Below are 57,671 nucleotides of genomic sequence, written 5' to 3'. Positions count from 1 at the left end.
GGGCACCAGCGGCGTGATGTCCTCCAGCGCGGTGAAGAAGGTCGCCTCCACGTCCTGCACGAACTCGGACACCCCGACAGCTTTGATCATGGTGCCGTCGGCGGTGCCGGTCTTCACGCTACGGATCAGCCACTCCTCGTCCCGCACGACAATGCGGGAACCCGGGGCGAAGGTCGCATCCTGGGAGGTGCTCATCGGTGGGCCTTCCTACAAGGTGGCGCGGCGGGCGTACTGACGGCGCAGCTTGTCGACCAACCACCGCACGTCGGCCCCCCTGGCGGCGGGTGCCTCGGGGTCGACGTCCGTGGTGGCCGGTCCGGCGTCCAGGGCCGTCGGCTCGGCTGCCGCCACCTGCTCCGGGTCCTGCCGGGGGTCGTCCAGATCCGGAGGCACCAGCAGCTCGGTGTCGCCCACGTAGGTGAGGGCGGCGACCTGTCGGCGCAGCTCCACCACGCCCGCGCCACCCGCCGCGGTGGCCACGGTCAGCAGCCGTCGACGCACCGTGTCGAGGCTGGGCCGGGCCGTCGGGTCGTGGGCGAGCATCGCGCCCAGCAGCGGCGACAACTCCCCCGGCACGCCACTGAGGTCAGGCAGGTCGTCCGGCTCGGTGATACGCAGCAACAGATTCCAGGAGTTGCTCTGCGGGTAGAGGCCATGCCCGGTGAGCGCGAGGACCAACGTCGCGGCGAGACCGTAGACGTCCACGGCGACAGTGAGATCCCGCTCGCCGCGTACCTGCTCCGGCGACATGTAGGCCGGCGTGCCCACCAACGCGCCCGGCTCGGTGAGATAGTCGTGGCGGTCGACGAGAACGGCGAGACCGAAGTCGATGAGTTTGGGACCGTCCGGGCCCAAAATGATGTTCTGCGGCTTCAGGTCGCGGTGCAGCAGACCCACCTGGTGCACGTTGGTCAGGCCCTCGGCCAGCATCGCGCCGACCATCGCGGCGTGTGGCGTCGACAGCGGCCCCCGGGCATCGAGATGCTGACGGAGGGTGGCGCCGGGCACATACTCGACCGCCAGCCAGGCCGGATCGCCGAAGGGGTCGGCGTTCTCCAGCCGCGCCACCCGGGAACCGTAGACGAGCTTGAGGCTCTCCACCTCAGCGGCGAACCGCTCCTGCATGGTCGGCGCCGCCAGCAGATGCTTTCTGATCACCTTGACGGCGACCCGCTCCGCCGTCGGCGACACCGCGAACCACACGTCACCCATGCCGCCCGCGCCGAGCGGCTTGACCATGCGGTAACCGCCAACACTGCCCAGCGTCACCCATCCTCCTCACGATGCCCCACGACCCACCGCCGCCCACCGGCACCGGTCACCCACCGCACGGGACGCATGACCGTACAACGAACAGCTCGCGGCCAGCCTGCCCCCGCACCTGCCGCAGTCGGATATCCGACCTCAGTTCCTGACCCGAGGATCAACGCGCTCCAGGCGAGGGCCTCGACCCGAACACCTCCCCATGCTGCGCCGCATCCCCTCTGTTCGCGTCATGGTGCCGGCCGCACACGTCGACCAGGCCGACAAGGTGGGCGTCTGCCGGGCAGGACATCAGTCGGTTGTCGGACGCAGTGAGCCACGGGCCAACCCGTCGGCGGTGAGCTGGGCCAACTCGGCACCGAGCGAGGCGGCCCGACCCAGCGCCGACTCGAAGGCCGCCAGTCGCCGGAACGCCTCGCCGTACGCCCGCTGCTCCACCAGCGGCAGCCGGCGCACCAGAGCCCGCCGCACGTCGAAGCGCAGCGTGCCGGAGAGGCTGGAGGTCTGCCGCTCGTTGGCCGACGTGCGTAGCTGCCCAGCCAGGAACCACGGATCCAGGGCCGCCGGATTGGGACGCAGCAGGTAGAGGTTGCGCCCGAGCCGGGCCCCGGCGGCGGTGACCACCCGGGCGGTGAGGGCGCGGGCGACCATCGGCACCACCACGTCCCCGGCGGCCAGCACGACTCGCTGGCCGAGCCGGTCGTCGGCGGCCCCGGAGGCGTCACCTCCGGCGAGCACGTCGGAGACGGTCAGCACGGGGGCGCCGGGATCGTCGTCGCCGGCCGGGTCGGTGGCCGCGCGGACCGGACCGAGCAGGTGCAGCGCGCCGCTGCGGGCCAGCTCGGCGACCGTCACCAGCGGTGGGTTCGCCCCGTCGGGCGTGGGCTCGGCGTGCGGGATCAGCGCCGGCAGGGCGGCCACGACGGCGGCGAGGCGGTCGCGGGTGTGCAGCAGTCGCTCGCCGGTACGCCCGTCGGCGGTGGTCGGCTGACGGCGCGCGGGAGTCAGGTCAACCTCCTCGTCGAGCAGCTCGATCACGGGTACGGCGCGGGCGAAGCCCACCTCCTCGATCTCCTCCCCGGCGGTGAACTCCTGCCAGACGCTGAGAATCCGGTCGGGCAGGTCGTCTTCGGTGGCGTCGACGAGCAACGCCCGCGCCGGTGCCGGCGCGTCGGGCGCGGGCCGCCGCAACACCCACAGATGCAGTGGTACGCCGTGCGGGGCGGCCACCCCGCTGGGCAACGCGATGACGGCGCGCAGCGCACCCCGGCGCAGCAGTTCGGCGCGGAATCGGCGGCCGGCTCGGCGGCCCGCCACGGTGGGCGGCATCAGCAGCACGGCGTACCCGCCGGGGCGCAGGTGGGCCAGGCAGTGCTGCACCCAGGCCAGTTCCGGTTCGGTACGGGGCGGGACGCCGCCGTACTCCCACCGGGGGTCGTAGCTCAGTTCCTCGCTGCCCCAGTTGGTGAGACCGAAGGGCGGGTGGCAGACGACGGCGTCGACGGTCTGTCCGGGGTGGGCGTCGGCGCGCAGCGAGTCGCCGGGTCGCACGTCTGCGGGCACGTCGCGCAGGGCGAGCCAGAGGTTGGCCAGTCGCGCGAGATCAGGATCGATCTCCTGCCCGTACGCCGTGGTGCAGCCGGCACGGACGGCGGCGCGCAGGGCGGCGCCGGTGCCTGCCGCGGGGTCGAAGACGGTGCCGTCGCCGGCCGCCGCGAGCGCGGCCATCAGGTCGGCCAGCTGGTCGGGGGTGGACGCCGGGCGGCCGGCACCGGAGGTGGAGAAGCGTTGCCACAGCTCGTCGAAGGCAACCGGCGGGCCGAGGGCCTCGGCGAGGGCGTCGACCTCCGGCAGCAGCGCCTTGAGGGTCGGCTCGGCCAGCTGCCGTGGCACCCGGCCACCGCGCTGGCGGGCGAGGAGCCGTGCCCCTATGTCGGCGATGGCGGCGGCGGGGTTCTCGGTGACGGCGGCGACGCGCCGCCAGAGCCGGTCGGCCTGGGACACCTCGGGCAGCTTGCCCTGCGCGCGTAGCCACTGTTCGACGGCGATGAGGTCGAACTCGGGGCTGGCCGCCGTGCCGCCGACCGGCGTCGGGAAGGCGGGGTGGCGCTTACGCCAGTTGCTGACGGCGGCGCGGCCGACTCCGGCGAGCCGGGCGATCTCCGCCGCCGTGATGGTCGGGTTCACCTGCACCCCAAAAGTGTGTCACACCTGTCAACCGTTGTATTCGTTGACATCGTTCACAGGCAGTGCTTCCATAGACGTCACGCCGCGAAACCCTGCCGGGCCGGCAGCCCGCCGCGCAGCCCACGCGCCTGGAGACGACGACCATGCCGATTCCCCGCCAGCCCGTACCCGCGCCGCCACCCCCTCGCGAGCGGCACACCGAACCGCTCATTGACCTGATCTTCGATCGGCTCGCCGCCGACCACGTACCCGACGACAGCGCCGAGTTGGTCCTCGCCGCGCTGGGCGGGGAGAACGACCTGGCCACGGCGCTCGACGGTGGCCGCCCCGGCCTCGCACTGGACAGGTCCACCGAGGGCGGGCCGTCGGCGCGGGTCTGGCTCGACTCGGTGACCGTCGCCGGATTCCGGGGCGTCGGCCCGGAACGCACGTTGCGGATCAGCCCCGACCCGGGCCTCACGCTGGTCGTCGGGCGCAACGGCTCAGGCAAGTCGAGTTTCGCCGAGGCCGTCGAGTTGGCGTTGACCGGCGACAGCGCCCGGTGGGCGGACCGCGACAGCGTCTGGCGTACCGGATGGCGCAACCTGCACCACCCCGACCCGTGCTGGATCGAGGTGCGGCTACGCGTCGACGGCGTGGCCAAGCCGGTGACCGTGACCAGGTCGTGGCCGGACGACGCGGGCCTGGCCGACGCGGAGGTGACCGTCACCAGCGGCCAGGGCCGGCACGCCGACCTCGCCGGCCTGGGGCTGGCCCGTCCGCTGGAGCTGTACCGGCCGTTCCTCACCGCCGCCGAACTGGGGCGACTCAGCGCCGGCACCCAGAGCCAGCTCTTCGACGCCATCGCCGCGATCCTCGGCCTGGAGGCGGTCACCGAGGCCGACCGGCGGCTGATGGCCGCCACCAGTCCCGTCGAAGCCGCCATCAAGGAGGTACGCGCGCAGCGCGCCGCCCTCGCCGCCGACCTGTCGGACATCTCCGACGACCGGGCGCGGCGGGCCGCCGGGCTGCTCGGCGGCCGTGGCGCGGTGAATCTCACCGCGCTGGCCGCGATCCTCGACGAGCCGGACGAGAAGACCGCCGACGCTCCGCTGCTGCTCTGCCGGGCACTGGTCGAGCTGACCCTGCCACCGCGAGACGAGGTGACGCGGCTGGTCACCCAGCTGCCCGACGCGGCGGAGCAGGTGCGGCTGAACGACGGTGCCCGGACCCGGGCCGCGCTGCGTGGCGCGGAGCTGCTCCGGCTCGCCCTCGAACAACACGAGGAGCTGGGCGACCGCCCCTGCCCGGTCTGCGCGGCCAGCACCCTCGACGGAGGCTGGCGTACCAGCGCGGCAGCCTCGCTGGGCCAGTTGCGGGACCACAGTCTCGCCGCCCGGAGTGCGTCCACCCGACTGAGCACCCTGCTGCGGCAGGTCCACCACCTGCTCGACGGTCTGGTCGTCCCCGAGGGGGACGCACCCGACGTACCGCTCGACGCACTGCGCTCAGCGGTGGCCGCCCTGCGGGCCTTTCCGGCCGACCCGGACCAGCTCGCCAAGCACCTGGACCGGCGGTACCCGGCCGTGGTGACGGCGGCCCTGAAGGCCCGCGGACACGCCGAGGGCTTTCTGCGACAGCGCGACAGCGGCTGGCGTCGCGCGGCGGCCGGACTGCGGGGTTGGATCGACGAGGCGGCCCGCCTGCCGCAGCGGGAGGCGACGCTGGCCCGGCTGAAGGCCGCCCGGGGCTGGCTGAAGACCACCGCCGCCGACCTGCGCAACGAACGGATCGCGCCGTTCGCGGCCCACTCACAACGGATCTGGGCGCACCTGCGGCAGGAGAGCAATGTCGAGCTGGGCGGGATGAGCCTGGACGGCACGAACACCAGGCGGCGGGTGGTCTTCCCGGTGAGCGTGGACGGCGCCGACAACGGCACCGCGCTCGGGGTGATGAGCCAGGGCGAGATGCACGCCCTGGGACTGGCGACGTTCCTGCCGCGCGGCTGCGCGCCGGAGAGTCCGTTCCGGTTCGTCGTCGTCGACGACCCGGTGCAGAGCATGGACCCCGCCAGGGTCGACGGGTTGGCCCGGGTTCTCGCCGAGCTGGCCGAACGGCGACAGGTGGTGGTCTTCACCCACGACACCCGGCTGCCCGACGCGGTTACCCGGCTCGGGATCGGCCAGGCACGGATCATCGAGGTGCATCGCGCGGAACGGTCGGTGGTGACCCTGCGGCCAGCTCCGACCCGGTGAGTCGCCACCTCGACGACGCGGACACGGCGGCGACGGGTCACCCCTACGACCGCGCCCGGCACGACCGGCCCCCACCGGAGCCGGACTTCCAGAAGGTCACCCTCAACGATCGCCCGGGCGAGCCGATGGATCTCGCCGTACTGCCCGACAGACGGGTGCTGCACGTGACCCGCGCCGGCCAGGTGCGGCTGCACAACCCCTCGACCGGCCGCTACACGATCGCCGCCACCCTCGACGTGTACCAACACGACGAGGAGGGCCTGCGCTCACGCCGCCGACGGCGACATGGCGGACCTCGGCACCGGGATGATCGACTTCGCGAGAATCTTCCGGAAGCACTCCGTGCTGGAGTACATCCCGCCGCCGTCACGTGGTACAAGCAGTGGATCGGGCGCAACCCCGACGTCGAGCCCACGGAGGGCGTCGCGGAGTGGCAGCTCACCGACAACGCTTGGATCCAGGTCTCCCTCAACCCCGAGGCCGCAGGTAGGACCAGCGTCGTTGTCGGCGTCGAGGACATGGACTCTCACATCGCCAGCCTCGCGAGCGCCGGCGTGACCTTCGGCGAGGTTCAGGACTTCGACTTCATCAAGATGTCGGAGCTCGTGGATCCGGCAGGCAACAGAATCAACTTCGTGTGGGAGAACCCGAGGTACGAGCCCCCCGCAGAGTAGACTGGGTGGTCGCGGCCCACCCGACACCGCGACCCCCGGGCCGGTCACCGCCTCGGCGCCTTGACCTTCTTCTTGTTGTGGTTGTTGCCCCTGCCGTCGGGCTTGTAGTTCTTCTCAACGTTGCCCACCGCGTCCACCGAGAACCAGTGGACGGTCGTGCCGACGGGGACGGTAAGCGTCTCCCCGCCCTCGCGGATGCCCGCCGACCCGTAGAGCGTCGACTCGTAGGTGGGCCGGGAACGGTCGAGGGTGTAGAACACCGCCGCCGGTTCGCTGGTGGAGAACGTGACGTCCACCATGCCGGGTGTGCCGCTCGCGGTCACCGACAGCGAGCTGGACGGCTTCTTCCTGTCGGTGTCGAAGTCCCGGGCCACCCGCAGCATCTCGACCAGGCCGTTGGAGAACTCCATCGTCTCGGCGTGCGCCTCGTCCCAGGCCGGCTGGAACGATGTGCCGACCTCGAAGTTCCAGGCGTAGATGCCGTACTTGTACCAGAGCATGTCACCGGAGTTGCCGGCCGCCGAGTACAGCACGTCGGCGATCGGGCCGGTCCGGGCAGGGGTGACCGCCAGGTTGCGGTGCCGCTTGATGGCGGTCAGGATCCGCGACGAGGCACCCCAGAACAGCGACTCCTCGGCCAACGTCGGCCGCGGTGCCGACACCCGGCCGGGTGTCGCGTACGAGCCGGGCGACCACATGAAGTAGTTGCCCGACGAGTGCAGGTTCATCGAGAACTTGACGTTCGGTCGGGCGGCCAGCCAGTCGACGTTGCGGTTCTCCGGCTCCGACAGCTCGCTCGGTCCGGCGTAGGTGCCGCTGGTGCAGCTGGTGGAGGCACCCGAGTAGCCGTCGAAGAGGCTGTACTCGGTGTAGTTGCGGTTGTTGTCCACGCCCCACGAGTTGCGGCCCAGGAAGTCTCCCGACGACTGCGTCGTGCAGTGGTTGGTCATGTTCTTGCGCTGCGAGTTGAAGTCGTAGAACGAGTAGTGCCCGCCGTCCGGATTGATCGACGGGGCGATCCAGATGTCCAGGTTGTCGACCAGCTGGCGGGTCTTCCGGTCGTGCGCGTAGTTACGCAGCAGCCGCTCGGCGGTCTCGACGGTGACCAGCGGAGGCACCCATTCACGCGCGTGTTCCTGCGCGTAGGCGAGCACGCCGAGCTTGGAACCGTCGCGGTGCTTGCCGATCCGGATGGCGTACACCGGATGCGGGTCACGGGAGACCGACGGCGGCGCCGACAGGCCGTCCGACAGCGCGGCCGGCGCGGCCGGCGCGACCACGCCGGCGCCGGGGCTACCCCTATAGGTGTACGCCCGCAGCAGCGTCCCCGCCTGCGCGTTGAGCGCGGCGACAACCTGCCCGGCGGTGCTGGTGACGGTGCCGCTGCCATCGGTGGCGAGATCGACGCGGACCTGGCTGCCGGTGACGGTCACCGCCAGTGGCGCGTCGACGACACCGGGATCGGCCAGCTCTACCGCGATGTCGTTGCCGCCCTGGTGGCCCCAGGCCACCGAGTCCACCGCGACCCGGCTGGCGTTGACGGTGCCAAGCACGGCCTGCGCCTGCCGCCGGTAGCCGTTGGTCTGGTACGGCAGCTCGACGATCTCCGAGATCTTCGGGTACTGCGCGGCCAGGGCCTTGATCCGGTCGTACAGCTCGGTGGGTGTGAGGTAACTGGCCACGAAGTCCTTCATGTAGCCCGGCCCCTCGGGGTCCTTGTCGGGGATGGGCAGCCACTGGTTCACCTTGGCCACCGCCGTGCCACCGGTCGGGCTGGTGATCCGCACGTACGCCGGACGGCTGGTCACCTGCTCCGCGCCCCGGTGGTAGAGGTAGGCGCCGGCGTCGACGAAGCGGGAGATGTTCTGCGTACCGCCGGAGCCGATCTCGGTGCCCGGCCCACTGTCCCGCTCGACGGTCAACGGGGTGCTGTCCGTCTGTCCCTGCGCCCACTTGGCCTCGACCGAGAGCACCTGCGTCTCGCCGGAGGTGTAGTAGTCCGCACGAATGATCTTGACGTCGGAGACGGTGCTCCGCGCCGAGACCGTCGCCGCGGCGGCGAACTCCTGGTTGGCGGCGAGGTGGGCGGCGATGGTCGCCTCCCGCTCGGCCACCCGGTCGGCCGCGTCGGCCGCGGTGTGCAGGACGTTACCGAAGGTGAAGCCGGCCCGGGTCAGGGTGGCGACCTCGTTGCCGGTCACCACCGCGTGCACGACGATGCCGTCCTCGGTGTGGCTGACGTGGTGATCGAGGTCGACGCCGGTGGCCACCAGGGCGTCCAGCTCGGCGCTGCCGGCCAGCACCACCTCGACCACGCTGGCCTTCTCCTCCGCTAGTCGACCGAGGTCGGCCGGTGCGGCGCTGGGCGCGGCAGCCCGCGGCGCGATGGCCGTCGCCGGACTGACCAGCAACAACACGGCCGTCGCGACGGCCAGGGCGGTGGATGCGGGTATCCGGTGTCGCCACCGGGAACCCGTAGAGAGTTCGGACATGAGGCGGTGGCCCCTTCCCGGGCATGCGCGCGGACGACGCGGGTCACGCAGCGTCGCGCAGCTGGACGATGAGAGTGATCAGGTTGGGCACAACCCTGGCCCGCAGATACCAATCTGTCAATGTCCGGTGGCCCCGACCCCGGTGACCGCGGCCACCCCGCACGACCGCCCCTGATCTGGTGTTTGACCTGCGTGCAGACTGGAGATCAAGAGCGTGAGGCTCGATTACGAGGGGATCACGCGTGTCCGAGAACGCCATCGACCGGCACAACCACACCGCAGACCGGCCAGCCGAAGTAACCGACCCTCTACTGTGGCGGCTCGCGCTGGACGTCGCCGACGCCCACGCGCCGGACGGGGAGGGCGGCTGCGACCACCTGCTCTGCGCCGGCCAGGACTGGCCCTGCGGACCGTGGCAACAGGCCCAACGGGCGCTGAGCCTCGCGCAGGGTCGCTCTTCGATCAAGGCGTCGGCACCCGGGTCGCCACCGGAGGCCGACTGGGCGTCCTCGGCCCCGCTGCCGAGCTGGGCGGCGGAGCAGTCACGCCGCAGGTCGGCCGCCGCCTGAGTCGACCACCGAGCCGGCCGGATTCGGCCGATCGCACCGTGATCCGTCCACACCCGTCAATGTACCGTTCACCGGTGCACGACCTACTCAAATTGCTCGCCGGCGTACCGATCGCCCGAGATCAGCTCGACGACACCGAACTGGATCTCATCGACCGGGCGCGGCAGGCCGGTGCCACCTGGGCCCAGGTGGCCGACGCGCTCGGAGTGGTAGCCGACAGGCCGCCGAGCAGCACAGCCAGCGGCTGGTTGCCGCGCGGCGCAGCCGACGCGCGGCGGCCGCCCGGCGCTGGCTGGCCGAGATCGCCGCCCTGCGCAAGATCCTCGGTGAACTGCGCGCTGGATCGACGCCGACCGACGCTGGGAGGGACGTTTCCCTCGCGCCACGCTGGCCGACCGCACCACGACTCTCGCCCTCTACGCCGGTGGTCAGCCCCCTCCTGACCGAAGTTTCCGCGGCCAAGGTCGGTGGAGGTGGAATCAAAAGGCAAGGCGACGCCACGTCGGGAAGCCGGGGCGAGGAGATCGAGACGGCTGAACGGGAGGCGGCCAAGCGGCGGTGGCGGCGTGGTCGAGGGTGAGTTGCCGATCGGACGGCGGGTGGCGCAGTGGCGGGCCCGGCGGTGGATGACCCAGCAGGCGCTCACGGACCGGTTGGGCAAGTCGAAAAGTTGGATGGACAAGATCGAGCGGGCTGCCCGGCGGTTGAACCGCTACCCGACGATCCAGCAGATCGCCGAGGTGCTGCGGGTCGAGCCAGCGGTGCTGCTCGGCGAGCGGCCGCCGACGCGGGCCGGGGCTGTCCCGGTTGACGGTCTTGATGGGGTGCGGGCGGCACTGACCCGCTACGGGGTGTTCAGTTGGCGAAGTGTCCGGTGTCGACGGTCGATCTTCGCCGGCAGGTCGGGCACGCCTGGCTGACCTACCAGCACGCACGGTATCCGCAGCTGGTCCAGGTACTGCCGGGGCTCCTGGAGGGAGCGTCGGCGGTGGGTGGGACGCTGCTGCTCCAGGCCGCGTTCGCCGCCGCCACCTGCGGCGAGGTTCGCCAGGCGGGGCGGTTGCTCGACCGGGCCGCCGAACTCGCGGACGGAATTCATGAACGCGCTGGTGGCGACCAGGTCGGTGAGCGAACGGTCGGCGAGGACGCGCAACGCACGTGGTTCGGGCCGGTCGCCGTGGAGCTGGCGCGGGTAGTGGTGACGGCCGAGCGGGGCGACGCGGCCGAGGCGGTGTGCCGGCACGAGGCCGTGATCCGACAAGAGGGGTGGCGGCGGCTTCCGGCCGAGTACCGGGGTGCCTACCTGGTAGACGCCGCGCGGGCGTACCTGCTCGCCGGTGACCTGCCCGGTGCCGGCCGCACGCTGGTCGTCGCCGACACCGTGGCGCCGGCCGAGGTCCGGTCGCGGTCGTCGGCGCGTACCCTCCTGGCCGAGATTGGCCGGGGCAGACCCGCACCGGCCGGTGTGGCGCGCCTGACCACCCTCGCCGGCCTCACCCGCTGACCCATAGCCGACGCCGACCTCGCAAGATCGTGCCCGATCCGGGATTCGGTGGCCTCAGGATCGCGACGAGACCACTCGATCCCGGATCGGGCGTGACCATGGGATCGACTACAGGGTGCGGGCGAGGCGGTCGGCGAGGATCCGGGCGAACCGGGACGGGTCGGCCAGATCACCACCCTCGGCGAGCAGCGCGGTGCCGTACAGCAGCTCGGCGGTCTCCGCCAGGGACGTGTCGGCGGCACCCTGCTCGTGTGCCTTACGCAGACCGGTGACGAGCGGGTGGGTCGGGTTGAGCTCCAGGATCCGCTTCACCTTCGGCACCTCCTGCCCCATCGCCCGGTACATCTTCTCCAGCGTCGGAGTGAGGTCGTGCGCGTCGCCCACCACGCAGGCCGGCGAGGTGGTCAACCGCGACGACAGGCGCACCTCCTTGACCGAGTCGGCCAGCACCCCGCCCAGCCAGCCGAGCAGGTCGGCGTACTCGGTGCGCCGCTGTTCCCGCTCGGCCTCGGCCTCGGTGCGCTCCTGCTCGGTGTCCAGGTCGACCTGCCCCTTGGCCACCGACCGCAGCGTCCGACCGTCGTAGCTGCCGACCCGTTCCACCCACACCTCGTCCACCGGATCGGTGAGCAGCAGCACCTCGTAGCCCTTGGCCCGGAACGCCTCCATGTGCGGCGAGTTCTCGATCGTGGCGCGGTTCTCGCCGGTGGCGTAGTAGATGTCACTCTGGCCCTCGCGCATCCGGCCGACGTAACCGGCCAGGTCGGTCAGTTCGGCCGGGTCTTGGGTGGAGGCCACGGACAGGATCTCCAGCAGGACGTCCTGGTTGTCGGTGTCCTCGATCAGCCCCTCCTTGACCGCGGCGCCGAACTCGCTCCAGAAAGTGCGGTACCGCTCCGGGTGGTCGGTCTTGAGGTCCTTCACCGTGGCAAGGACCTTCTTGACCAGGCGGCGGCGTACGGCCCGGATCTGCCGGTCCTGTTGCAGGATCTCCCGGGAGATGTTCAGCGACAGGTCGTGGGCGTCCACCACGCCCTTGACGAAGCGCAGGTAGTTGGGCATCAGGGCGTCGCAGTCGTCCATGATGAAGACCCGCTTGACGTAGAGCTGCACCCCCCGACGCCCCTGGTGGGAGAAGAGATCCAGCGGCGCGTGCGTGGGTATGAACAACAGCGCCTCGTACTCGAAGGTCCCCTCGCCCCGCATGTGGATCGTTTCGAGGGGGTCCGCCCAGTCGTGGCTGACATGCTTGTAGAACTCGTGGTACTCGGCCGGCTCGACCTCACCGCGCGGGCGTGCCCACAGCGCCTTCATCGAGTTGAGCGTCACCGTCTCGGTGGTGGCGGGGGCGTCGTCCGCGCCGGGCCGCTCGACGGTCATCCGGATCGGGTGGGCGATGAAATCGGAGTAGCGCTTGACGATCTCGCGGATCGTCCACTCGGCGGTGTAGTCGTGCAGGTTGTCCTCGGCGTCGGCGGGCTTGAGGCGCAGGGTCACCGCCGTGCCCTGCGGCACGTCGTCGAGCGCGGCGACGGTGTACGTGCCCTCGCCGGTGGACTCCCACCGGGTACCGCCGCTCTCGCCGGCCCGCCGCGTCACCAGCTCGACTGAGTCGGCGACCATGAACGTGGCGTAGAAGCCGACACCGAACTGGCCAATCAGCTCCTGCGACGCGCCGGCGTCCTTGGCCTCACGCAGCTGACGCAGCAGCTCGGCGGTGCCCGACTTGGCGATGGTGCCGATGACTGCCACGACCTCGTCGCGGGTCATCCCGATGCCGTTGTCCCGCACGGTCAGGGTGCGCGCGTCCCGGTCCACCTCGATGGCGACGTGCAGATCGCTGGCGTCGACGTCGAGCCCCTTGTCGACAAGCGATGCCAGGCGCAGCTTGTCCAGCGCGTCCGAGGCGTTCGAAATCAGCTCGCGAAGGAAGACGTCCTTGTTCGAGTAGATCGAATGGACCATCAGCCGAAGCAGCTGACGCGCCTCGGCCTGGAACTCCAACGTCTCGGCCCGGTCGTTCACACCGTGTCCTTTCCGGTCATCGACACAACGGTTCGCCGAAAGGATACGAGCCGTCGCGGTACGCGCGCACCGGGTGGTCCAGCAATGCGCCGGCCCGCCTCACGAGCGGTGCCGGCCGCCTTGTCACGCGACCGTCACCTGACCGTGATCCGCTCTCAGCGCGGATTGATCAGGACGGCGTAGTCGGCCGAGGTGAGCGGCTCCGACGACAGCGACCCGTCTGCCCGGGGGACGCTCAGTGGTGCGCCGCGCTCCAGGAACAGCACCGCCGTGACGTCGGTGCGGGCGTTGAGCGTGCACACGATCTGCCCGTACGCCAGCAGCCCGTCGCTGCGGCCGGTGTCCACCGCGGCCATGGCGACGGTGACCCGGGCCAGACCATCCGCGAGCTCGACCACGGCGCTGCTGAACGCCCCCGGCAGGGCGCTGGTCAGGCCGTCGTCGCGCTCGGCGGGCGTCGGCCCGGCGAGCAGGTCCCGTAGCTGGGCGTCGAGGGCGGGCGCCTGGTCGATCCGACGAATCACCGGCACCAGGCGGTCGTCGCGGGAGAAGTAGAGCACCTCGGACGCCGCGCCGGTCTCGGCCGCCGTCGGTGCGGCGGTGGCCGCGGACGGAAAGGGGCCGGGCGGCGCGGTGACGGCGCGTGGCAGATTCTCGGCAGGCACCCCGCACGCCGCCACCAGGGTGAGCGCGGCGACGATCCCGACGGCACGCGCGACGCGGGCCGTGCCGGCGGTGCGGGTCACGAGAGGCTCCCGGGCAGGGTGATCCTGAATCGGGCTCCGCCCTCGGGGCGGTCGCTGACCGAGGCGTCACCGCCATGCGCGGCGGCGTGCTGAGCCACCAGCGCGAGCCCGAGGCCGGTGCCGTCGCCGCCGCCCCGGTAGTTGGCCGCCCGGCCCCGCACGAAGCGGTCGAAGATGGTCTTGCGGTCCTCCGTCGGCACGCCGGGGCCCTCGTCGTCCACCTCGAGCACGCCGGTGTCACCGTCGTGGGAGAGCCGCACCGCGACCGGCCCGGCGCCATACCGTTCGGCGTTGTCGAGCAGGTTCGTCAACACCTGCGCGACCCGACGCTGATCCACCCGCCAGGTCGCCGGCGTGTCCGGTGCCAGCTGCACCATCGAGTCCGGCAGGCCCCGGTCGCGGCACGCCTGCCGGGCGAGTTGCGCCAGTTCGACCGGCTGCCGGTGCACCGGCTGGTCGCTGCGGGCCAGGTCCAGCAGGTCGTTGACCAGCTGCTGAAAGCGGTCGATCTCGTCGGCCACCAGCCGGGCCGCGGTCGCGGTCCGCTGGTCCTGGTTCTCCCGGCGGCGGGCCAGCACACTCGCCGCCGCGGCGAGTGTCTGCAACGGTGAGCGCAGCTCGTGGCTGACGTCGGCGGCGAAGCGCCGATCCCGGTCGATACGCTGGGCCAACTGGTCGACCATCCGGTTGAATGAGGTGGAGAGGCGGGTCAGGTCCGGGTCGGTGTCCGGCGCGAGCCGGGTGGTGAAGTCGCCGGCGGAGATCCGCTCGGCGGCGTCGGCGACGGCGGTCAGCGGACGCAGTCCATGTCGGGTGGCATACCAGCCGAGGGCCGCCCCCGAGCCGGCCACCATGATCGCGACCGCGGTGAGCGCCAGCGCCAGGATCTGGAAGGTCTGCTCCAGTTCCCGCAGCGAGGCCACCTCGTAGAAACCGGCCGACTCCGACAGTGGCACGCCGACCAGCATGACCGGGTGGTCGTTGACGCGGACGCGCTGTACCGCCGGCTCCCCGGCCGAGACCAGGTCCTGCATCCGGGTCGGGATGGCGGTGGTGAGTCCGGAGTCGGCACCACGGGCGTACCAGTCGCCGTCGAGAAGGATCAGGGGACGCCGGCCGGTGCCGGTGTCCAGCGCCCGCAGCGCCTCGACGACGTCCGGGTCCTCGATGTTCAAACCGGCCCGGACCACTGCGGCGTCGTAGTACGCCGCCCGCAGCACCGTGCGCTCCCGCTCGTCGAGCAGGGTGCGGCGGGTCAGCTCGTAGGACACCAGGGCCATCGACGCCGACAGCAGCAGCGCACCTACCGCGAACGCGGCGGTGACCCGGGCGCGCAGTCCGAGGCGTCTCATCTCTGCAGTTTGTAGCCGAGGCCGCGCAGTGTCACCAGATGCCGGGGATTGGCCGGATCGGCCTCGATCTTCTGGCGCAGCCGGCCGACATGCACGTCGACCAGCCGTTCGTCGCCGGTGTCGTACCCCCATACCCGGCTGAGCAGCTGCTGGCGCGAGAGCACCCGGCCGGCGTGCTCGACCAGCTCGCAGAGCAGCCGGAACTCGGTGCGGGTGACGGCGACCGGTTCGCCCGAGCGGCGTACCTCCCCGGCCTCCGGGCTGACCTCCAGTTCACCGAAGGCGAAGACCGGCACCGCCTCCGTGGTGTCCGCCGAGCTGACGGCCCGGCCGCGCCGGCGCAGCGCCCGCAGCCGGGCCGTCAGCTCCTTGATCGCCACCGGCTTGATCACGTAGTCGTCCGCCCCTGCCTCCAGGGCGGCGACGATGTCATGGGTGTCGTCGCGCGCGCTGACTACCACGATCGGCACGTCGTCGTCGCGGCGCAGCTGGCGGATGCCCTCGAAGCCGTCGATACCGGGCAACATCAGGTCGACCAGGACGTAGTCGGCCGGTTCCCGGCGCTGCGAGCGCAGCCCCTCCTCGGCGGTCGCCGCCCCCCGCGCGTCGTAGCCCTCGTCCTCCAGGGCGAGCAGCAACGCCAACCGAATCCGGTCGTCGTCCTCGATCACCAGTACCGCTGTCATACCGGCATCATCCCCAAGCCGTCACCAGGCGGCCAACCGCCCTCGACTTGAGGAGGTTTTGTCATGCAACTGTCATACGTCCGCGCGGTGCCCGCCAACCCCGCTGGGCAGGGTGAGAACGACCTCAGGACACCCAGGACACCAGGAGAGGGGGCCTCGACGTGAGCGCACCGCGCCGCCCCGAGTGTTCGGTGCCGTTCGTGGAGGTATCAATCACCGAGTTCGACCTGACCTGCCTGCCGGAGACCGGCGCGGTCTTCGACCAGCTACTGGCCCTGCACCCGGACCAGATCGTGATCGACCTGGCCGGCTGCCGGCACATCGACGCCGCCGCCATCGGGCTACTGCTCGACGTGCACCGTCGGATGATCCGCGCCGGTGGGGTGCTCGCGGTACGCAACCCGAACCCGCGCATCATCCGCATTCTGCAGACCGCTCGGCTCGACCAGATCCTGCCGGTACGCACCGACGCCGGGCCGGCGTCGGTGGTGGCCGCCGACTCACCGGCGGCCACCGTGATCGCCGCCGGCGCGGAGGCCGCCCCAGCCGGCGGCACCTCCCTGCCGGATGCCGCGCCACGCGCCACCGCGTACGGCCGCGCGACCGTCACCGTGCACACCTGAAACATCGAACCGCGAGGACGAGGAGCAGCATGACCATCGCCGGGATCGCCACGGCCCTCGCCGTCGGCCTTGCCGTCGGTTGGCTCGGCCGACTCGTCCTCCCCGGCCGCCCGGCTGTGCCGCTGTGGCTCACCATGACCATCGGTGGCGTCGCCGCGCTGCTCGGCGCCATCACCGCCTGGCTCGCCGGCGTTAAGGGATTCAGCCTGCTCAGCCTGGTCGTCCAGGCCAGTCTCGCCGCGACCGGCGTGGTGATCGTGGTCGCCACCGCCGGCCGGGAACGCTCCGACTCCCGCTAACCGTTCGTACGGCGACGGCGCCACTCGGCCGGAGCCCAGAGCCCCTGTCCCGGCCACACCCGCCGCGGCACCGGAGAGGAAGCAGGATGACCGTCGTACCGGACGACAACCTGATGACCCTGATCTGCGACGTCTGCGGCGAGACCACCACCGGCACCGCCTGTGTGCTGCCCGACGCCGAGGTTGTCTGGACGCTGGTCTCCGACCATGGTTGGAGCGGCTCGCCGTTCGCCACCGGCCCGCACCGCTGCCCGCGGTGCAGCGCCATGCCCGCCGGTACGACAGCGCAGGGGACCGACCGGCCGCGCATCGAGGAGGTTCCGGTCATCGCGACCGGCGGCGACGTCGAACCGGGCACCGAGGACACGGTACGCACCGCGTTGCGCACCGCGGTCGACGTGGATGGCACGGTCGTGGTCAACCTACTCGAAGTGCAGGTCATCGACTCCGCCGGGCTGGGCCTGCTCGTCCGGGCCCATCGGGATGTCCGGGATCGCGGCGGCCAACTGTTCCTGGCCGCGCCGTCGCGGTTCGTCCGCACCGTGCTGCACACCATGAAACTCGACGGGGTGTTCCCCATCTTCGACAGCCTCGACACCGCCATGGCGTACCTGCGAACCGAGGCCCAGCCGAGCCCGCCCGCGACACCGCCGACGGCGACGCCAACCCTGCCGGCCAAGCGCCGCACCGCCGGCAGGGTGAAGGTCTGACCCTCACCCCCGCGTCAGATACGACAAGTGACCATCCTGACGGTGGTCGGTGCCGGGCACCGGCGGCGTTGCGGCGTTCAGGAGGCGGCGGAGAAGCCGCCCCGACGACGCAGCCGACCGATCCAACCCTGCGCGGTGTGCCGGGGCACACCGTAGTGTTCGGCGACGGCGGTGACAGTGCCGGTGCGGTTGAAGACGTCAACCACGTCGTCGGGCATGCGCCGGTAGACGCGGCCCTTCGGCACCGACGCCTCGGTACGACGCCGCGCCGCGCCGGCCGCGGTGCGGTTGACACCGGTTCGCACGGACCGCTTGCCGGTGGCCGCGCTTCGCTGCTCGGTAGGTAACTCCTCCGTGGACGATCCGAGGGCGCTCTCGGCCGCCGACGGGGTCTCCAGTGCCTCGCGGTCCGAGAACAGCGCGCGCAGCAGGAGATTCAAATCGAACGCGGGAAGGGTCGGTGCCGAGATACCACTGCCGGCCCGCATCACAAGCTCCACGACCCGCGGCGTGGAACCGTCCATGTCGACGCAGATGACGGTTTCTGTCTCGGCCTTCTCGGCTCTGATGGTGATTGTGTAGTCACCCATCGCTACCCTCCGCTGTTCGTCACATCACAGCACACACCCCGGCAGTGTGGTGGTTGAACATCTTAACCAGATTAGCGGATTGAACTGATTCCTTACAGACCGCAACGCACACGTGTCGAACTCGCCGACCGTAGCCGACACACACGTTACTGTCGGATGAAGCGTCATTAACGGGGCGAGGTGAAACGTCCGGGCAGCGACTTCAGCCCGTTGACGAAGTTGCTCTCCAGCCGGACGACCGGGCCGGTCACCTCGAATCGCGACAGGTGCGGTGCCAGCTCCCGCAGCATGGTCTGCGCCTCCAGCCGGGCCAGATGGGCGCCGAGACAGAAGTGCGGCCCCATACCGAAGGACAGGTGCGGATTGGGATTCCGGTCCAGCCGCAACGTGTCGGGGTCGTCGAAGACACGCGCGTCCCGGTTCGCCGACACGTACCACAGCACCACCTTGTCCCCCTCGGCGATCGACTGGCCGCACAGCTCGGTGTCCTGGGTGGCGGTACGCCGGAACTGCATGATCGGAGTCACCCAACGCAGCAGCTCCTCCGTCGCCTCGGGCAGCAGCGTCCCTTCACGCGACAACCGATCCCGCTGCTCCGGCTCCGACAGCAGCGCCAGGACGGCGCCGGAGATGAGGTGTCGGGTCGTCTCGTTGCCGGCGACCACCAGCAACAACCAGAAGCTACAGAACTCGCGGTCGGAGAGCCGACGACCGTCAACCTCGCTCGTCGCCAGCAACGTCATAAGGTCCTCGCGCGGCGATCGGCGGCGTTCCGCGGCGACCTCCAGCGCGTACTGGAACGCCTCGAAGAACGTCCGGCGGTAGGCCTCCACGTCGCCGCCGCCGTACTCGGGATCGTCGAAGCCGACGAGGTTGTTGCTCCAACGGTGCAGCAGGTGCCGGTCCTCGCGGGGCAGGCCGAGCAGGTCCGCCAGGACCAGCAAGGGCAGTTCGGCCGCCAGGTCGGCGACCACGTCGCATTCCTGGAGGCGTACCGCCCGCCCCACCAGCTGGTGCGCGTGGGCGGCGACGCTGTCCTGCAACGCCCGGATCGCCCGTGGGGTGAACACGGCGGTGACCAGCCGCCGGATCCGGGAGTGCTGGGGCGCGTCCATGTTCACCAGCAGTTGCCGGGCCTGTTCCAGGTCCGCCGTGGTGCGCGGGTCGGACAGGAACGCCCCCTTGCGGCCGGAGGAGAACCGCTCCGGCTGCCGGGACGCGGCGACCACACCGTCATGGCTGGTCACCGCCCAGAATCCGGAGCCCTGGCTGAGCATCCGGCCGCCGCCGGAGCGCCGCAGTAGCGCCGGCTCCGGCACCCAGGACACCGGCTCCTCCCGCCGCATCCGGGCGAACTCGGCGTGCGGCACTTCGACGCCGTACGTCTGTGGATGCGCCACGTCCGGGCGCTGCGTGACCGGTTTCACGAGCGCTCCCCGGCGGCCTGCGGGCGCAGCAGCTCGCGCAGCACGTCGTGGCGGAGCTTGCCGGTGCCGTCGCGGGGCAGCTCGTCGACGAACCGCCACCGCCGGGGCACCTTGAATCCGGCCAGCGACCGCCGGCAGAAGCCGTCCAGCGCCTGCGGGGCATCGACCGGATCGAGCCGGTGGCGATCCAGTTCGACGACGGCGACCACCCGCTCGCCGAACTCGTCGTCCGGTTCTCCGGTCACCGCCGCGTCCCGCACCGCCGGATGGGACAGCAGGGCCGCCTGCACCTCGGCCGGGTAGATGTTCACCCCACCCGAGATGATCAGTTCGCGGGCCCGGCCGGTCAGAAAGAGGTAGCCGGCCTCGTCCAGGAAGCCGGTCTCGCCGTAGGTGAACACGCCGGGACGCAGGTGGGCGTCGCGGGTCTGCTCCGGGGCGTTGTGGTATTCGAACGTCTGCCCGGAGCGGCGTACGAAGACACGGCCGGGCTGACCGGGTGGCAACGCGGCGCCCTCCGGATCCAGGATGACGACCTCGTTGGGCGGCACGGCCCGGCCGACGCTGCCCGGCCGACGCAGCCACTCGTCGGCCCCGATGAGGGTGACCACCCCCGCCTCGGTGGCCGCGTAGTACTCGACCACCACCGGCCCCCACCACTCGATCATCCGTCGCTTCACCTCGACCGGGCAGGGCCCACCGCCGTGCCACACCACCCGCAGGCTGCTCATGTCGGCCCCCGCCCGGACGGCGGCGTCCAGCCGCAGCAGCCGGACGAACTGGGTGGGCACCAGATGGCAGGCGGTTATCCGATGCTCGGTCACCGCGGAAAGGAACGCCTGCGGCTCGAACCGCTCGTGCAGCACCAGCCGGCTGCCACGCAGCAACGGCAGCAGCGCGAAGAACAACTGCGCGGAGTGGTACCACGGGCCGACCAGCAGCACCGCGCCGCGCGCCGGCACCGCCAGAGCGTGCCCGGCGTACGCCAGCAGCCGCTCCACCCGGCCGAACGGCGCCCCGGTGCGGAACAGCCCGTTGCGTACCCCTTTGGGCGCACCGGTGGTGCCGGAGGTGTAGAGCATGGTGGAGCCGCAGACCTGCTCGTCGGGCTCGTCGTGGGCGACAACGGCGAGCAGCGGTTCGACCGCTTCGGCGTCGGCGAGATCCTGCTCCCCCGTCACCAGTTGACGGACCGGCACGCCGGCGGACCGCACCGCCTCGGCGACCACGGCCGCGTACGCCGGTTCGGTCAGTACCAGCCGGCTCGCCGAGTCCGTCAGCAGGTACGCGATCTCTGGGGCGGTCAGGTGCCAGTTGACCGGCACCACCGTCACTCCGGTGTGGATGGCGGCGAGCAACGCCTCGATGCTCTCCCGACGGTTGCCGCAGACCACCGCCATCGTGTCGCCGACCCGCAGTCCCTGCGCGCGCAGCAGCCGGATCCACCGGTTGACCCGCGCGTCGAGACCCGGCCAGTCCAGCGTGCCGGTCAGATCATCCAGCGCCGGCACGCCGGCGGCCCCGGCCAGGTCCCTCAGCAGTACGGCCATCGGTGTCCCCTTCGACTAGTCCAGCAGATCCGGCTGCGCCCGCACGATGTCGGCGTAGAGCGGACGGAAGTTCAGCCGGGCGATCGCCGGTGTGCCGATCGTGCGCCGGGTCTCGGCGGCCTCGGCCGCGCCGATCAGTACGGGCCGCCCGGCCGCCTCGGCGAGCAGCTGCACCTGGCAGCTGCGGTCCATGGCGATGAACCACCATGCCGCCTCCGCCACCGAGCCACCGACGGTGAGCAGCCCGTGGTTGCGCAGCACCACCGCCTTGGTCTCGCCGAGGGCGTCGGCGATCCGCTTGCCCTCCTCGTCGGCGAGCACCACTCCGGTGTAGTCGTCGAAGACGGTGTGGTCGTCGTAGAACGCGCAGGCGTCCTGGCTGATCGGGTCCAGCGGACGGCCCAGCGCCGACCACGCCCGTCCGTAGGTGGAGTGGGTGTGCGCGGCGGCCACCACCTCTGGCCGCGCGGCGTGCACGTGCGAGTGGATGACGTACCCGGCCGGGTTTATCCGCCCGGATCCCTCCAGCACCTCGCCTGCCTCGTCGACCAGCAGCAGGTCGCTGACCCGCACGTGACCGAAGTGCATGCCGAACGGGTTGATCCAGAACCGGTCCGGTTCCAGCGGGTCACGGGCGGTCACATGCCCACCGGCCCCCTCGTCGAACCCGTAACGGGCGAAGAGCCGGCAGGTCGCGGCCAGTTGCCGCTGCCGCCGCAGGCGCTCCTCGGCCGGGGTACGCCCGGTCATCCGCAACCTCCCGCGGTGTCGGTGTCGAAGGCGGGGCCCGCCAGCACCGCGGCGGGCACCGCGACCGTCGGGTCCGTCTGGGCATCGGCGTCGGGCCGCCAGGCGGCCAGGAAGTGATCGACCCGGTCCAGCCCCCAGAACCGGTGGCGGCCCAAGCGCAGGTACGGGATGCCGAACACGTCGTCGTCGTACGCGGCGGCCAGGCAGTCGATCCCCTCCGCGCGGATCTCCGCGTCCTCAGGGGCGGTTCGGGCGGCGTCGGGGTCGACCCCGGCCACCACGGCGGCCCGGGCGACCACCTCCGGGGTGCAGATGTCCTCTCCACGCTCCCAGCGGGCGGCGACCAGCGCGTCGTAGAACGGCACCGCCCGTCCCTCGCGTCGGGCCCGCAGCCAGGCCAGGTGCGGCAGGTCCCACCACGGGTCCACGTCGATCGGCCAGGCCATCGCCAGTCCCGCCTGCCCCGCCAGGCGCTTGGTGTCCTGCAGGATGTAGAAGTGCTTGGCCCGGCTCATCTGCGTGTAGTGCAGCTCCGCTCCGCGCTCCGCCAGACCGGCGTTGGTCTTCGCGTCCGGATCCCAGTACGGATAGCAGTCGATCTGGTCGAAGATGTCGGGCACCTCGCGACGCAGCCGGTGCAGGGTCAGCCAGCTGTACGGGCTGCGGAACGAGAAGTACAGCCGGGGACGGCGCTTCACGCCACACCCCCCGACAGCGCACGCAGCACCTCGTCGTCGAACTCGGCCAGCTCACCGGCGTGCGGGCCGGCGCTGATCGCGTACCCGTGCAGGATGTTCGCGGTCGCGGTGTGCACCAACCGGTCGCCGCGGCGCACGTAGCAGTCCATCCGGGCGTCGAACATGACGCCTCGCAGGATCCCGGTGACGGTCAGCACGGTGTGCACCTCCTCCTCCATCAGGGCCGCCTCGACCAGCCGTACCCGGGCCCGGGAGACCACCGGGATCCAGGACCGCTCGCGAACCAGCCGGCCCACCGAGATGCCCCGCTCGGCCAGGAACCGGTCCACCACCTCCTCCAGCGCCCGCACGTAGCCGGAGTGCTGCACCCGGTCGGAGAAGTGGCAGTAGAAGTACGGCGCCCGCCAGGTCCAGAGGAACGCGTTCGACCCGACCGGAGCCAGCACGTCGGCGACCGTCTCGCCGGCGCCGATCGGCCGGTGGTCGGGCTTGGCGACGACCCCCGCCGCACCGACCGTCGGCACCACCAGCTCGGCGAGGTGCGCGGGCGCGGGCGCCGACGTCGTCGCGGCTGGCTCGGTCACCAGCGCCACGCGCACCCGTCCCCGCAGCACCACCTGGTCCCGGCCGTCCCGGTGCACCGTCATCAGCACCGCCAGCCGGCCACCGGACTCCCCGGTCACCTCCACCCGCACCTCGTCGTCGACCTCCAGCACCGCCGGCAGCTGCACCGAGCAGTCGACGACCTCCACACCGAGGCCGTTCTCGTGGAAGAGGTCCCGGGCGCCGGGGCCCCGATCGCGCAGCCACTGCAGCACCGCCTCCTCCACCAGGTAGACGAAGTGCTTAAAACCGATCCAGGTACGAATGTTGGCCCCCTCGTACCGGGGGCGCCCGACCAGGACGGTCAGCGGGGCGGTGGGTGCACTGGTCATCTGTCAGCTCCTGTCGTCAGGGACGTACCGTCACCCGGCTCGCCGCACCGACGAACCGGGCGGCCTGCTCCGCCACCTCGGCGGCGTGGCGTACATGGCAGAAGTGGTCGTAGTGCTCGTTCACCAGCAGGGTCGCCCGGGGCATGTCCCGGCCCAGCGTCGCGGCGGCGGCCGGCGAGAGCGTCGGGTCGGCGCCGCCGGCCAAGATCAGCGTCGGGACGTCCACCGCGCCCAGCGCGAGTCCGCCGCTGCTCACGAACTGGTCGAAGACGGTGAGGAAGCCGGCCGGACCGATCCGGTCGATGGCCTTGGCAATCATCGAGTCCAGCACGCCGACGTCCAGCTTGCGCAGCCGTTCGCCGATCCGCAGCCGCAGCCCGTCGTGGATGTGCCGGTCGAAGGTGCGCCGCGCCCGGTCAAAGACCTGCCAGGTGATCGGCTGCTCCGGCGGGCAGTACAAAGGGCAGAGCAGCACCGTGGCGCTGGCCGGTCGCCGGCCGTCGGACATCAGCTCCAGGGTCGCGTTGGCCCCGAAGGAGTGCGCGACGATCGTGTCCGGCGGCCGGGGCAGGCACGCCAGCCCGGCGGCCAGCCACTGCGCCACGCTGCCCTGGCGCCGCCACCGGTAGTCGTTGCCGGCCCGCCACGGCAGATCCAACGCCAGCACCCGCCAGCGGGGATCGAAGGCCCGGGCGAGCGGTCGCCACGACTCCCAGGAGTCCTCCAGCCCGTGGGCGAGCACCACCAGGTCACCGCCGGACGTTCCGGCAGCCAGTTCGTGCAGCACCGGCGCGGTGATCACCGGTCCGCTCCTCGCCCGCCGTCGAGGAACGCCTCGCGCCGGCCGTCGGTGTCGTCGCCGCAGGTCACGGCGATCGGCCCGGCCATGCCGGCGTCCAGAAGCGCCGCGGCCAGCGCCAGGTTGACCACCCCGGCGGCGCCATAGCAGTCGCCCCAGCGCGCGGCCGGGTCGAAACCGCCCGGGCCCAGCCGGCGCGACGCCTGGTGCCCGCCGTGGGGCACCAGGACCGGACCAGCCGCCGCGGTCGCGACGTCGCTGGTGAGCACCAGGCAGGCTGCGCCGGCGCGCAGCATGGAAGAAGCGCGGCCTGCCTGGTGCAGTACGGTGGCCGTCTCGTCGGCCGGTTCGGCGCCCACCACCAACACCCGCGCGGCCCGGCCGGCGCGCAGCAGGAGGGTGGCCGCGCGGACGGCATCGAGCCCGGCGGTGGCACCCGAACAGAGCATCAGGTTTGCCGCGCCGAACCCGAACCACAGGGCGACCGTGCTGGACACCACGTTGCTGGAGGCGTTCGGCGCGGCGAGCGGGCTGACCGCACGGCCACCCTCGGCGCGGACCGTACGGGCCAGATCGGCGACGGTGGCCACGTTACCGAGATTGCTGGCGACGACCACCGCGGTCGCCGGCTCCACGCCCGTCGGCCGGGTACGGCCGGGCGGCAGACCGAGGGCGCGGTGCGCCGCGCAGAGCGCCAGCCGGGTGGCCGGCTCCTTGTACAGCAGTCCCTTGCGGCCCAGCACCTCGTGGGCGCGCTCGGCGGGCACCGCACCGGCCAGCGCCCCGGCCAGCCGGTCGAACGGCACCTGCGCCCAGTCGGCCAGTTCGGCGGCGAGCGGGTCCGCCTCGGGCAGGTGCAGACTCCAGCCGGACACCCGTACCGTCGCGGTGACGTCGGGCCCGGGTCGCCGGGCGGCCATGGTGGTCACGGCGCCTCCACCAGGGTGACCGCGTTGACGCCACCGAAGCCGAAGGCGTCGCACTGGACCAGCCGCGGCGCGTACCCGGTGGTCGCGGTGGCGAAGCGCAGCCCCGCCCCCTCCGGCAGCGGACGGCGCAGCCCCACCACCGGCGGCACCCGGCCGGCGGCCAGGCAACGCTGGGCCACGTCGAGGTTCACCAGCGCTGCCGCGCCGGAGGTGTGCCCGGTCGCGCCCTTCACCGCGGTCACCAGCGGGTCCGCGCCACCGGCCACGAGTACCTGCCGGATCGCCTCGCACTCCGCCGGGTCGTTGAGCGCGGTGCCGGTGCCGTGCGCCACGACCAGGTCCACCTCGGTCGGGTTCCGGCCGCCACGAGCCAGCGCGTCGCGCATCGCTCGGGCAATGCCCGACACCGACGGTGCGGTCTCGTGGTGGGCGTCGCAGGACAGACCGGTGGCGACGACCCGGGCCAGGGCTGGCCGGGCGGTGTCGTCGTCGGGGACCAGCACGACCGCGGCGGCGCCGTCGCCGAGCAGCACACCCTGCCGGTCGGCGTCGAACGGGCGCACCGCGTCGGTCGGGCTGTCGGCGACCCGGCCGATCATCGCCAGCATCGACTCGGTGGTCGCGTCGACGCCGCAGACCAGCACAGCGTCGGCGTCGCCGAGGGTGAGCAGATCCTCGGCGAGGGCCAGCGCGTGCCCACCCGCACTGCACGCGTTGCTGACCGTGACGACCTCGCGAAGGCCCGGCACGGCCGTGCGTACCGCGTCACCGAAGTGCAGGCGGTGTGCCGGGACCACCGGGCCGCCCGTGGCGTACGCCTCCACCGCCGCCAGTTCCCGTAGGCCGGTGCCGACGAGCGCCACCATCCGTCGCCGCCGGGGGTCGAGGCCGGCGGTGGCGATCGCCCGGCGGGCGCAGTCGGCGACCCAGCGGCTGGCCGCGAAGTCCCGCGCCGCGCCGTCATCGACGTGGTAGCCGTTGGTCACGTTGAGGGCGGCCGGCTCGCCGTGCCGTAACGCGCCGATCCCGCTGCGTCCGGCCAGCAGCGCCGCGAAGGTCTGCGGCCCGTCGCCGAGGCAGGTACGCAGCTCGCTAGCGGTCAGCCGCGCCGGCATCCGGCCACCCCCTGACGATGGCGGCGGCGGTGCCGCCGTCCGGGCTGCGCGCGGTCAGCAGCGCCAGTCGCCCGTCGGCATCGTCCGGCGGTGCGGCGAGGAAGCTGGCCAGCGCGAGCCCTCCGGTGGCCGCGTCGCAGCGCCCGAACAGCCGGCTGACCCGCATCCGGGCCGGGACGTGCCCGAGTGCCGCGCAGGCGGAGGCGAACTCGTCGGTCTCCTCCGGTCCCGCCTCGCCGGTGTACACGCAGGCGACGTCCGCCGGGTCGATGCCCGCACGGCGTACGGCCCGCCGCACGCAGCCGGTCAGCGCCCGGTCGGCCGCCGGGCCGCCACCGGGCCCGTACGCGGTGGCCAGGGCGAGCACCTCGGCCTCGCGGCGCGGGCCGACCCACCGGGGCTGGTCGGCCCGGGCGAGCAGGAACACCGCGGCGGCCTCGCCGGTCGGCACGGACTGCCCGGTCAGCCAGGTGGTCCAGGCCCGGTGCGGACTGAACTCCTCGACCGCACCGACCAGCATCGCGTCGACGTAGCCTCGGGCGATGGCGTTGGTGCCGTAGCGCAGCGCGTCGAGGAAGGCCAGCGGGCCGGTCGCCACCGTGGCGTTGACCCCGCGTAGGCCGTGCCGGATGGCTGCCTGGCCGGCCGCGCAGTTCATCACGGTGTTCGGGAACAGCACCGGATTGACCAGGTACGGCTTGTCCTGGACCAGGGTTTCCCGGGTGTAGTCACTGGTGGAGCGGAAGCTGCCCAGCGAGGTGCCCAGCACCACGCCGAGCCGGGACCGGTTGCCGTCGTCCACCTGCACCGCCGCGTCGCGCAGCGCGTCCCCGCAGGCCACCACGGCCAGCGCCGTCGCCCGGTCGTAGAAGCTGGTGCCCTTGCGGCCCAGGTGCGCCCGGACGTCGAAGTCGACCAGGGCGTGCCCGGACGCGGTGGGCAGTGGTTCGTCGGTGAGCGCCGTCACATCGACCGGGGCGGCGGGCGACGGCTCCGACGGCCAGCCGGCACCGGCCGGCGCACCGGCGGGAACCGTGGCTGCGGCGGCGGCCAGGCGGTCGGCCAGGGCGGCACGACCCACCCCGGCCGGGCTGACCGTGCTCCACCCGGTGATCACGACGCCGGTCACTGCCGCACCTCCCGGAGCACTCCGCCGGGCCGGTGGTCGCCGGCCGGCGCACGAACACCACACGGCCCAGGTGGGACAGGGTTCACTCGACCGCTCCGATCAGGACGATGGCGTTGTTGCCGCCAAACGCGAATCCGTTGTTCTGCACCACCCGCACGCTGGCCTCCCGGGCGGTGTTCGGCACCGGATCCAGCCCCGCCAGCGCCGGATCCGGATTGGCCCAGTTGATGGTGGGCGGCAGGAAACCGTGCGCGATGGCGAGCGTCCCGGCGATCGCGCCGAAGCCGCTGGCCGCGCCCATGGTGTGCCCGATCATCGACTTGATCGAGCTGACCGGTGGCACCCGGTCGCCGAACACGTCGAAGATGGCCTGCGCCTCCACCGAGTCGTTGGCCGGCGTTCCTGTCCCGTGGGCGCAGACGTAGTCCACGTCCTCCGGCTTGACGGCGGCGTTGCGGTGCGCCGTCCGCATGCAGGCGGCGATGCTGGCGCGGTCCGGTGCGACCGGGTGGTTGGCATCACAGTTGACGCCGTAGCCGAGCACCTCGGCGTAGATGCGCGCGCCCCGGTTGCGGGCGTGCTCCAGGGTCTCCAGCATCAGGATCGCGCCACCCTCGCCGGTGAGGATGCCGGAACGGTCCCGGTCAAAGGGTGAGCAGGCGTCGGCGGTGAGCGCCCCCAACCGGAAGAAGCCCGCGTGGGCCCACCGGCAGACCGAGTCGGCGCCGCCGGCGAACATCACGTCCGCCTCACCGGTGGTGAGCATGTCGTAGGCGTAGCCGATCGCGTAGTTGCTGGCCGAGCAGGCGGTGGCCAGGGTCAGTGACTCCCCGGTCAGCTCCAGCTCGGTGCTCACCGCGTGGGCGAGCCGGCCGGCCGGCACCTGCCTGAGCAGATCAGGGTCCATCCCGCCGAAGCCGGACTCGACCTGCTGGGCCGTGACCGCCTCGACCACCACCGACTCGCCGCTGGTGGTCCCGACCACGACGCCGGCCCGGTCGACGGCCACCGTCGCCGGGTCGAGCCCGGAGTCGGCCAGGGCCAGCCGGGCCGCCGCCGCCGCGAACTGGCCGGAGCGGCCCCACCGCGCCGAGTCGATCCGGCGCAGCAGGGCCTCGGGGCGGAAGTCGGGCACCTCCCCGGCGTTGCGGTGGGGAAATCCGCTGGCGTCGAAGCTGCGGATCGGGGAGATGCCGGAGCGGCCTTCCCGCAGGCCGTCGGTGAACGCGGACACGCCGATCCCGATGCTGGACACCGGGCCGAGCCCGGTCACCACGACCCGGTTCACGGCTCAGGCCTGGCCGGCAGAGTGACGCACGACGGCGTCGTAGACCGCCTTGAGGTTGTTGAGCTGGGGTAGCTCCGACTGCGGAATCTCGATCTTGAACTTCTTGTCGAGGCGCGCGAGGATCTCGATCGCCCGGAGCGAGTCGGCCTGGTAGTCCTCGGCGAAGTCGCCGGTCTCGGTGAGCTCCTCCGGCTCCAGCTCCAGCACTTCCGCCACGATCTCGCGGAGTTCGGCCATGCGGGGGTCGGTCTGCGTCATGACAGGTCAGCCTTTCCAGCGGAGGTTTGACGAAGCCGGGGCCGCACCGGACCGGGACGGACCCCGGACGGTAGGGACACCGGCGGTACTCGAGGTGGTGGTCTCGACCGTGAGCGCGGTACGCGGACGCCGGGCGGCCATCAGCGTGCCGACCCGGGCGATCCGGCGGTCGCCGACGTACGTCTCGCCGGTGGCGAAGGCGGTGTCGGCGATCACCCGTTCCAGGTGGACGGTGTGCCGCAGCACGTCACCCGGGTAGGCGGCGCCGTCGAAGACGAAGTCCCGGGCCCCGACGAACATCAGCACGTGATCGTCGCCGACCGGACGCTCGGCCTCGGCGAGCCAGAGTAGGGCGGCGGTCTGCCCGAGCGACTCCACCAGCAGCGACGCCGGGTAGGCGTAGTCGCCGGGCGGCGCGTCGTCAGCCAGGTCCCGGTAACAGGGTTCGGTCGCGGTGACCGTCTTGACCGCCTCGATGCGGCTGCCCGGTGTCATCGTCAACACCCGGTCGACGAGCAGCAGCGGATAGCGCTGCGGCAGCAGCGCTCGGATCTGGTGGTGCGCGAGCCCTTCCCCGGCGGTACCGGGCGGCGTCGCGCTGCCGGACGCCGCCGGCTCGGCGGCGTCGCCACCGTCGAACCGGGCGCGGAGCGTGACGGTCACCGTGCTGTCGTCGCGACGACCCGAGGCCGTCACCGTCCACCGGTCGGGCCCCTCCCCGGTCGCGACGATGTCGAGGGTCAGCCGGTCCGGCGGCAGTAGCGGCGCGAGGAAGCGCACGGAGTCCACCGAGCACAACCGCAGCCGGGGCCGACCCGGGTTGCGCAGGGCGATGTCGACCGCCTGGACCAGCGCCTCGACGATGAAGACGCCCGGGAACACCGGGAAGCCGGGAAAGTGGCCGCACAGGTTCGGATCGTCACGGCGGATCGGCACCCCGGCGATCACCTCGACGCGGTCGCCGACAACGCCGACCTGCAGGTCGTCCACCGCGGCCAGCGGGGCGGCCCCGGGCGGGCAGGGCTGGCTGGTGACCGTGCCCGGCGCGTTCACAGCGTGATCCCCCCGTCGACCTGGAAGACCTGGCCGGTGACGTAGCCGGCGCGTGTCGAGCAGAGGAACTCGACCAGGTCGGCGACGTCCTCGGGGCGGCCGAAACGACCCAGCGGGATCTGTCCGAGGGCCTGCTCGCGCAGCTTGCCGGAGAGTGCGTCGGTCATGTCGGTCTCGATGAAGCCCGGCGCGACCACGTTGACCCGGATGCCGTAGCGAGCGACCTCCTTGGCCAGCGACCGGCTCAACCCGATGATCCCGGCCTTGCTGGCCGAGTACGCGGTCTGGCCGGTGTTGCCGTAGACGCCGGCCACCGAAGACATGTTGACCACCACTCCGGCACGGCGCTTCATGAACCGGAAGGTCACCGTGCGGCAGAAGTTCCAGGTGCCGGTGAGGTTGGTGGACAGCACCGCCTGCCAGTCAGTCTCGGTGGCCAGCACCAGCGGACTGTCGCGGGTGATGCCGGCGTTGTTGATCAGGCAGTCGATCGGGCCGAGCTTGTCCTCGGCGGCACCGACGAACCGTTCCACCGCCGCCAGGTCGGTGACGTCACAGGGCGCGAGGTAGACCGGCACCCCGAGGGCTGCCACCTCCGCCCGGGTCTTGTCCGCCGCCTCGCTGGCGCTGCTGTAGCAGCCGGCGACGGCATAGCCCTGCTGGGCGAGGCGGAGCGCGGTCGCCCGGCCGATACCCCGCGAGACGCCGGTCACCAGTGCTCGGAGCTGAGTGGTCAAGCCAACCTCCCCTGTCGGACGCCTGCCGACTGGATGTAACACAACACAACACTGACGGGTGTGTTGTATCTTCTCCGCGCCAACATACTGGCTTATCGGCGACGCGGTCAGCAAGTGGTGTCGTATGTTTTCTTCGGTGTTCCGACGGACGCCGGGGCGATCTCGGAGAGCACCTGCGCCGTGTGCTGGCCGGGTGCCGGTGCGCCGAAGCGGACCCGGGTGGGCGTACGCGAGAACTTCGCCGCCGGCCCGACGATCGGCGCGGTACTGCCGTCGCTGAGCACAGTGGGTTGCAGCATCGCCCGTTGCGCCAGGTACGGATCGGCCACCACCTCGGCAACCGTGCGGACCCGGGAGACGGTCAACCCTCGACCGACCAGCTCGGCGACGACGACGTCGGCGGGTACACCGGCACACCACCGCGCCACCTCGGCGTCCACCTCGGCCCGGTTGGCCAGCCGGTCGGCCGCCCGGGCGAACCCCGGTGCCCGGGCCAGGTCCGGTCGGCCCATCGCGCCGGCCAGCTCCCGCCAGTGTCGATCCAGCGCGACGGCGAGGTAGACCTGCCCGCCGACACAGTCGTAGACGTTGGCGGGTACCACGAAATCGGTCTGGTTTCCCCACCGCCCGGGCGGCCGGCCCGCCGCGGCGAGGGTGTGCAGCCCGGCGCTGCCGGCAAGCATCGCGTCGAACATCGCCACGTCGACGTGCTGTCCCTCGCCGGAGTGCCGGCGGTGCCAGAGGGCGGCCAGTGCGCCGATCGCGCCGTGCAGACCGGCCAGCTCGTCGGCCAGGAACGTCGGAGCCCGCACCGGGCCCCCGTCGGGGTCGCCGTTGAGTGACATCCACCCACTGGCCGCCTGCACGATCGGGTCGTACGCCGCCTCGGCCCGCCGGTCGCCGTACTGGCCCCAGCCGGAGATGGAGACGTACACCAGGTCGGGCCGGACCGCCCGGCACTGCGCCCAGCCCACTCCCCAGCCCTCCAGAGTGCCGGGCCGATAGTTCTCCACCACCACGTCGGCGGCGGCGACGAGCCGCAGGAACTCCTCCCGGCCCGACGGCTCGCGCAGGTCCAGCCCGACGCTGCGCTTGTTCCGGTTGACGGTCTGCCGGAACCAGGACAGGCCGGTGCCGGGTATCCGGGGCGGCACCTCGCCGTCGCGACCGTGCGGCAGCTCCACCCGGACAACGTCGGCACCGAGATCCGCGAGGATCGCGCTGGTCAGCGGGCCGGACCAGACCTTCGTCACGTCCAGCACCCGGACGCCGTCCAGAGGCCCGGCAAGGTCGTCGCGGGCCTCGCGGTAGAAGTCCCCGGCGTCGCGGTACGACGTGTGATCATCCATCACGCATCACATCCGCTGCAGGATCGAGGCGGTGCCCAGCGCTCCGCCGCAGCACATCGTCACCAGGGCCAGTTCCCTCTCGGCGCGTTCCAGCTCGTGCAGCGCGGTGACCAGCAGGCGGGTGCCGGAGGCGCCCAACGGGTGACCCAACGCGATGGCACCGCCATTGACGTTGACCCGGTCCGGGTCGGCGTCGTGGGCGGCCGCCCAGCCGAGCACGACGGCCGCGAACGCCTCGTTGACCTCGGCGATATCGATGTCGGACAGTCGCATCTTCGCCCGGTCGAGTATCTTCCGGGTCGCCACCACCGGCCCCTCCAACAACAGGTACGGGTCGGAGCCGGTGACCACCTGGTGCAGCAGCCGGGCCCGGGGACGCAGCCCCAGCGCGGCGGCACGCTCGGCGGACATCCACAGGATGGCCGCCGCACCGTCGGATATCTGCGAGGTGGTGCCGGCGGTGTGCGTCCCGCCCTCGATGGTGGGCCGCAGCCCGGCCAGGCCTTCCGGGGTGGTCTCGCGCGGCCCCTGGTCCCGGGTCACCTCGCGGGTGCCGCCGTCGGGGGTGGGCGCCCGCACCGCGACCACCTCGGCGTCGAATCGTCCCTGTGCCCAGGCCTGCGCCGCGCGCCGCTGGGAGCGCACCCCGTACGCGTCGGCGGCGGCCCGGTCGACGCCGTACCGGGCGGCTATCCGCTCCGCGCCGCCGAACTGTGCCTTCGGCGGGTCGTCCCACGGGTAGTCGTCGGTCTTGTAGTGCCCGGGGCCCTGGTAGAGGTTGGTGCCCACCGGCACCCGGGACATCGACTCGACCCCGCAGGCGATGCCCACGTCGATCGCCCCGGCGGTGATCAGCGCGGCGACCAGGTGGTTGGCTTGCTGCGCGGAGCCGCAGGAGGCGTCCACCGTGGTGCAGGCCACCTCCGGGTCCAGGCCCGTGGACAGCCAGGCGTTACGGGTGACGTTGAGACTCTGCTCGCCGACCTGGGTGACACAGCCGCCAATGATCTGGTCCACCTCCGAGGGTGGCAGGCCGACCCGGTCTAGTACCTCCCGCTGGACGATCCGTAGCAGCTCGACGGCCTTCAGGCCGCTGAGCCAGCCGTCCCGCCGACCGATCGGGGTGCGCGCCGTCGCGACGACTACCGCCTCTGCCACGACACTCACTCCTCTCGCAACGACAGGGCGAGCTTCGGGCAGCCGCGCACGGCTGTCTCCACCTGCGCCAACTGCTCTGCCGACGGCCGCTCGACCAGCACGTACATCAGGTCGTCGTCCCGGATCTCGAACACCTCGGGTGCGCTGTCGGCGCAGATCCCGTGGCTGTCACACCGGTCGTAGTCCACGACTAACAACATCGTTTGCTCCCACGCTCCTGTCGGGTTCACCGGGCCCGCCCCACGATAGATGACGCATGTAGGATTTGCCGACACAGAGAAGCAACAGACACTTGCGCCACAGAAGACGTGTCGCATAGCGTCGGGCCGGTCCGTTCCGGCGGAAGCTTCCCGTCCGGCACGCCGAGGAGGCCGACCATGCTGACCGGATGCGTACCCTGGCCCGACGAGCTCGCCCGGCGCTATCGCCAGGAGGGCACCTGGCGCGGCGAGGTGCTCGGGGACCTGCTGCGTCCCTGGGCGGCGCGCGATCCCGACCGCACCGCCGTGGTCACCCGGCACGGCCGGCACAGCTACGCCGAGCTGGACGGCCGGGCCGACCGGCTGGCTGCCGGGCTGGTCGCGATGGGCATCGGCCCCGGCGACCGGGTCGTCGTGCAGCTGCCGAACACCCCCGACTTCGTGGTGACGTGTGTGGCGCTTTTTCGCGTCGGGGCGCTCCCGGTGCTGGCGCTGCCGGCCCACCGACGGGCCGAGCTGGGCTATCTCGCCGAGTACGCCGGCGCGGTGGCGCTGGTGGTTCCCGACGTGGCGGCCGGCACCGACCACCGGGATCTGGCCCGGTCCGTCCGCCAGGCGGTGCCCGGACTCAAACACCTCCTGGTGGCCGGCGAGGCCCAGGAGCTGACCGCGCTGCGCGACGTCGACGCCGACCCGGTGGAACTACCCGCAACCGACCCGTCGGAGGTGGCGTTCTTCCTGCTCTCCGGCGGCACCACGGGCCTACCCAAGCTGATCCCACGCACCCACGACGACTACGCCTTCCAGCTGCGAGCCACCGCCGAGGCGATGGGCTTCGACGAGCACAGCGCCTACCTCGCCGCGCTGCCGGTGGCGCACAACGCCGCGCTCGGCTGCCCCGGCGTGCTGGGCGCGCTGCACGCCGGCGGCCGGGCCGTGCTGGCCGCCAGCCCGGCCCCCGACGAGGTGTTTCCGCTGATCACCGCCGAGCAGGTCACCCTGACCACACTGATGCCGGCGCTGCTGCCCGTGTGGACGGAGACCGCCGACTTCTTCGGTGCCGACCTGTCGAAACTGGTCATCGAGGTCGGCGGTGCCACGCTCAGCCCGGAGGTGGCCCGTCGGGTACGACCCGCCACCGGTGCCACCCTGACCCACTGGTTCGGAATGGCCGAGGGGGTGCTCTGCTTCACCCGGCCCGACGACGGCGACGAGGTCGCCGCCACCACCCAGGGCACCCCGCTCAGCCCGGCCGACGAGCTGCGCGTGGTGGACGAGGCCGACCGGGACGTCCCCGACGGCGAGGTCGGTGAGCTGCTGGCCCGGGGTCCCTGCACGCTGCGCGGCTACTACGCCGTGCCCGAACACAACCGCACCGTCTTCACCGCCGAGGGGTTCCTGCGCACCGGTGACCTGGTGCGCCGCGACGCCGCCGGGCGGCTGGTGGTGGTCGGCCGGATCAAGGACGTGGTCAACCGGGGCGGCGAGAAAATCTCCGTCGACGAGGTGGAGGCCCACCTGGTGGCTCACCCGGCGGTGCGCACCGCAGCCGTGGTGCCGGTGCCCGATTCCCGGCTTGGCGAGAAGACCTGCGCCGTCATCGTCGCGCGGGACGCCCCGCCCAGCCTCGCCGAGGTACGCGACTTCCTGCGCGCCCGCGGGCTGGCCGACTTCAAGCTGCCCGACCGGCTACACGTCACACCCCAACTGCCGTACACCCCGGTCGGCAAGATCGACCGGCGGGCACTGGCCCGCGAGGTGGTGGCGTGACCCGCCCGCCGCTGGCCACCCCCGCCACCGGCACCGACCGGGTGCTCTGGCTCGACGGGCTGCCCGCCGACCAACTCGCCGTCCGACCGCCGCTGGACGGCGACACCACCGCAGACGTGGCGATCGTCGGCGCCGGCTACACCGGCCTGTGGACCGCCTACTACCTGAGCACCTTCCGTCCCGACCTGGCGGTCGTCGTGATCGACGCCGGCCGGGCCGGGTTCGGCGCCTCCGGCCGCAACGGCGGGTGGTGCACCGCCGAGATGCCGGCGCTGCTGCCGGGTCTGGTCCGCCGGCACGGACCGATGGCCGCGATGCGCCTGTACCGGGCCGGCCGGCGCACCCTCGACGAGCTTCGCCGGGTGTTCGACGCGGAGGGGATCGACGCGCACTGGCGGCACGACGGCTCGCTCTACGTGGCCCGCAGCGAGCCGCAGGCCGACCGCCTGCGCGGCTGGCACCACGTGCGGACCAGGCTCGGCATCGACGGGCTCACCCTGACCGTCGGCGAGCAGGCCGCCGGGCAGATCGGGCTGACCGGCGTGCGCGCCACCGCGTACACCCCGCACTGCGTGGCCGTGCAGCCGGCCCGCATCGCCCGCGGGTTGCTCGCCGCGGTCGAACGCCGGGGGGTCCGCGTCGCCGAGAACACCCGGGCGACCCGGATCGCCCCCAGTCTGCTGGTCACCGACCGCGGCACCATCCGCGCCCGATCGGTGCTCTGCGCCACCGAGGGCTACACCGGGAACCTCCCCGGGCACGCCCGCCGGGTGCTGCCGTTGCACTCCTACGCGCTGGCCACCGAGCCGCTGGACGTCGGCACCTGGCAGCGTCTCGGCCTGAACGACCACCGAACCGTCGCCGAGTCCCGCTACCAGTTCGGCTACCTGCAACGCACTGTCGACGACCGGCTGGTACTCGGTGGACGCGGCGCCTACTACCGGTTCGGCTCCGCCACCGACCGGAGCCAGGCCGCCGCCCGCCGGGCCTACGACCGGCTGCGCCGAACCCTGGCCGAACTGCTGCCCGACCTGGCCGACGTCCCGGTGTCGCATCGATGGAACGGGGTGTACGGGCTACACCGGCACACCGAACCCGAAGTGGTCTACGACCGCGAGACCGGGCTGGGCCACGCGGGCGGCTACGGCGGCGAGGGGATCGCCCTGAGCAACCTCGCGGCCCGTTCACTGGCCGCACTGGTCGCCGGGGTCAGCCGCCCGGAGACCCGGCTGTGCTGGGTGGACAACGCCTCCCGCCGCTGGGAGCCGGAACCACTGCGGTACCTCGGCGTGCGGGGGGTCAGCGCGGTCGCCACCGGAGCCGACCGCTACGAGCACCGCACCGACCGGCCGGCGCCGCTGGCCCGGCTCGCCCTGCGCGCCATCGTGTGAGCCGCTGACCGACACGACGAGGAGGCTGGTGTGGACGACCTGCAACGGATGCGGAAGGTCTGGGAGTTCATCTTCGAAAAGTCGGTCGCCGACGACGCCGACTTCTTCACCGACCTCGACGGCGACTCGATGGCCGCCGCCGCCCTCGTGCACCACGTCGCCGAGGAGTTCGGCGTCTCGTTGCCGTTGTTCGAGGTGTTCGACCGCCCGACGCCGGCCGAACTGCTCGCGGCCGTCCGGGAACAGCTCTCGGTCGGCTGATCGCCGCCAATGCCAGCGAGGAGCACGATGGACCAGCTCACGGCGACCGGGTTCGGACTCAGCGACCTGCAACAGGCCTACCTGATCGGCGAGCTGGGCGACTTCCAGCTCGGCGGTCCCGCCCTGTTCTACGAGGAGTACGCCTGCCCGCCGTTCGACATCGAGGCGTTCACCGCGGCGGTACGCACCCTCGTGCGAAGGCACCCGATGCTGCGCTGCGCCATCGGCGAGGACGGCCAGGTCCGGATCCTGGACGACCCGCCGTCACCGCTGGCGGTGCGCTCGCTGCGGGGCGCGACCGCTCGGCGACGCGCCGCGCTGCTGGCCGCCAGCCGCCGCGAGCTGGCCGACGACGGGCCACCGCTGGCCGGTCCGGCCGCGTTCCGGATGGTCGTCTGGTGCGACGAGGCAGAATTCCTGGTGCAGATGGCGGGCCGGCTGATGGTCTTCGACGGCCAGTCCGGCGAAGTCTTCGCCCAGGAGCTGCGCACCCTGCTCGGCGGTGGCGACCTCGCGCCGCTGGACTTCAGCTACGAACGGTACCGCCGGGAGCTGGACCAGCGCCGCGAAGGCCCTGAGTACGCGGCGGCCCGCCACTACTGGACCGAACGACTCGACGACCTGCCCGGCGCACCGGAGTTGCCGCTGCGCCGGGGCGGACGGCACGACGGCCCGCTGGTACGGCGGACCTTCGCGCTGCCCAGGGAGGTGACCGACGCCTTCAGCGCGGCGCTGCGCCGTCGGCGGCTCACCCCGACGATGGCCGTCGCCGCAGCGTTCGCCCGGGTACTGCGGCACTGGAGCCGCCAGCCACGGTTCACCGTCAACCTCATGTACGGCGACCGGCTCAACCTGCACCCGGACGTGTCCCGGCTGATCGGCAGCTTCGCCAGCACCCTGCTGCTGGAGTGCTCGCCGGCGGGCGGAGAGAACGACTTCACCGCCGACGCGACCGCGATCCGCTCCCGGCTGCTGCGCGACATGACCCACGGCGCGTTCAGCGGGGTGTCGGTGATCCGGGAGCTGAACCGCCGCTCCGGCGCCGTCTCCGGGGCCAGGATGCCGGTGGTCTTCACCAGCATGCTCGGGCTCGGCTCCGACACCGATCCGGTCTTCCTGGAACTGCTCGGCTGGCAGCGCCGCGACTCACTGGTCCGTACCCCACAGGTCGCCTTCGACCACCAGGTGTACATGCGCGCCGGCGAGATGGTGTTCAGCTGGGACACCGCCGACGGTCTCTACCCGGCCGGACTGGTCGACGACATGTTCGCCGCGTACCGGCGACTGCTGGGCGACCTGGCCGCCGACGACGCGGCCTGGACCTCGCCGGGCGGTGACCGGCTGACCCCCGACCGGCAGTTGACGGTACGGGCCCAGGTCAACGACACCGCCGCCGAGGTTGCCCCGCAGACCCTGCACGACGGTTTCCTGGGCTGGGCGCATCGCACCCCGGACGCCGAGGCCGTGCTCACCCCGACCGGCGCGACCACGTACCGGCAGCTGCGGACCCGCGCCGGCGCGGTGGCCGCCGCGCTGCGCACCGCCGGACGGGGCCCGGGCGACCTGGTCGCGGTCGTCGCCGAGCGGGGCGTCGACCAGATCGCGGCGCTGCTCGGGGTGCTGATGAGCGGCGCGGCCTACGTGCCGATCTCGCCCGCCTGGCCGGTCCGGCGCCGGGCCCAGATCCTCGCCGGGGCCGCCGTGCGCGCGGTGCTCGGGGAGACATCCGGCGACCTCGACGGCGCGCCCGCCGACGCCGTGCGGTGGCGCCTGGCCGACCTCGGACCGGGCGACCTGCCCGACACCGAGGCGGCCGACGACCCGGAGGCGCTGGCGTACGTGATCTTCACGTCCGGCACCACCGGGACGCCCAAGGGCGTGATGATCCGCCACCAGAGCGCGGCGAACACCATCGTGGACGTCAACGAGCGCTTCGGGGTCACCGCCGCCGACCGGGCGCTGGCGGTCTCCGAGTTCACCTTCGACCTCTCCGTGTACGACGTGTTCGGGCTGCTGGCCGTCGGCGGCACGGTGGTCGTGCCCGACCCGGAGCAGGCCCGCGAGGTGGTGCACCTGCACGAGCTGGCCGACCGGACCGGCGTCACGGTGTGGAGTTCGGTCCCCTCCTACCTGGCCATGTACGTCGACTACGTCCGCGCGGCGGCCGACCGGGCACGGCCACGGACGCTGCGGCTGGCGATGGTCAGCGGCGACTGGGTGCCGCTGCCGCTGGGCCGCGAACTGGCCGAGATCGCGCCGGCCGCCCGGTGCGTCGCGCTCGGCGGGGCCACCGAGGCGTCGATCTGGTCGAACTGGTTCGACGTACCGGCCCAGGTACCAGCGGATTGGACCAGCGTCCCGTACGGCTGGCCGCTGCGTAACCAGCGCTTCCACGTCCTCGACGAACAGCTCACCCACCGGCCCGACTGGGTGCCCGGGGGCCTGTACATCGCCGGCCGGGGACTCGCCGACGGCTACCTGCACGCGCCGGAGCTGACCGCTGCCGCCTTCGTCACCCATCCGGTCACCGGGGAACGGCTTTACCGCACCGGCGACGTGGGACGGTACCGGCCCGACGGGGTGATAGAGTTCCTCGGCCGCGACGACCCGCAAGTGAAGATCAACGGCTTCCGGGTGGAGCTCGGGGAGATCGAGGCCGCTCTGGTCGAACAGCCCGGAGTCGCCGACGCCGTGGTCGTCGCCCGCCGCAGTGAGCGGGGTGCGTCACTGGTCGCCTTCGTGGCGGTCGAGCAGACGCGGCCGACCACCGCCGACACGCTGCGCGACGCGCTTGGCGCGGCGCTGCCCGGCTACCTGGTGCCGCCGGTGATCGAGGTCCGCGACGCGCTGCCGCTGACCGGCAACGGCAAGGTGGACCGCGCCGCCCTGGCCGCCGCGGCCGCCGGACTCGCCACCGACACCGGCGAGTTCCGCGCCCCGCGTACCGCGACGCAGCGGCGACTGACCGCGCTCTGGTCGGAGCTGCTCGACGTGCCGGCGGTCGGCATCGACGACCCGTTCTTCGCCCTGGGCGGCAGCTCGCTCCAGGCGGCGCAGCTGATGAACCGCGTGGAGCGGGAGTTTGGCAGCCGGCTGCCGCTGGCCGCGCTCTACCAGCACCGCACCGTGGCCGAGCTGGCCCGGCTGCTCGACACCCACGACCGGCCCGCCGGGGCGTCGGCGGTGCAGTCGCTGGCCCCCGGTGATGGGCCCACGGTGGTACTGGTCCACCCGGTCGGCGGCGACCTGCTCTGCTACCGAGAACTGGTCGAGAGGCTCCGCGGGGACTGGTCGGTGCTCGGTCTCGCCTCGCCCGCGCTGGACACCGCCGTCGCGGTGCCGCCGACGCTGACCGAGCTGGCCCGCAGCTACCTCGACGAGGTGCGCGCGGCGCTGCCGGCCGATGAACCGGTACGGCTGGTCGGCTGGTCGCTGGGTGCGGTGCTGGCGTACGAGCTGGGTCGGCAGCTGACCGACGCGGGACGGGTCTGCACGGCGGTGCTGATCGACCCGTGGGTCGGCCCGGCCGACGCGGCGGGCGAACCAGCCGCCGACGAGCTGGTCCGGGCCTTCCTGACCGACGTGACCCGGGGCGAGGTGTCCGCCGACTCAGCGATCGGCGACGCCGCCACCGGCGAAGAGGCGCTGCGGGCGGCCTGGCCAGCCCTGACGGCCGACCGGCCGGAGCTGATGTCGCTCGGTCTGGAGGCGGCGCAGCGGATCTTCGGCGTCTTCGCCGCGCACACTCGCGCGCTGCTCCGCTACCCGGCACCGGCGGCGCCGGGTCTGCCGGTGCACCTGTTGGAGGCGCAGACCGCGTTGGGTGGTGCGGCCGGCGGCTATCTGGTGCGGCTGGGCGACCGGCTGCCCGAGGAGGCGGTGACTACCCGCCTACGGGTGCCCGGAGACCACTTCGCGGTGACCGATCCGGCCGACGTCGCCGCGATCGCCGACGCGGTCGCCGACGGCCTCGCCGAGCCCTGATCACGCCGGCCCGCCCGGCACCCCGATGCCGGCGGCCCGGCCGAGACGTCGATGATCGAGGCTCAGCCGGGCCGCCGCTGGTCGAGGCTCAGTCGCGGTGCAGGCGGTTGAGCAGGTCGGCGCGGATGGCCGGACGAGTGCCGAACACGAGCAGGAACAGCGCCTCACGCATCAGCCGCTCGGCCGGGCGGTGCCGCAGCACCGCCGCACTGCCGGTGGTGGTGGCGAGCAGCCCGGCGGCACGCAGCGCGAGGGCCGCCGCGCCCGCCCGCGCGGACGGCAGCTCCGCCGGGCCGGCGGCGTCCAGGGTGGTCCGGCACTGGTCGACTGCCGCGTCCAGCGGGCTCGGCCCGATCAGCCTCGCGCACCGGGTGGACACGCCCAGCGGCAGGGAGCCGTTGAACCGCAGGGTCGCCGGGTCGCGTTGCAGGTAGACCTCGTGCGGAACCATGCCGGTGACCCGCTGCTCGGGCACGAAGTGCCCGGTGAAGGTGACCTGCACGGTGCGGCTGGCCGCGACCGCCACCATGTCCACCGGCGTGACGCTCAGCGTGTCGCTCTCCGCGGCGTCCAGCAGCGACCAGACCAGGGTGTCCGAGTCGTCCCGGGCTGCGGTGAAGAGGGTGTCGATCAGACCCCATCCGGTCACCCACGGCGCGACGCCGTGCAGCAGCCACCCGCCGTCGACCGGTTCGGCGCGTACCGCCGGCGGCCCGGGTCGGGTAGCCGCGATGATGGCCAGCCCGGCGCGCCGCTCACCCCGGCACAGCGGCTCCAACCACTGCTCGGCGATGCCCGGACGCTGACTGTGGGTGGCCGCCATCACCGCGCTGTGGTGCTGCGCCCAGACGAAGGCGGTGTTGAGGCAGCCACTGGCGATGATCTCGGTCACCCGGGCCGCGGTGGCGGTGTCCTCGGCGGACATCTCGCTGTACTCGGGCGGCCCGGCGACGCCGTAGCAGCCCTCCGCGGCGAGCAGGTCGAGATGGCTGGCCGGAACCGAGTCGCTGGCGTCGACCGTCTCCGCCGCCGGGAACAGCACCTCCTCGGCGATCCGCTCCGCGCGGTCCAGCACCTTGGCAGAGTTGCTCATCAGTCGGTCCACCGTCCGTTCCCTCGTCAGTCGGTGCGGGTACTCCGACAGCCTAGCGAACAGGCAACCGACAGCCTATAAGCTACATAGGCTGTGTTGTGTTTGTTGTTTCAGCACTATGCTGGGACACGTAATGAAACGGCGGGGAGGTCTGCTCGATGACCGAAGATCCAGCGGTGCGATCCCAACGGGTCGGCACGTTCTACGACCTGATGGGCGTCTTCCTCGACGCCGTCTACGGCGACAACCTGCACTACGGCTACTGGGCCGACGAGCACGATCACGCCACGATGCCGCAGGCGCAGGAACGACTCAACGACGAACTCGCCGGCCGGCTCGCCGTCGGCCCCGGCGGGCACCTGCTCGACATCGGCTGCGGTACGGGCGGGCCCACCCGGCGGATCGCCCGGATCACCGGCGCCGAAGCCACCGGCGTCTCGCTCAGCGGTTGGCAGGTCGAGCGGGCCGGCGAACTCGCGATCAAGGAGGATCTGGCCGACCGGGTCCACTTCACCCGGGCCGACGCCACCGCCCTGCCGTACGCCGCCGCGAGCTTCGACGCGGCGCTGGCCCTGGAGGTGCTGGTGCACGTGCCGGACAAGGCCGTCGCGCTGGCCGAGGCGCACCGGGTGCTCCGGCCCGGCGGCCGGCTGGTCCTCGCCGAGCTGACCCTGGCCCGCCCGATGAACGACGAGCAGCGACGGATCTTCTCGGCGATGCCGATGTCGACACCGCCCACCGTGCAGGAGTACGTCGAGCAGGTACGCGAGGCCGGTTTCGAGGTCGTCGACGCCTTCGACGCCAGCACGAACGTCCGCCGCTCACACCAGGCCACCCGGGAGGCGGTGGCGCACGAGCACGAACGCCTGTCCGGCACGTACGGCCCCCGGGTGCTGCGCCAGGTCGGCAACGCGGTGCTCGACCTGCAGTCGGTGGCCGAGGCCTGCCTCGGCTACCTGATGCTCACCGCGCGCCGCCCGGAGCGGGGCTGACCCACCCGGGGTGACCCGGCCAGTCGAGGAGGACTCCGTGTACCGACCCCGCACCGTCCACCGCGTCCTCGCCCGACTGACCGGCCGGTCCGCCGGTCGGGCCTGGCCACGCAGCTTCGCCGACCGGCTCACCCATCCGGTGCCCGGCCCGGCGGCGGTCGTCCGGTTGATGCGGGAACGCGGCAACCGCCCGACCGGCCCGACCGCCGGCCGGGTGCCGGTGGTCGATCAGGCGGTGCCCCTGGTCCGGCCCGAGCGGGCCGCGGTGACCTGGATCGGACACGCGACCTGCCTGGTGCAACTCGGCGGCCGGGTGGTGCTCACCGATCCGGTCTTCGCCGAAAAGATTCCGGGTACGCCGCGCCGGTTCACTCCCCCCGGGGTGGCCTGGGAGTCGTTGCCTCCGGTCGACGTGGTGGTGATCAGCCACAACCACTTCGACCATCTCGACGAGCCGACGGTGCGCCGGTTGCCCCGGGACACCCCGGTGCTGGTGCCCGCGGGACTGGCCTGGTGGTTCCAGGCGCGGGGCTTCCGCCGGGTCGTCGAACTGGACTGGTGGGAGTCGACCACCGTGGGCGGCGTACGGTTCGACTTCACCCCGGCGCACCACTGGAGCCGCCGCGGCCTGCTCGACACCTGCCAGAGCCTGTGGGGCGGCTGGCTGATGACCGTCGACGGTCCACCCACCAACCGGGTGTTCTTCGCCGGCGACTCGGCCTACGGCCCGGCGTTCGCCGAGATCGGCTCCCGGTTCCCGGGCATCGGCGTCGCCCTGCTGCCGGTGGGCGCGTTCCGGCCGCGCTGGTTCATGAAGCCCCTGCACATGGACCCGGCCGAGGCGGTACGCGCCTGCGCCGACCTGCGGGCGCAGCGGATGGTACCGATCCACTGGGGCACCTTCGCGCTCTCTGCCGAGCCGGTGCTGGCCCCGGTGGAGCTGGCCCGCAAGGCCTGGGCGGAGTCGGGCCGGCCGGCCGGGACCCTCTGGGACCTCGCGGTCGGGGAGAGCCGGCTACTCACCGCCGAGACGTCCTACTGACCCCGACGCCCGGCCGGCGGTGACCGGCCGGGCGTCGGTCACACCGGCGCACCGGTGCGTCGTACCCGGAGACCTTCGAGGCGGGTCAGCGGTCGGTGCCGGCCATCCGGGCCCGTCGTGCCGCCCGCGCGGCGAAGAACGACCGCGGCGCCAGCGCGGCCGAGTGCGGCAGCAGCAGCGGCAGTCGATCGCCGGTCTCCTGCCGCCAGATGAACAGGTGCGCGCCCTTGTCGCCCATGGCTCCCTTAGCGAACTTCGGCTGGTTCACCGTCACGAACGCGAGGTCGGTGTACTCGGTCTTCCGGCGGAGCACCAGGTCACGCAGGATCTTGCCGCCGGTGTGGCTGGGCGCGATCCCGTTGCCCGTGTAGCCGTGGCCGTAGACCAGGCCGTCGCCGGTGCGGCCGAACTGGGGGATGAAGGTACGGCTCCAGCCGATCGGCCCACCGAAGGCGTGACTGAACCGGACATCCCGCCAGGCCGGGAAGAACCGGGCGAAGGACTCGCGGAGTTCGGCGTGGGCGGTGTCGTTGCGCAGGTGCGCCCGGTCGGTGCCGCGCCCGTCGTAGTAGTACCACCGGCCGCCGGACCAGACGACCCGGTTGTCGGCGGTCAGCCGGGCCGCGTGGGCGAACGACAGCGAGTTGCTAACCCCCTCCCGGCCGGGCCAGGCGACCTGGGCCAACTGCGCGTCGGTCAGCGGCTCGGTCACCATCACGTAGTTCCACACCGGCATGACCTTGGTGTGCGTCTGGGCGAAGCTGTGCTGCCAGGCGTTGGTGGCCAGGACGACCTCGTTGGCGATCACCGTGCCGGTCGGGGTGCTCACCCGGTAGCGGTTGCCCACCTTGCGTACCTCGGTGACCGGGGTGCGTTCGTGGATGTCGACGCCCTGCTCCCGGACCACCCGGGCCAGGCCCTGTACCAGCCGGTGCGGGTTGACCAGCGCCCCGGTCGTGCGCAGCGCGCCCAGCACCTGCGGCGAACCGATGCGCTGCTGGGCCTCGTCGCGGTCCAGCAGCTTGAAGGAGCCACGCAGGCCGGTGCGGTCGCTGCGCTTGACCTGCAGTTCGAGCCGGGCCAACTGCTTGCGGTCGGTGACCACCTGGAGCATGCCGTTCATCGCGAAGTCGGCCTCGATGCCGTACTGGCGGCAGAACCTGCCCACATCGATGATGGAGCGGGCACCGGTGCGGTAGACCCCGGCAGCCTTCTCGCGGCCGTAGTACCACAACAGCCGCCGAAGCACCTTGCCGGCGGTCAGACCGACGAACCCACCGTTGGCGCTGGACGCGCCGCTGCCGACCGTCTCGGCCTCCAGCACCCGGATGTCGGCGGCGGGCTCGGCCTCGGCCAGGAAATGCGCCGCCCACAGGCCGGTGTAGCCGGCGCCGACGATGCAGATGTCGCACGTCGCGTCACCGTCGAGGGGTTCACCGGCCTCGACCGGCTCGGTGTCGTGCCAGTAGACGCTGTTGCGGGTCTCTTCCACGTCGCTCTCCAAGTCGTCGTGAGGACGTTCGCACCCACTATCCATACTGTGTGTTGCTTTCAGCAAGACCCAACAGTCAACGGACGTCGCCGGCGGCCCGGGCCGCCCGCTCGGCCCGGCGCTGCTGGCGTAGCCGGTTCATGAAGTAGTCGGCGTTGAGCCAGTAGAACTCCAACCAGATGTTGTCCGGGTCCCGTAGCCAGATGCCGTAGCCGGCTTCCAGGAACAGCTCGCGGACTCCGGAGTGCTCGGCGCCGACGGCGTCCAGATGGTCTGCCCACTGGTCCAGGTCGGCCATCTCCGGCACGTGGTAGCCGAGGTGGTGCAGGCCGACCCGGCGCTCGTCGAAGGGGGCCGGATCCGGCTCGTTGGCCTGCCCGAGCACGATCGAGGAGAGCGAGCCCCGGTGCACCAGCGTCCGGAAGGTGAAGCCGGACTCCGCGGGTGTCGCGTCCCGTACCGGGGTGAAGTCCATGACCCGGCAGTACCACTCGGTGCTGCGGTCCAGGTCGCGGACGGTCAGGTTGACGTGGTTTCTGCCGTTGAGTTTGGGCACATGACGCATCATAGTTGCTTGACTCGTATCTTGGGTGTGGCGTGTTGTAGGCACCTAGCGGTAGCGTGTCGTCACCTGGCAGCGTGGCTGCGCGGACCGGGCCGAAACGGATGTGAGGAACCGGGCATGCATCTGAACGTGTTCACCCAGTGCTCTCCGTCGCCCCAGTTCAAGGGCATGTGGCGGGTGCCCGGCGACCGCACGGCCACCGGATACCGGTCCCTGGAGTACTGGATCTCCCGGGCCCGCCAACTGGAGGCGGCCTGCATCGACGCGCTGTTCTTCGCCGACATCCACGGTGTCTACGACGTGTACCGGGGCTCGTGGGCGCCGGCGGTGCGGCACGCGGTACAGATCCCGTCGATCGATCCGGCGCTGCTGCTCTCGGCCGCCGCGGCGGCAACCCGCCACCTCGGCTTCGCGATCACCTACTCCACCACCTACCACTCCCCCTACGAGTGCGCCCGGCTGTTCTCCTCGCTGGACCACCTCACCGGCGGGCGGGTCGGATGGAACATCGTCACCTCCTACCTGCGGTCGGCCACCGTCAACGGACTCGGTGAGTACCTCGACCACGACGACCGCTACGACCGGGCCGACGAGTACGTCCAGGTCGCCCGCGCGCTGTGGGAGGACAGCTGGGACGCCGACGCGGTGGTCCGGGACACCGAACGCGACATCTTCACCGACCCCGACCGGGTCCACCAGATCGACCACCAGGGCCGCTGGTTCACCGTCCGCGGCCCGCACCAGTGCGAGCCCTCGCCGCAACGCACCCCCGTGCTCTACCAGGCGGGCGCCTCACCGCGGGGCATCGAGTTCGCCGCCCGGCACGCCGAAGTGGTCTTCCTGACCCTGGCCGACCCGGCCGCCGGCCGGGAGCCGGTGGCCGGCCTACGCGCCGCCGCGGCCCGGCACGGGCGGGACCCGGGCACGGTCAAGGCATTGCAGGGCACCATGGTCATGATCGGCCGGGACCGGGCCGAGGCGAAGGCGAAGGCCGAGGCGTACAACACGCTGTGGAGTAGCGAGGGGCAACTGGCCAAGTGGTGCGGCTGGATGGACATCGACCTGGCCACCTACCCCGACGACACCCCGGTCGAGGAGATCCGCAGCCAGGCCAGCCACTCCTTCCTCGGGTTCCTGCGCAAGCTCACCCCAGACCGCACCTGGACCGTGGGCGACGTCAAGTACCTGGTCTCGCGGCCCCGCCGGCCCCGGCTGGAGGCGCCGGTGACGCTGTTCGGCACACCGGAGCAGGTCGCCGACCGGATGGAACAGTGGCTCACCGTCGCCGACGTGGACGGATTCAACCTGATCCCCTGCCCACCGTCGGACGGCATCGACGACATCTGCGACCTGCTCGTGCCGGAGCTGCAACGACGCGGATTGTTCCGCACCGCCTACGACCCGGCGGAGACCACCCTGCGCGAGCGGTACTTCGGCACCGGCGTACGCACCTACCGCGATCCGGCCCGCACCACGACCGCCCGGGAGGGTTGAGCGGTGCGGCTGCGCGACACCCCCGACGAGGCCGCGTTCCGCGCCGGACTACGCGCCTGGCTGGCCGAGCACGTGCCCCGGCACCGGGGCGCCGACGCGCCGGGCGAGTGGACCAAGGCGTTGCACGCGGCCGGGTACACGGGACTGACCTGGCCGGCCACGTACGGCGGGCGCGGGCTGCCACCGACCTACCAGGGCATCTACGCCGAGGAGAGCGCGCTGGCCGGGGCACCCGACCACGCCAACGTGATCGGCCTGGGCATGGTCGGGCCGACCATCGTCTCGCACGGCACACCCGAGCAGCAGAAACGCTTCCTGGAACCGATTCTCTCCGGCGAGTACGTCTTCTGCCAGGGCTTCTCCGAGCCCGACGCCGGCAGTGACCTGGCCGCCGTCCGTACCCGCGCGAGCGCCACCGCCGACGGGTGGCGGGTCACCGGGGAGAAGGTCTGGTCCTCGTACGCGCACCAGGCCGACTGGTGCCTGCTGCTGGCCCGCACCCAGCCCGGCTCCACCGCCCACGCGGGACTCACCTGCCTGCTGGTGGACATGCGCAGCCCCGGCGTCCAGGTGCTGCCGCTACGGCAGGCCACCGGTGACAGCGACTTCAACCAGATCGTGCTCACCGACGTGCCGGTCCCCCGCGACTGTGTGCTCGGGCCGGTCGGCGAGGGCTGGCGGATCGCGATGACCACCCTCGCCCACGAACGGGGCACCTTCGGCATCACCCTCACCGCGCGGCTGGCCGTCGAGTTCGACCGGCTGCTGCGTACCGTGCACGACCTCGGGTTGGCTGACGACCCGGCGGTCCGCGCCGAGGTGGCGCAGCTGCACGTGCAGTTGCAGGGGCTGCGCTGGACCGGCCACCGGACGATGGCGGCGCTGGCGCGTACCGGCAAGCCGGGGCCGGAGAGCTCGATCCTCAAACTGCACTGGTCGATCACCAACCAGCGGCTGGCCGCGTTCGCGCTGCGCCTGCTCGGCCCGGCGGCGGTCCTGCACGGACCGGACAGCCACGCGGCCGGGCACTGGCAGCACCTGAGACTACGGAGCCGGGCCAACTCGATCGAGGGCGGCACCTCGGAGATCCTGCGCGGCATCATCGCCGAGCGCGTCCTCGGCCTGCCCCGGACCAGGTGAGCCGCAAGGCCGGAGAGGAACACCATGGACTTCGCCCTCACCGACGAGCAGCGCGACCTGTCGGCCGCCGCCGCCCGACTGCTCGCCGACCGGTACCCCATCGAACGGGTCGCCGCGCTCGCCGACGCCGACAGCGTCGATCCCGACACCTGGCCGCACCTGCGCCGGCAGGGGTGGTGCGACCCGGACCTGGGCATGGTGGAGAAGGGGTTACTGGCCCAGGAGGGCGGCTACGCCCTGGCTGCCACGCCCTGGTGGAGCACTGTCGGCCTGGCTCATCCGATCCACCGGGCGGCGGGCCGGGAACCCACCCCCGACCCGCTGACCGTCGCCTGGCAAGACGATCCGGCCGGCGGCGGCTGCCACGCCGTGCGGCAGGGTGACCGCTGGCGGCTGACCGGCCTACGGGCCCTGGTCACCGACGCGACGTCGGCCACCGCCCTGGTGGTCGCCGCCGGCACCGACGCCGGGCTCGCACTGTTCGCGGTACGCTCGCCCGCCGACGGGCTGACCGTCGAACCCCAACCCACCCTGGACCGGCTGCGCGGCGCCGCCCGGCTGCGCTTCGTCGACACCCCGGGCGAATTGCTGGTCGCCCCGGACTCCGCCGGTCAGGTGCTCGCGCGAGCCCGCCGGCACGCCAACACTCTGCTCGCCTGCGAGGCCGTGGGGGTAGCTCGGCGGGCCCTGGAAACGGCCCGCCGACACGCCGGTGAACGGGTGCAGTTCGGCCGGCCGATCGGGGCGTACCAGGCGGTGGCGCACCGGCTGGCCGAAAGCTACGTGACGCTGGAACTGGCCACCTCGCTGGCGTTGCGGGCCTGCTGGCTCACCGGCGACAGCGACGCCGTGCCGGCTGATATCGACCAGGCCGAGGTCGAGCAGGCCGAGGTCGAGCAGGCCGAGGTCGAGCAGGCCCACGCCGAGGCCGTGGTCGTCGGCCGGCAGGCGGCCGTGCGGGCCTGCGAGGACGCCCTACAGGTCACCGGCGGGCTCGGCGCGACCTGGGAGTACCCGCTGCACTGGTGGTACCGGCGGGCGCTCTGGCTGGACAGCTTCGACACACCCACCAGCGTTCACCTCGCCACCCTCGCCGACCACCTGCTGGCCGGTCGGCCGCAGCCGGCCCGGCCGACCGCCTGACCGACCCAGTTGACAAGGAGCAGCGATGCTGACGAGACGACGCCCCGGGATCGACGTGCCGGCAATCCTGCGGCTCATGGAGGTGGGTGACTACCTGCTGCCGTACACCATCCGGGCGGTCTGCCTGCTGCGGGTGGCCGACCGGCTGGCCGACGGGCCACTGCCCGCCGCCGAGCTGGCCCGGGCCTGCGACGCCCACGAGCCGTCGCTGACCAAAGCCCTGCGGTACCTCGCCACCCGCGACCTGTTCGCCGAGGTCACGCCGGGCGAGTTCGGGCTCACCCCGATGGCCGACCTGCTGCGGACCGACCACCCGTACTCGGCCCGGGACATCTTCCTCTCCCCTGTGGTGTGCACCCGGGCCATGGAAGGGCTGGACCACACCCTGCGGACCGGCGAGGGCGCGTTCGACGCGGTGCACGGCGTCGGCATGTGGGACCACTTCGGCCAGCACCCCGCCGACGGGGAAGCCTTCGACAAGGTGATGAGCGGCGTCACCGGCATGGAACTGATGGCGATCCTGCGCGCCTCGGACTGGTCCCGCTTCGGCACCGTGGTCGACGTCGGCGGCGGCAACGGCCGTTTCCTCGGCGACCTGCTGGCTCGCTTTCCCCGGATGCGGGGGGTGCTGTTCGACCTGCCCGGGGTGGTGGCGAACGCGCCGGAGACGCTCGCCGGGGCCGGAGTCGCGGACCGGGCCACGGTGGTGCCCGGCAGCTTCCTCACCGACGACATCCCCACCGGCGCGGATGCGTACGTGCTCAAGCGGATCCTGTACAGCTGGAGCGACGAGGAGGCGACCGGCGTCCTGCGGCGCATCCGCGCCGCCATGTCCCCGCAGGGCCGGGTCTTCATCCTGGAGGCCGGACGGCAGTCCGAGGTGGACAGCACACCGCTGGCCCGCCGGATGGACATGCTCATGCTGACGCTCAGCGCGGGCGGCGCACGCAGCCTCGACGAACAACGGGCCCTGCTGGCCGGGGCCGGACTGGAACTGGTCGAGGCGACACCGACACCGATGTTCCCGGTGATCGAGGCCCGGCCGGCATGACCGGACTGCTGTCCTGGCTGGACGACCCGCGCGCCGACCGGGGCATTCGGTTCTCCCGTCCGGACGGCAGCTGGCAGAGCTGGCCGTACACCCGGCTGGCCCGGCTGGCCCGGGGGTATGCCGCCGGCCTGGCCGCGCGCGGGGTACGCCCGGGCGACGTGGTGGGCATCGTGCTGCCCACCGGCCCGGAGTTCGTCGGCGCCCTGTTCGGCACGCTGCTGGCCGGTGCGACGGCGTCGCCGCTCGCGCCACCGGCCACCTTCGGCGACCCGGACCGGTACGCCGAACACCTGGGCGCCGCCCTGGCGGCGATGCGGCCCCGGCTGGTCGTGCTCGACGGTGCGCCCGCCCCGACGCTCGCCCACGCGGCGGCCCAGGCCGGGGTGGCCACCGTCGACGTCGCGGAGCTGCCTGTCGAACCACCGCGAGGCGACGGGGTGGCGGCACCGGCCCGGCTGGCGCTGCTGCAGTTCACCTCCGGCACCAGCGGCACGGTACGCGGAGTACGGGTGCCCTACCCGGCGCTGGAGGCCAACGTCGCGGCCATCCGGAGCTGGCTGGAGATGACGCCGGACGACCCCACCGCGTCCTGGCTGCCGGTGCACCACGACATGGGTCTGGTGGGTTGCCTGCTGGCGCCCATCGTCACCGGCGCCGACCTGTGGCTGCTCTCACCGGCGGAGTTCGTCCGCCGGCCCACCCGCTTCCTGGAGTGCTTCGGCCGGCACGGCGCCCGGCTGACCGCGATGCCCGGCTTCGGCCTGGCGCACGTGGTCCGCCGGGTCCGGGCCGAGCAGCTGGCTGGGCTCGACTTCAGCCGGTGGCGGGCGGTCATCGTCGGCGCCGAGCGGATCCAGCCGTCCGCCCTGGAGAATTTCGCCGGGCTGCTCGCCCCGTACGGGCTGCGCCGGGAGGCGCTGCTGCCCGCGTACGGACTGGCGGAGGCGACGCTCGCGGTCAGTGGGCTGCCGCTGCGCACCGGGTGGCGACAGGTGCCCGGGCCGGACGGCGTGCCGGTGGTCGGTTGCGGGCATCCGCTCGCCGGCGCCGGGGTGTCGGTCGTCGGCGACGACGCCCGTCCGGTCGACGAGGGCGCGGTCGGGGAGATCGTGGTCAGCGGGGCCGGGGTGACCGACGGGTACGCCGGTGGGCCGGTGTTCCACGACGGCAGGGTCCGCACCGGCGACGCCGGTTTTGTCCGCGACGGCGAACTGTACGTGCTGGGCCGCCTCGGCGACAGCCTGAAGGTGCACGGCCGGACGGTCTTCGCCGAGGACGTCGACGCGGTGCTCGGCGCGGCCCTGGGCGTACCGCCCGGCCGGTTGGCCACCGTGCTCGGCCTGCGGGCCGGTCACCCCACTGTGGTGGTCCACCTGGAACATCCCCGCCCCGAGTGGCTGCCCCGGATCCCCGCGCTGGTGAGACCGCTGGTGCCGGGGGCGACGGTGCACGTCGTGCCGGTGCCGGCGGGCACCGTGCCGCGCACCACCAGCGGCAAGCCGAAGCGTCGCCTGCTGTGGCGCCGGCACCTCGCCGGTGCGGCGCCGACCGACGTCACGGCAGGCCGAGGCTCCGGGTGACGCCGGCCAGCACCTTCGACCGGTGCGGCACCAGGTAGAAGTGGTCGCCGTCGAAGACGGTGAGGTCGAACGACGCCCGGGTGTACGCCGCCCAGGCCGCCACCTCGTCCACCGCCGCCTCGGTGTCCACGTCGCCGACCAGCGCGGAGATCGGCGTGGCCAACCGATCGCCCGCCACCGGCCGGTAGCTTTCGATGAGCTGGTAGTCCGCCCGCAGCGTCGGCAGCACCGCCGCCCGCAGCTGCGGATTGTCCAACGCCGCCGGATCGGTGCCGCCCAGCCTGCGCAGCTCCCCCCAGAGGACGTCGTCGGGACCGAGGTGCTTGGTGCCCGGCCGGTGGTGACACGGCGCGGGGCGACCGGAGACGAAGAGGTGCGCGAGCGGCCCGCCGTGCCGCCGCTCCAGGCGGCGGGCCACCTCGTAGGCGACCGCGGCGCCCATGCTGTGGCCGAACAGGGCGACCGGGAGGTCCCGCCGGGGGACGAGCACCTCAGTGATCATGTCGGCCAGCAGGGCCATGGCGGTCAGCGGCGGTTCGCCGATGCGGTCCAGCCGGCCCGGGTACTGCACCGCCAGCAACTCGACCTCATCGGGCAGTTCGCGCGCCCAGTTGCGGTAGAAGGGCGCGCTGCCGGTGGCGTGCGGGAAGCAGACCAGCCGGACCGTGGCCGCCGGCCGGGGGCGGTAGCAGCGCAGCCACCGGCGGGCGGTGGTGTCGACTCCGTTCACCCGGCCACCCCCACGCCGCCGGTCACCGCCGGTTCCGGTGCCGTCGGCGCCACCGTGGTGATCTCGGCCGCCGCGGCCTCGCCGGCCGCCGCCAGAGCCGCCAGGTCGCCGGCCGCGAGCATCCGGGGCGGTTCGGCGCTGACCAGCTCCGGCGGGCCGAGGATCAGTGTCAGCTCCTGCCAGAGCTGGCACAACGTCAGGTGGTACTGGCCCTGCCGCAGCGGGTCCTCGCCCCGCTCCACGGTGTCCCGCAGGGTCCACAGTGCCCGGCGGACCCCCTGCGGCCAGGTGGTGCCGAAGACCGTGTCGTAGTGCGGGACCTCGGCCGGCCCGAGGGTGAGCGCGCTGGGGATGCTGGTGTCGCGGTCGGCGGCGAAGTGCGGGTCGGCGCCGATCCCGGCGACCTCCCGGGGAAAGTCGGGCCGGGCCGTCCAGACCGTCGGGCCGTGGGTGCCGACCAGGGTGAGGTTGCCGGCCTCGGTACCGATGGTGATGCGGTGCATCAGGTGGGCGTAGTTGTCGGGGTCGGCCGGGTCCATCTGGTTCTGCACCCGCAGCGTGACCGGCACGCCGGCCAGCACTCCGTCCAGGCTGCGGAACGGCAGGTCCAGAGCGGTCGCCGTGGTGACCGAGGCGGGCAGCGCCGGCAGCTCGGTGAACCGCCACGGCCGGAGGCCGCCGAGGGCCTGGCCCAGCAGGTCCAGCAACGAATAGGCCAGCTGGAATCCGCAGGCCACGTCGAGGTAACGCGGTGGCTGGCGGCGCAGCAGCTCGCCGGCCGCGCCGAGGAACCGGCGTACCGGTGTGATGTGCCGGTAGAACGGGTTGAGCTGGTACACCACCTTGTGTCGGCGGGCCTGCCGCAGGCAACGGGCCAGCTCGTCGTGGTGCAGCGGGTGCTCCTGTAGCACGTGCACGCCGCGCGCCATCAGCTCCATCGCCAGCTCGGAGCCCCGGCCGCCGAGCAGACCTCCACGGATGACGACACAGGCGACGTCGATGTCGTCGGGCAACTGCTCGACCGCCGTGTACAGCGGCACCCCGTAGTGCGCGGCGCAGGCCCGGGAACGGTCGCTGCCCCCGGCGAGGACGCCGGCGAGCTGGAAGCTAGGGTCCGCGTTGCGGAAGGACTCCAGGTAGACCTGGCCGAAGCGGGTGCCGCAGACGACCACCCGGGTGGGTCGGTTCAAATCACGTCCTCCTCGTAGTGGTCGACGGCGGCGACGTCCGCCGCCACGGAGGCGTACAGCACCCCCGGCGCCGCCGCCAGCTCGGTGAAGGTGGCGACCGGGTCGAGCACCTCGGCGGCGTGCCAGACGCCCGGCGGCACCGCGCCGGCCAGCACTGCCCGGACGGTCAACGCCGCGACCGTGCCGGTGAGATCGCTGGCCCCGGTGCCGTGCACCACGGCGGTGCGCTCCCCGCGCGGTCCCGCCAGGACAACCACCAGATTCTGGTACGGCCGCTGCCCGAAAAGGTCCAGCTCCGCGGCCCGCCGCAGCCGCTCGCCGGCCAGGCGCAGGTCCGCGTCCCCGGGTCGGGGCGCGGCGCGCAGCGCGGTCAGCACCCGCTCGCCGGCGAAGACCGAATACCAGTCGACCCGGCGCAGGCCCAGCGCGGCGGCGACGCGGGCCGTCTCCGTGCCCAGGTAGGGCTGGGCGGTGACCAGCTCGGGAAACGACGGCACGGCCACCTCGTCGACCGGGCTCAGCGCGCCCTGCACCACCCGGCCGTCCCGCCAGGCCGCGGCGGGCCAGCCGAAACTGTCGTCGGCCGCGACGTAGTCGACGGCGGCGGTCAACGTGAACCGGTCGCGCCCACCGACGTACCCGGTCAGCCGCTCGCCGTCGGGCAGGTACGCGGCCAGCAGCCGGGGCAGCAGCCCGGACAGACCCGGCATCATCCCCGCCGACACCACCGCGACCCGCGAACCGCCACCGATGGCCGCCACGACCGAGGCGTACAGCGCGTCGTCGCCGGCCGCGTCCACGTAGTCGGCGTCGGCCGCGTCGCATGCCCGAGCCACCCGGTCGGCCAGGTCGACCGCCGGGCCGGCGCAGTTGAGCACCACCCGCGCGCCGGCGCAGAACCGGGCCAGGTCCACCGGGTCGTGTGCGTCGACAGCCACCGCCTCGACCCCGTCGATCCGCGGCCGACGCCGCGCACCGGCCCGCAGCGGACCGACGCCCCAGGATCGCAGCAGATCCACCGCGACCCGACCGACCGCGCCGGAGGCGCCGAGCACGGCGACGACGGTCACCTGGCCGGCTCCGGGTCGAGCGCCGCCACCACCGCGCCGGCCGCCGCCCCCAGCACCGAAAGGTGATCTCCGGCGACGTCCACGGTACGCACATCGCCCAGGCACAGGTCGGCCCAGAACTCCAGCGCCTGCTCGTCGTAGGGCACCTCACCGGTGGGCCGCAGCACGGTCAGGTCACCGGCGTACAGGGTCGGCTCGTGCCGGACCGTCGCCGACAGTCGCGCACCGAAGCCCTCGTCGGGTTCCTCCCCACCGGTCTCCGCCCGGTACGCGGCAGCGACGTCACCGGCGCCCGCCGGCCGCCACGGTGACACCAGAACCAGGGCGTCGACCTGCGCGCCGGCCTCGGTCAGTGAGCGGGCCACCTCAAGAGCGAGGGTCGCGCCGAGGCCGTGCCCGACCAGCCGGACCGCCGGATGACCGGCTGCGGCGATCAGCCGGGCCTGCTCGGCGGCGACCCTGGGCAGGTCGTCGGTCGTGTCGGTGGCCAGGCCCAGCACGGCACCGTTCACCGCGAGCTCCGGTACCAGCGCCGCGTACCCGTCGACCGTCGCGGCGCAGCCCGGCACCAGTACCCACGGGGTGCCCGGGACACCCTCGTGCAGCACGGACAGCCCGCCGGTGGCGGCCGAGGTGACCGCACCGACCGGCGACGCCTCGACCGGCGCGGCCGACTCCGCCTCGACGTGCGCGGCGAGCGCGGCGACCGTGGGCTGCTCCAGCACCTGGCGTAGCAGCTGGTCGAAGAAGAGCCCCGCCGCATGCGGGACCTCCTCCAGGATCCGGCCGGTGATCTGGGCCGCGACCAGGGAGTCACCGCCGAGTTCGAACAGGTTCTCGTCGCGGCCCACCCGGGGTACCCGCAGCGCCTGCGCCCACACCGCCGCGATCTGGCGTTCCAGGTCGCTGCCCGCAGCGGCGGACCCGGTGGACGCCGTCGCACCGCGCCGGGGCAGCCGGCGCCGCAGCGCCGCCCGGTCGACCTTGCCGTTGGTGTTGAGCGGGAAGGCGTCCACGACCTGAACCACCGCCGGGACCATGTACTGCGGCAACCGCACGGCCAGGTGTTCGGAGACATCGTCGCGGGAGATCGGCAGCCGGTCGGTCTTGAACCGGGCGGCCAGCACACACATGCCCAGCTCGGCGATGAAGTCGTCCGGTGCGGGCAGGCACATCGGCTGCGCCGCACCCGCCGTGTCGAGCACCTCCAGCCAGGACCGGCGGTCGAGGAACACCTGCTCGGTGCCCTGGCGCAGGTCGGTGAAGTCGGCGGTGGCCTCGTCCACCCGCACCAGCAGCTCCAGCGAGGTCATGATCTGGTAGTGGTCGCGGGTCATCTCGCAGGCCACCAACCAGCCCTGCGGGGCGAGCACCTCCCGCAGCCGCTCCAGCGCCCGGCCGATGTCGGCGCTGGCGTGCAGCACGTCGCCGGCCACGATCACGTCGAAGGAGTTCGGCGCCAGGCCCTGCGCGGTGAGGTCCCGGTCGATGTCGACCGCCTGCAGCCGCAGGCCGGGCCGCTCACCGAAGCGGGTCCGCAGCTCGTTGACGAAGAACGGTGACAGGTCGGTGGCCAGGTAGTCCACCTCGTGTCCGGCCAGCGCGGCGAGCACCGCGGCGGTGGTGCCGCCGGCTCCCGCGCCGACCTCCAGCACCCGCAGCGCTCCGGGTTCGATGCGCTGCCCGGCGATCTGGCGGACCAGGGCCGCGGCGGCCTCGTTGGCCCAGCGGTTGAACAGGGTCCGCTCGTAGAGCCCCTGCGAGACGTCCACCCGGCCCTGCGGGAACAGCAGCGCCAACGGGTCGTCCTCGCCACGCAGCAGGGCGGGCAGCTGTGCGGTGCTGTTCCGGAAGTAGCCGAGCAGCTCCTTGTCCTCGGCGTCGGCGAGCTGCTCGACACCGCGCCAGCCGGCGGCGCTGTCCGCCGCCGCGCCCGCCGGGGTCAACCCGTACCGGCCGGAGTCGTCCCGGTCGAGCAGGCCGGCACCGGTCAGCGCCCGCAACCAGCGCCGCACCAACCGGTGGTGGCGCGGGGCGACACCGGCCGTATCGAGCAGCTCGGCCAGCAGATGCCGCTGGTCGCCGCCGGCGAATAGGCCGGCGGCGCGAAACGCGTCGAGCATCGCCGGCAGCGCGACGTCGTCCAGCCCATGGGCGTACGCCAGGTAGCGCTCCCGGTCGACGCCGGTGAGGGTGGCGTCGGCGTCGGAGCACGCGGCTTCGCCGAACTCCCGGGCCGCTGCCACCTCGTGCTCCGTCTGCAGCGCGGTGACCGTCCGGCCGGCCGGCTCGACGAACGCGGCCAGCCGCCGCTCCAGCGGGGTGTCCCCGTCGACCACCACGACCGCGCCGGC

General features: G+C 72.6%; 51 protein-coding genes (2 of these 51 only partly in view). 19 read left to right on the top strand and 32 right to left on the bottom strand.

Translation table 11 applies throughout. The features are described from left to right. From ACFHWY_RS11325 to ACFHWY_RS11315, 3 genes are all read right to left on the bottom strand, one after another. Positions 1-195, bottom strand: the 5' portion of a protein-coding gene (locus ACFHWY_RS11325) for an SNF2-related protein (RefSeq protein WP_416580098.1). The gene continues 2,613 nt to the left of window position 1, outside the view; only the first 195 of its 2,808 coding nucleotides appear in the window; it begins with the start codon at positions 193-195; its stop codon lies beyond the left edge, outside the window. A gap of 12 nt (positions 196-207) precedes the next feature. Beyond that, positions 208-1,269 (bottom strand): serine/threonine-protein kinase, encoded by a 1,062-nt coding sequence (locus ACFHWY_RS11320; protein WP_416580097.1) that lies wholly within the window; start codon positions 1,267-1,269, stop codon positions 208-210. Positions 1,270-1,554: 285 nt separating this feature from the next. Next, on the bottom strand, positions 1,555-3,456 hold the full coding sequence (locus ACFHWY_RS11315; RefSeq protein ID WP_416580096.1) for an HsdM family class I SAM-dependent methyltransferase: 1,902 nt from the start codon (positions 3,454-3,456) through the stop codon (positions 1,555-1,557). A gap of 137 nt (positions 3,457-3,593) precedes the next feature. Between ACFHWY_RS11315 and ACFHWY_RS11310 the strand changes: the two genes are divergently transcribed. Both ACFHWY_RS11310 and ACFHWY_RS11305 read left to right on the top strand, forming a co-directional pair. Beyond that, entirely contained in the window at positions 3,594-5,684 is a 2,091-nt protein-coding gene (locus tag ACFHWY_RS11310; RefSeq protein WP_416580095.1) for an AAA family ATPase, read from the top strand. Beyond that, on the top strand, positions 5,681-6,358 hold the full coding sequence (locus ACFHWY_RS11305) for a hypothetical protein (RefSeq protein ID WP_416580094.1): 678 nt from the start codon (positions 5,681-5,683) through the stop codon (positions 6,356-6,358). Before ACFHWY_RS11310 ends, ACFHWY_RS11305 begins: the two co-directional genes overlap by 4 nt. A gap of 44 nt (positions 6,359-6,402) precedes the next feature. Here ACFHWY_RS11305 and ACFHWY_RS11300 read toward each other — a convergent pair whose 3' ends face one another. Next, positions 6,403-8,850 carry a M14 family metallopeptidase gene (locus ACFHWY_RS11300; RefSeq protein WP_416580093.1) on the bottom strand — a complete coding sequence of 816 codons (2,448 nt, stop codon included), beginning with the start codon at positions 8,848-8,850 and terminating at the stop codon, positions 6,403-6,405. Positions 8,851-9,092: 242 nt separating this feature from the next. Between ACFHWY_RS11300 and ACFHWY_RS11295 the strand changes: the two genes are divergently transcribed. The 3 genes from ACFHWY_RS11295 (at position 9,093) to ACFHWY_RS11285 (ending at position 10,923) form a co-directional block, all read left to right on the top strand. Beyond that, entirely contained in the window at positions 9,093-9,419 is a 327-nt protein-coding gene (locus ACFHWY_RS11295) for a hypothetical protein (protein WP_416580092.1), read from the top strand. 566 nt (positions 9,420-9,985) lie between these two features. After that, on the top strand, positions 9,986-10,339 hold the full coding sequence (locus ACFHWY_RS11290; RefSeq protein WP_416580091.1) for a helix-turn-helix domain-containing protein: 354 nt from the start codon (positions 9,986-9,988) through the stop codon (positions 10,337-10,339). Continuing rightward, the gene (locus ACFHWY_RS11285; RefSeq protein WP_416580090.1) at positions 10,294-10,923 is read left to right on the top strand and encodes a hypothetical protein; all 630 of its coding nucleotides are present in this window, start codon (positions 10,294-10,296) and stop codon (positions 10,921-10,923) included. Before ACFHWY_RS11290 ends, ACFHWY_RS11285 begins: the two co-directional genes overlap by 46 nt. Before the next feature lie 108 nt (positions 10,924-11,031). Here the strand turns inward: ACFHWY_RS11285 and htpG are convergent, their stop codons facing one another. The 4 genes from htpG to ACFHWY_RS11265 all read right to left on the bottom strand — a co-directional run bounded on the left by htpG (position 11,032) and on the right by ACFHWY_RS11265 (position 15,732). Next, positions 11,032-12,948: a molecular chaperone HtpG gene (htpG, locus tag ACFHWY_RS11280; RefSeq protein ID WP_416580089.1), complete on the bottom strand. Its 1,917-nt coding sequence runs from the start codon at positions 12,946-12,948 to the stop codon at positions 11,032-11,034. 155 nt (positions 12,949-13,103) lie between these two features. Then, on the bottom strand, positions 13,104-13,694 hold the full coding sequence (locus ACFHWY_RS11275; RefSeq protein ID WP_416580088.1) for a GerMN domain-containing protein: 591 nt from the start codon (positions 13,692-13,694) through the stop codon (positions 13,104-13,106). After that, positions 13,691-15,046 (bottom strand): ATP-binding protein, encoded by a 1,356-nt coding sequence (locus tag ACFHWY_RS11270; protein WP_416580087.1) that lies wholly within the window; start codon positions 15,044-15,046, stop codon positions 13,691-13,693. The genes ACFHWY_RS11275 and ACFHWY_RS11270 overlap by 4 nt, the downstream gene beginning before the upstream one ends. After that, positions 15,043-15,732, bottom strand: coding sequence for a response regulator transcription factor (locus ACFHWY_RS11265; protein ID WP_416580086.1), 690 nt, complete (start codon positions 15,730-15,732; stop codon positions 15,043-15,045). Before ACFHWY_RS11265 ends, ACFHWY_RS11270 begins: the two co-directional genes overlap by 4 nt. A gap of 161 nt (positions 15,733-15,893) precedes the next feature. On the opposite strand from ACFHWY_RS11265, the gene ACFHWY_RS11260 reads away from it, so the two are divergent. From ACFHWY_RS11260 to ACFHWY_RS11250, 3 genes are all read left to right on the top strand, one after another. Continuing rightward, the gene (locus ACFHWY_RS11260; RefSeq protein ID WP_416580085.1) at positions 15,894-16,355 is read left to right on the top strand and encodes an STAS domain-containing protein; all 462 of its coding nucleotides are present in this window, start codon (positions 15,894-15,896) and stop codon (positions 16,353-16,355) included. A 29-nt stretch (positions 16,356-16,384) separates the two neighbouring features. Continuing rightward, complete coding sequence (locus ACFHWY_RS11255) at positions 16,385-16,654, top strand: GlsB/YeaQ/YmgE family stress response membrane protein (protein ID WP_416580084.1); 270 nt, start codon at positions 16,385-16,387, stop codon at positions 16,652-16,654. A gap of 86 nt (positions 16,655-16,740) precedes the next feature. Further along, complete coding sequence (locus ACFHWY_RS11250; RefSeq protein ID WP_416580083.1) at positions 16,741-17,364, top strand: STAS domain-containing protein; 624 nt, start codon at positions 16,741-16,743, stop codon at positions 17,362-17,364. Between the two features lie 77 nt (positions 17,365-17,441). On the opposite strand, the gene ACFHWY_RS11245 is transcribed toward ACFHWY_RS11250, so the two are convergent. From ACFHWY_RS11245 to ACFHWY_RS11165, 17 genes are all read right to left on the bottom strand, one after another. Continuing rightward, the gene (locus ACFHWY_RS11245; RefSeq protein ID WP_416580082.1) at positions 17,442-17,954 is read right to left on the bottom strand and encodes a hypothetical protein; all 513 of its coding nucleotides are present in this window, start codon (positions 17,952-17,954) and stop codon (positions 17,442-17,444) included. Positions 17,955-18,121: 167 nt separating this feature from the next. Further along, positions 18,122-19,381: a cytochrome P450 gene (locus tag ACFHWY_RS11240; RefSeq protein ID WP_416580081.1), complete on the bottom strand. Its 1,260-nt coding sequence runs from the start codon at positions 19,379-19,381 to the stop codon at positions 18,122-18,124. Continuing rightward, entirely contained in the window at positions 19,378-20,931 is a 1,554-nt protein-coding gene (locus tag ACFHWY_RS11235; protein WP_416580080.1) for an AMP-binding protein, read from the bottom strand. The genes ACFHWY_RS11240 and ACFHWY_RS11235 overlap by 4 nt, the downstream gene beginning before the upstream one ends. Before the next feature lie 15 nt (positions 20,932-20,946). Next, positions 20,947-21,681 (bottom strand): class II aldolase/adducin family protein, encoded by a 735-nt coding sequence (locus tag ACFHWY_RS11230; RefSeq protein WP_416580079.1) that lies wholly within the window; start codon positions 21,679-21,681, stop codon positions 20,947-20,949. Next, a complete protein-coding gene (locus ACFHWY_RS11225; RefSeq protein WP_416580078.1) occupies positions 21,678-22,379 on the bottom strand; it encodes a DsbA family protein in 702 nt (233 codons plus the stop codon). Before ACFHWY_RS11225 ends, ACFHWY_RS11230 begins: the two co-directional genes overlap by 4 nt. Beyond that, positions 22,376-23,314: a thioesterase family protein gene (locus ACFHWY_RS11220; protein ID WP_416580077.1), complete on the bottom strand. Its 939-nt coding sequence runs from the start codon at positions 23,312-23,314 to the stop codon at positions 22,376-22,378. The genes ACFHWY_RS11225 and ACFHWY_RS11220 overlap by 4 nt, the downstream gene beginning before the upstream one ends. Positions 23,315-23,330: 16 nt before the next feature. Beyond that, entirely contained in the window at positions 23,331-24,113 is a 783-nt protein-coding gene (locus ACFHWY_RS11215) for an alpha/beta fold hydrolase (RefSeq protein WP_416580142.1), read from the bottom strand. Beyond that, positions 24,113-25,033 (bottom strand): beta-ketoacyl synthase N-terminal-like domain-containing protein, encoded by a 921-nt coding sequence (locus ACFHWY_RS11210; protein WP_416580141.1) that lies wholly within the window; start codon positions 25,031-25,033, stop codon positions 24,113-24,115. The genes ACFHWY_RS11215 and ACFHWY_RS11210 overlap by 1 nt, the downstream gene beginning before the upstream one ends. A gap of 5 nt (positions 25,034-25,038) precedes the next feature. Then, entirely contained in the window at positions 25,039-26,157 is a 1,119-nt protein-coding gene (locus ACFHWY_RS11205) for a beta-ketoacyl synthase N-terminal-like domain-containing protein (protein ID WP_416580076.1), read from the bottom strand. Further along, the gene (locus ACFHWY_RS11200) at positions 26,135-27,286 is read right to left on the bottom strand and encodes a beta-ketoacyl synthase N-terminal-like domain-containing protein (RefSeq protein ID WP_416580075.1); all 1,152 of its coding nucleotides are present in this window, start codon (positions 27,284-27,286) and stop codon (positions 26,135-26,137) included. The genes ACFHWY_RS11205 and ACFHWY_RS11200 overlap by 23 nt, the downstream gene beginning before the upstream one ends. 82 nt (positions 27,287-27,368) lie before the next feature. After that, a complete protein-coding gene (locus ACFHWY_RS11195) occupies positions 27,369-28,574 on the bottom strand; it encodes a beta-ketoacyl-[acyl-carrier-protein] synthase family protein (RefSeq protein ID WP_416580074.1) in 1,206 nt (401 codons plus the stop codon). 3 nt (positions 28,575-28,577) lie between these two features. Next, positions 28,578-28,832 carry an acyl carrier protein gene (locus tag ACFHWY_RS11190; protein WP_092379634.1) on the bottom strand — a complete coding sequence of 85 codons (255 nt, stop codon included), beginning with the start codon at positions 28,830-28,832 and terminating at the stop codon, positions 28,578-28,580. Between the two features lie 6 nt (positions 28,833-28,838). Next, positions 28,839-29,885, bottom strand: a complete 1,047-nt coding sequence (locus tag ACFHWY_RS11185) for a 3-hydroxyacyl-ACP dehydratase FabZ family protein (protein ID WP_416580073.1) — start codon at positions 29,883-29,885, stop codon at positions 28,839-28,841. Next, positions 29,882-30,622 (bottom strand): 3-oxoacyl-[acyl-carrier-protein] reductase, encoded by a 741-nt coding sequence (gene fabG / locus ACFHWY_RS11180; RefSeq protein WP_416580072.1) that lies wholly within the window; start codon positions 30,620-30,622, stop codon positions 29,882-29,884. Before fabG ends, ACFHWY_RS11185 begins: the two co-directional genes overlap by 4 nt. A 107-nt stretch (positions 30,623-30,729) precedes the next feature. Further along, positions 30,730-31,971 carry a CaiB/BaiF CoA transferase family protein gene (locus ACFHWY_RS11175; protein WP_416580071.1) on the bottom strand — a complete coding sequence of 414 codons (1,242 nt, stop codon included), beginning with the start codon at positions 31,969-31,971 and terminating at the stop codon, positions 30,730-30,732. Positions 31,972-31,977: 6 nt separating this feature from the next. After that, complete coding sequence (locus ACFHWY_RS11170; protein ID WP_416580070.1) at positions 31,978-33,129, bottom strand: steroid 3-ketoacyl-CoA thiolase; 1,152 nt, start codon at positions 33,127-33,129, stop codon at positions 31,978-31,980. 5 nt (positions 33,130-33,134) lie between these two features. Further along, positions 33,135-33,329, bottom strand: coding sequence for a ferredoxin (locus ACFHWY_RS11165; protein WP_416580069.1), 195 nt, complete (start codon positions 33,327-33,329; stop codon positions 33,135-33,137). Positions 33,330-33,506: 177 nt separating this feature from the next. Between ACFHWY_RS11165 and ACFHWY_RS11160 the strand changes: the two genes are divergently transcribed. The 4 genes from ACFHWY_RS11160 to ACFHWY_RS11145 are packed head-to-tail and all read left to right on the top strand — an operon-like array spanning position 33,507 to position 40,735. Beyond that, complete coding sequence (locus ACFHWY_RS11160; RefSeq protein WP_416580068.1) at positions 33,507-35,099, top strand: (2,3-dihydroxybenzoyl)adenylate synthase; 1,593 nt, start codon at positions 33,507-33,509, stop codon at positions 35,097-35,099. Beyond that, entirely contained in the window at positions 35,096-36,490 is a 1,395-nt protein-coding gene (locus tag ACFHWY_RS11155) for an NAD(P)/FAD-dependent oxidoreductase (RefSeq protein WP_416580067.1), read from the top strand. Before ACFHWY_RS11160 ends, ACFHWY_RS11155 begins: the two co-directional genes overlap by 4 nt. A 30-nt stretch (positions 36,491-36,520) precedes the next feature. Then, positions 36,521-36,751 carry an acyl carrier protein gene (locus ACFHWY_RS11150; RefSeq protein WP_416580066.1) on the top strand — a complete coding sequence of 77 codons (231 nt, stop codon included), beginning with the start codon at positions 36,521-36,523 and terminating at the stop codon, positions 36,749-36,751. Between the two features lie 27 nt (positions 36,752-36,778). Further along, positions 36,779-40,735, top strand: a complete 3,957-nt coding sequence (locus tag ACFHWY_RS11145) for a non-ribosomal peptide synthetase (RefSeq protein WP_416580065.1) — start codon at positions 36,779-36,781, stop codon at positions 40,733-40,735. Positions 40,736-40,823: 88 nt separating this feature from the next. On the opposite strand, the gene ACFHWY_RS11140 is transcribed toward ACFHWY_RS11145, so the two are convergent. Further along, positions 40,824-41,828, bottom strand: a complete 1,005-nt coding sequence (locus ACFHWY_RS11140; protein ID WP_416580064.1) for an acyl-CoA dehydrogenase family protein — start codon at positions 41,826-41,828, stop codon at positions 40,824-40,826. A gap of 158 nt (positions 41,829-41,986) precedes the next feature. On the opposite strand from ACFHWY_RS11140, the gene ACFHWY_RS11135 reads away from it, so the two are divergent. Continuing rightward, positions 41,987-42,820, top strand: a complete 834-nt coding sequence (locus ACFHWY_RS11135) for a methyltransferase domain-containing protein (RefSeq protein WP_416580063.1) — start codon at positions 41,987-41,989, stop codon at positions 42,818-42,820. Positions 42,821-42,857: 37 nt separating this feature from the next. Beyond that, positions 42,858-43,862, top strand: a complete 1,005-nt coding sequence (locus ACFHWY_RS11130) for an MBL fold metallo-hydrolase (protein WP_416580062.1) — start codon at positions 42,858-42,860, stop codon at positions 43,860-43,862. Between the two features lie 85 nt (positions 43,863-43,947). On the opposite strand, the gene ACFHWY_RS11125 is transcribed toward ACFHWY_RS11130, so the two are convergent. Both ACFHWY_RS11125 and ACFHWY_RS11120 read right to left on the bottom strand, forming a co-directional pair. After that, the gene (locus tag ACFHWY_RS11125; protein WP_416580061.1) at positions 43,948-45,354 is read right to left on the bottom strand and encodes an NAD(P)/FAD-dependent oxidoreductase; all 1,407 of its coding nucleotides are present in this window, start codon (positions 45,352-45,354) and stop codon (positions 43,948-43,950) included. Between the two features lie 76 nt (positions 45,355-45,430). Beyond that, the gene (locus ACFHWY_RS11120; RefSeq protein WP_416580060.1) at positions 45,431-45,919 is read right to left on the bottom strand and encodes a VOC family protein; all 489 of its coding nucleotides are present in this window, start codon (positions 45,917-45,919) and stop codon (positions 45,431-45,433) included. Positions 45,920-46,036: 117 nt separating this feature from the next. Between ACFHWY_RS11120 and ACFHWY_RS11115 the strand changes: the two genes are divergently transcribed. From ACFHWY_RS11115 to ACFHWY_RS11095, 5 genes are read left to right on the top strand one after another with little or no spacing between them, the layout of a single operon-like run. Continuing rightward, positions 46,037-47,413 (top strand): LLM class flavin-dependent oxidoreductase, encoded by a 1,377-nt coding sequence (locus ACFHWY_RS11115; RefSeq protein WP_416580059.1) that lies wholly within the window; start codon positions 46,037-46,039, stop codon positions 47,411-47,413. Between the two features lie 3 nt (positions 47,414-47,416). Continuing rightward, positions 47,417-48,553, top strand: a complete 1,137-nt coding sequence (locus ACFHWY_RS11110; RefSeq protein WP_416580058.1) for an acyl-CoA dehydrogenase family protein — start codon at positions 47,417-47,419, stop codon at positions 48,551-48,553. A 24-nt stretch (positions 48,554-48,577) separates the two neighbouring features. Further along, positions 48,578-49,696, top strand: a complete 1,119-nt coding sequence (locus ACFHWY_RS11105; protein ID WP_416580057.1) for an acyl-CoA dehydrogenase family protein — start codon at positions 48,578-48,580, stop codon at positions 49,694-49,696. A gap of 25 nt (positions 49,697-49,721) precedes the next feature. Next, positions 49,722-50,747 carry a methyltransferase gene (locus ACFHWY_RS11100; protein ID WP_416580056.1) on the top strand — a complete coding sequence of 342 codons (1,026 nt, stop codon included), beginning with the start codon at positions 49,722-49,724 and terminating at the stop codon, positions 50,745-50,747. Next, on the top strand, positions 50,744-52,327 hold the full coding sequence (locus ACFHWY_RS11095) for an AMP-binding protein (protein ID WP_416580055.1): 1,584 nt from the start codon (positions 50,744-50,746) through the stop codon (positions 52,325-52,327). The genes ACFHWY_RS11100 and ACFHWY_RS11095 overlap by 4 nt, the downstream gene beginning before the upstream one ends. Here the strand turns inward: ACFHWY_RS11095 and ACFHWY_RS11090 are convergent. The 4 genes in view from ACFHWY_RS11090 to ACFHWY_RS11075 are tightly spaced (each overlapping or abutting the next) and all read right to left on the bottom strand, a layout consistent with a single transcriptional unit that may run on beyond the window. Beyond that, complete coding sequence (locus ACFHWY_RS11090; protein ID WP_416580054.1) at positions 52,302-53,057, bottom strand: thioesterase II family protein; 756 nt, start codon at positions 53,055-53,057, stop codon at positions 52,302-52,304. The genes ACFHWY_RS11095 and ACFHWY_RS11090 overlap by 26 nt on opposite strands. Beyond that, complete coding sequence (locus ACFHWY_RS11085; RefSeq protein ID WP_416580053.1) at positions 53,054-54,247, bottom strand: Gfo/Idh/MocA family oxidoreductase; 1,194 nt, start codon at positions 54,245-54,247, stop codon at positions 53,054-53,056. Before ACFHWY_RS11085 ends, ACFHWY_RS11090 begins: the two co-directional genes overlap by 4 nt. Further along, entirely contained in the window at positions 54,244-55,317 is a 1,074-nt protein-coding gene (locus tag ACFHWY_RS11080; protein ID WP_416580052.1) for a saccharopine dehydrogenase, read from the bottom strand. The genes ACFHWY_RS11085 and ACFHWY_RS11080 overlap by 4 nt, the downstream gene beginning before the upstream one ends. Then, positions 55,314-57,671: the final stretch of an amino acid adenylation domain-containing protein gene (locus ACFHWY_RS11075; RefSeq protein WP_416580051.1), read on the bottom strand. 2,847 nt of this gene lie beyond the right edge of the window; 2,358 of the gene's 5,205 nt are visible here — the last part of the coding sequence; the start codon falls outside the window, past its right edge; the stop codon is at positions 55,314-55,316. Before ACFHWY_RS11075 ends, ACFHWY_RS11080 begins: the two co-directional genes overlap by 4 nt.

Origin of the sequence: Micromonospora sp. LOL_024 (assembly GCF_048060415.1) — a bacterium.
In the GTDB taxonomy this organism is placed as follows: domain Bacteria; phylum Actinomycetota; class Actinomycetes; order Mycobacteriales; family Micromonosporaceae; genus Micromonospora.
Note: the sequence above shows the minus strand (reverse complement) of the source record. Positions and strands in the feature narration are given on the sequence as shown.

Coding starts and splice junctions, on each gene's coding strand:
- ACFHWY_RS11135 (WP_416580063.1), top strand. CDS start 41,987: ATGACCGAAGATCCAGCGGTGCGATCCCAACGGGTCGGCACGTTCTAC.
- ACFHWY_RS11265 (WP_416580086.1), bottom strand. CDS start 15,732: ATGACAGCGGTACTGGTGATCGAGGACGACGACCGGATTCGGTTGGCG.
- ACFHWY_RS11235 (WP_416580080.1), bottom strand. CDS start 20,931: ATGGCCGTACTGCTGAGGGACCTGGCCGGGGCCGCCGGCGTGCCGGCG.
- ACFHWY_RS11105 (WP_416580057.1), top strand. CDS start 48,578: ATGGACTTCGCCCTCACCGACGAGCAGCGCGACCTGTCGGCCGCCGCC.
- ACFHWY_RS11120 (WP_416580060.1), bottom strand. CDS start 45,919: ATGCGTCATGTGCCCAAACTCAACGGCAGAAACCACGTCAACCTGACC.
- ACFHWY_RS11100 (WP_416580056.1), top strand. CDS start 49,722: ATGCTGACGAGACGACGCCCCGGGATCGACGTGCCGGCAATCCTGCGG.
- ACFHWY_RS11270 (WP_416580087.1), bottom strand. CDS start 15,046: ATGAGACGCCTCGGACTGCGCGCCCGGGTCACCGCCGCGTTCGCGGTA.
- ACFHWY_RS11245 (WP_416580082.1), bottom strand. CDS start 17,954: ATGGGTGACTACACAATCACCATCAGAGCCGAGAAGGCCGAGACAGAA.
- ACFHWY_RS11160 (WP_416580068.1), top strand. CDS start 33,507: ATGCTGACCGGATGCGTACCCTGGCCCGACGAGCTCGCCCGGCGCTAT.
- ACFHWY_RS11165 (WP_416580069.1), bottom strand. CDS start 33,329: ATGTTGTTAGTCGTGGACTACGACCGGTGTGACAGCCACGGGATCTGC.
- ACFHWY_RS11230 (WP_416580079.1), bottom strand. CDS start 21,681: ATGACCGGGCGTACCCCGGCCGAGGAGCGCCTGCGGCGGCAGCGGCAA.
- ACFHWY_RS11190 (WP_092379634.1), bottom strand. CDS start 28,832: ATGACGCAGACCGACCCCCGCATGGCCGAACTCCGCGAGATCGTGGCG.
- ACFHWY_RS11115 (WP_416580059.1), top strand. CDS start 46,037: ATGCATCTGAACGTGTTCACCCAGTGCTCTCCGTCGCCCCAGTTCAAG.
- ACFHWY_RS11145 (WP_416580065.1), top strand. CDS start 36,779: ATGGACCAGCTCACGGCGACCGGGTTCGGACTCAGCGACCTGCAACAG.
- ACFHWY_RS11095 (WP_416580055.1), top strand. CDS start 50,744: ATGACCGGACTGCTGTCCTGGCTGGACGACCCGCGCGCCGACCGGGGC.
- ACFHWY_RS11175 (WP_416580071.1), bottom strand. CDS start 31,971: ATGGATGATCACACGTCGTACCGCGACGCCGGGGACTTCTACCGCGAG.
- ACFHWY_RS11255 (WP_416580084.1), top strand. CDS start 16,385: ATGACCATCGCCGGGATCGCCACGGCCCTCGCCGTCGGCCTTGCCGTC.
- ACFHWY_RS11250 (WP_416580083.1), top strand. CDS start 16,741: ATGACCGTCGTACCGGACGACAACCTGATGACCCTGATCTGCGACGTC.
- ACFHWY_RS11210 (WP_416580141.1), bottom strand. CDS start 25,033: ATGGCCGCCCGGCGACCCGGGCCCGACGTCACCGCGACGGTACGGGTG.
- ACFHWY_RS11140 (WP_416580064.1), bottom strand. CDS start 41,828: ATGAGCAACTCTGCCAAGGTGCTGGACCGCGCGGAGCGGATCGCCGAG.
- ACFHWY_RS11220 (WP_416580077.1), bottom strand. CDS start 23,314: ATGACCAGTGCACCCACCGCCCCGCTGACCGTCCTGGTCGGGCGCCCC.
- ACFHWY_RS11310 (WP_416580095.1), top strand. CDS start 3,594: ATGCCGATTCCCCGCCAGCCCGTACCCGCGCCGCCACCCCCTCGCGAG.
- ACFHWY_RS11205 (WP_416580076.1), bottom strand. CDS start 26,157: ATGCCGGCGCGGCTGACCGCTAGCGAGCTGCGTACCTGCCTCGGCGAC.
- ACFHWY_RS11300 (WP_416580093.1), bottom strand. CDS start 8,850: ATGTCCGAACTCTCTACGGGTTCCCGGTGGCGACACCGGATACCCGCA.